Origin of the sequence: Paenibacillus sp. NPDC056579 (genome assembly GCF_042793215.1) — a bacterium.
In the GTDB taxonomy this organism is placed as follows: Bacteria; Bacillota; Bacilli; order Paenibacillales; family NBRC-103111; genus Paenibacillus_S.
The window spans coordinates 1-57,671 of the sequence record NZ_JBHTVD010000016.1; the positions used below are offsets into that span (position 1 = coordinate 1).

Consider the following 57,671-nt stretch of genomic DNA (forward strand, 5'->3'; position numbering starts at 1 on the left):
TATCTATATAACGTATTGCAAAAAATATTATAGCAACTGCAATACTTTGTCTCACAGCATTGAATGTTATTGGAAATATCATAATAAAATAAATGAAAAGTGTTACACCTAAAAATATTTTATCTTTATAGTACCATATCGATAAAAATGAAAATAACATTGTTATGAGAGCAGCTAAAAAAAATACAGCTTGATAATTTCCGAATAACTTATCTGCAATAATATTTAAAATTATATACCCTGGTTCTACTGAGGTATAATTAATGATATCCACGAGTTTGAAGTCAATGACTGAAAGATAATTATACATATCTATATAAGAAAAATAATCTGTACCAACATCATATCGTAATCCTAATACGAATACTGGGATTAAACATGATAAAATAAGCAGTATAGCACCTATAATACTAGATTTAGATTTTTGTGCCCATGAGATCATAATACTTGATGCTAAAAATACAAACATATAAAAAAAAGTAGATTCCAATAACAGTTCCCCTTCTTGATTTATAAATGGTTAGATATTCCTTTTTTTTCAAGTCTATTCCATGACTTAATAGATAAAAAAGAATGACACAATCCCTTGAACATATAAAAGATCTTTCTAATTTTTTTCTCTTCAAAAAACAAAACCCCTAAGAAATCATGTCCTAATCTACTTAGCATTAATACAGTAAAACCTGGAAATCTCATTCCATACCAGAATACCGTTTTCATACCATTTCTTACAATGAAGTACTTTCTCATTTCAGAATGGTGGTTAGGTTTGATCACAACACCAAGTAAAGTTTCTTTTGTCCTATTACCTATCGTATGAATAATAATGCAATCTGGATTAACTAATACTTTATATCCATTTGAAATTGCCCGGAGGCAATATTCAGTATCTACTTGGTCAATAAAGAAGTTATCCACAAACAAACCAATCTCTTTAAACAGCGATACTGGCATCATGCTCCCTGATGAAATAACAAATGAAACATCAACAGGCTCCTTGCTAGCCCCAACGCATTCTATATGTCGATATGTTGTAGACTCTAATTTAGCAAATCGTGCAAATTGATTAGTATTCTTATCATAGTAATTTGGAGCTAGTATCCCAATTTTATAATTTAGATATTTCTCATCACTGAAACATTTCATCATACTTTCTATGTAATTTTGTGGACATTCACTGTCCTGATCAAAAAAAGAAATATAGTCCACACATAATTTTTGAGCAATTTCAATACCTTTGTTTTGTGCAAGGGCTAATCCAACATTTTGGTCAAACTGACAGAATAATAATTTCTGGTGGTTAGCTTTTTTTATTTCATGAATTTCTCTACTTTCTTTTGAACCATTATCAATAATAATTACATATGCTCCCTGACTAAGTAGTTGGTATATTAATTCAACTACCACATTAGTTGGATTATACGTAACTATAACACTCGCACATTGCTTCATATACACTCCAACCTTCAAAATTTATGGTGTACCGAACCGCCTACTCTTTTCCTCTTGAATTCCTAATTCATTACATGTATGGTAGTGAAAATAGACTATACGCGGATACCTGGTATAACATTGTAACGCTGCATGCATTATTCTCAGCAAACAGTTTAGAAAATTACTTGCTAACTTCCCTTTATCAAAGGCTCCAATAATTGACTCCCCTTGATTCACATTCCTTCTTATCAAAAATACTTTTTATGTCAATCAATACTTTTCTATCATTTGCGTAAAGCTCGTCTATAACTTTAAGAGTATATTCTTTTTTAAACACTAGGTGAGAGACAGCAACAACAATTCCATTTGATGATTTTAGTTCATTGAAGTCCACTAACTCTATACCGTACTCTTCTTTAACTTCATCTTTATCCGCAATGGGATCATGAACTACTACATTGATATCGTATTCTTCTAACTCTTTAATAATATCAATAACTTTAGTATTCCTAACATCCCCACAATTCTCTTTAAATGTTATCCCTAAAATTGAAATTTTTGCTCCCTTGACTGGTTGATCTGCTTTAATTAATTGTTTAACAATATTGTTTGCTACATATTTCCCCATATCATCATTGATTTTCCTACCGGAAAGAATTATTTGGGAATGGTATCCTAGCTGTTCTGCTTTATATGTAAAGTAATAAGGATCAACACCAATACAATGCCCCCCTACTAAACCAGGTGTGAATTTCAGAAAATTCCACTTTGTACCCGCTGCTTCTAATACCGCCTTTGTATTAATATCCATTTTATTAAAAACCATTGAAAGCTCATTCATAAACGCAATATTAATATCTCTTTGAGAGTTTTCAATTACTTTAGATGCCTCTGCAACTTTAATCGACTCCGCTTTATGAACGCCTGCCTCGATTATTGAATCATATATCTCAGCTATTATTTCTAAGGTTTCTTCATCTGAACCTGAAACGACTTTTACTATTCTAGTCAATGTATTTACTTTATCACCCGGATTGATACGTTCAGGCGAATATCCAACTTTAAAATCGACTCCAAACTTCAACCCTGATTCTCGTTCTAAAGTGGGCACACATATTTCTTCGGTAGTACCCGGATAAACAGTTGATTCATAAACAACTATTGAGCCTTTTGTAAGATTTCTACCCACTATTTTACTTGCACTGACAACAGGGTTTAAATCTGGTGTTTTATCATGATTAATAGGTGTGGGAACGGCTACAATATGAATATTGCATTCTTTTAGTTTTCCTTCATCGCTTGTAAATAAACATTTTGAGTTCTTCACCGCTTCATTTCCAACTTGATCTGTTATATCTATACCATATAGGTATTTTTCAAGCTTTTTGGTATTTATATCAAAACCTACAACTTTGAACTTTTTTGCAAATTCTATCGCTAACGGCAGACCAACATACCCTAGCCCGATAACACTAAGCTTAATGTCCTCAATTAATACTTTACGACTCAAGCAAATTACCTCCAAAAAAATGTTTTTTTATAAGTACTATTTAAATCTAAATCCCCACTTTTTAAAATAAATTAGCATAGATTGAATGGTAATATATGCAAGTTTCATATTTTTATATGAACCTCTTTCCCAAGCATGAATAACTCGGGCTTCAGGGAAAAATATTGTTTTGGATATTTGATTAACTCGTCGAGTAATGTCCGCATCTTCCAAATACATAAAAAAGTTTTCGTCAAATCCTCGTAACTCAATAAATAATGAGGTGCGAAAGAACATAAAACAACCGGATGCATACTCAAGATTCATTATTTTGTCATAACCAGTATGTTTCATTACATACCAAGCCTGTCTCTTCTTAAATATTTTTGGTGATATTCTTCTTATCAACATATCTATTACTGTCGGGTTATATTTGCACAAATACTGAGTGCTTAAATCAGGATTGACTATAAGTGGAGAAAGCATACCTACTTCCAGATTATTCTCCATATAATCAAACATCTTTTTAATTTGTTCAGCACTCTCGATAACAATATCTGGATTCACCACTAAATGGTATTTAGAATTTAATAAATCTAAAACTTTATTATGCCCGCTACCAAATCCGTTGTTATTGGTCAGTTTGATAATTTTAATGTTTCCTTCAATCTTCTTTACTACTTCTAAAGTATTATCAAGAGAATTATTATCAACTATGTATAATATATAAGTTATCGTTGTTGGAATATTCTCAATAATACTTCTTACGGACTTTTCAATAATTTTTGCATTATTGTATGTTACAATAGCCAAGCTCAAGTCACTTTTAAGCATATAAAGCACCTCATGATTCTACATAAATAGACTCTTTTAAGTTGAACATACAATATGAATTATTGGAGTACATCATTTCAATTGATGTATCATAAGTCAAATTACCAAATACTTTATTAGTTAATACACTATTTCTGGCTAGCAGTTTTATAACTATTGCTAATGCTTTAGATAAATAAATCTTTCTACCTTTTGATTCAGCTATCATTTGAACCATTTCAGAAGTACTTACATAATCAGAATTTTGCGGGAAAAAGATTCCTGCCTCTTGATTATTTACTAAAAGTCTAATAAACTCACTTAAGTTATTAATATATATCATACTTCTTTGGTTGTTTACCTTAGGGAATATTGGAGTAATCAATGCTATTTTCCTAAGTATACTATAATTACCAGGGCATCTATGTCCATACACCATTGGGGGTCTTATTATTGATACTTTAAAATATTTATCTTCCAAATTAATTAATTCGTTTTCAGCTTCCAGCTTGCTGATACCATAAAATGTGTTAGGGTTAGGAATTGTATCTTTTGTAATTAGTACTTTTTCCCCAATTTTTCCCTCCACCCCATATACAGCCATACTACTCATAAATATGAATTGTTTAATGCCTTCATCCTTCGCTTTTTTTGCTATTTCTATTGTTAGATCTCTATTTACTTTGATATATATTTCTTTCATTTCAGGTAATTCTTTTTTGTGTACTAATGCAGCAACGTGACATACTACATCGTACTTTGAGAAATCTTCGTTTTTCCAATCGTCCGTTCTCACATCTATGGTATCAACAATATATTTATCAGTCCATTGACTAAGCCAACGCTGAAGACTCAGTCCCACGTAACTTTTTTTGCCTGTTATTAAAATTCTCATTTAGATAGCTCCAAATCCTGAGACCCTTCTTTTACTCCATCACTTCTTAGGACAGTAAGAATGGTTTTTAATAATACTTTTATGTCAAAAACTAAATTCATTTTTACCACATACTCCCCATCAAGCTTTGCCTTTACCGTTTCAGGTAATTCATCCCGACCATTGATCTGGGCCCATCCTGTAAGTCCAGGATATATATCATTTGCTCCATAGCGGTCTCTCTCAGCTAGCAAATCGTATTGGTTCCAAAGCGCCGGACGAGGACCAATGATACTCATATCACCTTTTAGAATATTAATGATTTGAGGCAACTCGTCTAAACTTGTTTTTCTTAAAAACTTTCCAACCTTAGTTATGTATGCTTCAGGATCTTTTAACAAATGTGTTGGCATTTCTTTAGGGGTATCTGTCCTCATCGTTCTGAACTTTAAGATAAGAAATTCCCTTTTATTTTTACCTATTCGCCTCTGCTTAAATAGAACTGGTCCCTTTGAATCTATTTTTATCAGTACTGCAATCAATACAAAGAGCGGCCAGAAAAAAACTAATGCTAAAAACGATAGGACAACATCAAGTATACGTTTAACTATAGGATACATTCCCCAAAGACCACCCTTTCGTACAAATTCCAATGTAATCTTCATTCCTTCTGAGACTCCTTATAACTCTTCCCCTGACTCAACCCATATTTAGCAGCTATAGCAATAAGCTGGTTGTATTCATCCTCTGTTAGCCTCTTTAAAATGATCTTCTTCGCTTCTTTCTTCTCCTCTACGGATAGCCCATTGCTGCTCATCTTTATAAAGAGCTGAAGCTCTTCGGAACTAAGCTTACTGATCAACATCGTGAGGATTTGAGCTTTTTCTCTCGTTGTGATGGACTGTTCTACTTGCTTGGCTTTCTCTTGGGAAATTTCAGCGCTATACTTCACTTCTTGTGCTGCAGTTGATTCTTGCTTCTCGGTATTCTGAGACGGCTTACTATCTTGTTGTCGCTCATTCTTAGTAGAAGACTCTTTCGAACCGCTAGTCTTCTCAAGCTCAACGAGCCCGCCCCCATGATCTGCTTGGCCAGAGGATGAGGATGAGCTTGAGTTCGAAGTGTTCCTATGATTTTGTTGTTCAGTTGCACTCGTTTGAGCCTTGGTATCGTCTGCAGCAGAGACTTGTTTCTCACTGCTCATTTCAACCACGAGCTCACTATTGCCGATATTCTTCAATACATAACTAATAGCATAATTGGAGACCAAGTAACCGCCGACAACGAGAATGACAACAAGAGAAATAACAATATACAGTACCTTCTTCATTATTATCACCCATCCTGTCCATTGGTCTTGGTAGCCTAAGATACGTTTAAGAATGTAGGGACGATATGCTTCAATTCATCTGTCAGTTTGACCCGGTCTCCGAGAAGCGCCTTCTCCAGCTCTTTAATTTCAAGCTCCAATTGCACTTTGTTAATCGTAACCGGCTTGCCGATAAAGATTCGATCATGCTTGGTCGAGGTTATACCCTCTTCGTCCGTAAGCAGCTCTTCATACAGCTTCTCGCCCGGGCGAATTCCGGTGAACTCGATATGGATATCCTCGTACGGTACAAACCCCGACAAACGGATCAAGTCCTCCGCCAAATGAACGATTCGCACCGGCTCACCCATATCCAGGATGAAGATCTCGCCGCCTTGGGCGAAGGCTCCGGCTTGGATGACCAGTTGAACGGCCTCCGGAATGGTCATAAAATAACGGATCATTTCCTTATCGGTAACCGTGACCGGACCGCCTCTAGCAATCTGTTCCTTGAAGTAGGGAATGACGCTCCCCCGGCTTCCCAGTACGTTACCGAATCGCACGGCTACGAACTTGGTTCGACTTGTTTTATCCAGCGATTGAATGATCATCTCGGCAATCCGTTTGGTCGTCCCCATAATGCTGGTCGGATTGACCGCCTTGTCCGAAGAAATTAAAACGAATCGCTCACAGCTGTAGCAATCCGCCGCTTCAGCCACGTTCTTCGTGCCGAATACATTATTTTTCACTGCTTCCGCAGGATTGCGTTCCATCAGAGGAACGTGCTTATGAGCTGCCGCATGGAACACCACCTCAGGACGGTATTTGGCGAATACTTCGTTAATGCGCTCCCGATCCTGAATGTCGGCAATGATCGTTTCTATATGAAGATCAGGAAAACTCCTTCTCATTTCCATCTCGATCAAGTAAATGCTGTTCTCGCCGTGCCCCAGCAGCACCAGCTGTTTGGGATGGAACGGAGCGATCTGTCTGCAAAGCTCGGAGCCTATAGAGCCGCCGGCACCTGTAACCAGAATCGTTTTGCGCTCCACATAGTTCGCTATTCCTTCCAAATCGACGCAGATCGGATCTCTGCCGAGCAGGTCTTCCACTTCAACATCGCGGATTTCCTTCACGGTCACAGAGCCATCTATTAGAGAATTAATACTGGGAATAATCTTCATCTTAGCCTTGGTTTGCTTGCATAGTTCGATAATGTCCGATGTCCCTCTGCGGTTCAGCGATGGAATGGCAATGATAATCTCGTCAATATCCATTCGTTCCACCACATCAACGATATCGTACCGCGAGCCTACTACAGGGAGATCGAATATATGCTGATTTCTCTTGTTGATATCGTCATCAATGAAAGCGACGGGATACAGTTCCGCATCCGGAGTGCTGATCATTTCTTTGGCAATAAGAACACCGCAATCTCCTGCACCTATAATCAGCGCCTTCTTGTGAAGATTCAACGGCTTGTTCAACCGGTCTCTTACGACGCGCCATGTAAACCGGGATCCGCCGATAAGCAGAAGCATTGTTTCGTAATTGCGGAGCAAAATGGAGTAAGGCACTCTGTGAAACGTCAGAGCATGCACAGCCAAATAGGACAGTACCACCCCGATGGTAACGGCCTTGAATATGGCCACCATCTCACCTACGCTGGCATACTGCCAAACGCGGTTATACAGCTTGAAAAATCCCATAACGAAGATGCAAATTACAGTGGATAAAACAAGGTACAATATCGCTTGACGCATGGAGGTAGGGGGGATCTGCCCGTCAAAACGAATATAATATGAAGTGAAAATACTTACCCAGATGATAAGTACATCAATAAAGATCATAAGCGATATTCGCTTCTCCTGGCCCATGTTCATCCCCCGTTATTGTTTCTCTCTTTATTCCTTGGTGCCGTAATAATAGTAATAGTAAGATTCCGAGCTTTTGCGGTTCATGTTGTTGAGTACTACGCCCAGTATTCTGGCCTTTACATAATCCAGATTCGCTTTGGCTTTCATCGCCATCTCGCGTTTGACCTTGCCGGAGTCGATGACCAGGATGACGCCATCGCACTTCGAGGCCACGATCTGTGCATCCGTAACAGCCAACGCCGGTGGAGTATCGATCAGAATAATATCGAATTGGTCCTTCAAATCCTCCAGCAAAGCGCCCATTCTCCTGGAAGCCAGCATTTCGGAAGGATTCGGCGGAATAGGACCGGAGGTAATGATGGACAAATTCGGGACCTTCGTCTCCCTGATGACTTCAGCCAGCATCCCTCTGTTGGAAAGAGCATTGGTCAGCCCGAAACGGTTCGTCAAGTTGAATGTGTGGTGCATCGTTGGTTTACGCAGATCGGCATCAATAAGAACGACGCTCTTATCCGATTGAGCATAGGCGACAGCCAAATTCGTAATGGTCGTCGATTTCCCTTCTCCAGGACCTGCCGATGTAACCATAATCGTACGGATTTCTTCATCGATCGCAGAAAACTGGATATTCGTTCTGAGCGAGCGATACGCTTCAGAAATCGGAGACTTAGGATTGTCGTGCGTTATGATTGGCCGACTATTGGTTGACGGTAACACGGGTCGTCTCACCTGCCTGTCGTTGCTGGGATGTTGAAGATTTATGATTGATCATATCCTCGGCCTCGATACGTGCGATCATCGCGAGTGTCGGCAGCTCCAGGAATTGCTTGACGTCCTCTTCCGACTTGATAGAGTCATCGAGATATTCCATCAAGAAGGACAAGCCTACCGATACCATCAAGGAAACGACGAAGGCAATCGCTATGTTAAGCTTTGGATTCGGCTTCACCGGGACCGGTGTAGCGTCCGCTTGCGCTTCATTCAGAAGCGATACGTTATCCACTTTCATAATGGACGGAATTTCCCGTTGAAACACTTTCGATACGGCGTTAACAATATTGGCCGCTTTGTCGTAAGAGCCGTCTTGCACTACAACGGTCATGACCTGCGTATTGTTGACCGAGCTTACTTTGATTTTCTTGATCAGCTCTTCCGACGATAGGTTGAACTCGGGGTATTCCTTGACTACTTTGTCCATAATACGCGGAGTCTTGATAACCTCTTTGTACGTATCGATCAAACGGATGTTCAAGTTGATGGAGTTAATATCCACCTGCTCCAAGCCAGGGCGCTCATTTGACTTGTTAACGATAAGCTTGGTTGACGCTTCATACACAGGCTTAATAAAAAAGTAACTGGCTACACCAGTTGCTATCGTACAGACTAACACTATTGCAATGATTATCCAGATCCTCTTCTTGATGATCTTAATATAATCTTTCAGATCCAGCTCCATTATTGACCTCCATTCGTCACAAAACAGCGAGCATCAACAAATCTCTTGTTGAATCGGCATTTTTTGCACTAACGCGAAAAAAGAAACTGTAAACCTCCCCGCAAACAAGAGGAGGTTTACAATATGTTCAATGCTTACTTATTCAACAGACGATAGATGACTACTGCCGCTTGTGCACGAGTAGAGTCGGCATTCGGATTGAATTTGTTGCCTTCTTCACCCACGATAATGCCTTGTCCTACAGAGAGGGCTACACCTGCTTTGAGCGAATCGTGAATCGATTTCGCATCTTCGAAGTTTTTCAACAAGCTGTCTGCATCCGCAGATGCTTTCACACCGTTCACGGATTGCAGCGCTCTTGCTGCGATAGTCGCCATTTCCGCACGCGTGATTTTGCCGTTCGGATCGAACTTGCCTGCTTCGCGACCGTTAACCAGACCGCTCTTCACGGCAGCTGCTACATACGGCTTGAACCAGTCATTATCGCTTACGTCATTGAAGTTTTCCGTAGCGGAAGCATCTTCAAGTCCGAACGTTTTGACGATCATTTTGGCAAATTCCGCACGAGTTACGGTTCCATTAGGAACGAACTCTTTATCTCCACGGCCTTCCAAAATGCCTTTGGCTGCCGCTACTTCGATTTGACGGCCTGCCCAAGATTTAACGGATGCCGTATCGCTGAACACTACGTTATTCTCTACTACGGTATACATCGAGAAGGAATTTCTCTTAGCAAGAACCTGCTTGTCCTTCGCGTTGTATTTGCCGCCGAAGAATTCCAGTTTGCCGTCTACGATCTTAGCCAATACGAGCTTCTCCGCATCGAACTTGGAAGGATCGTTAACCCCCAAGCGCAGCTCCACCGGATTGGTGAAGTTCGTTACCTTCGCGCCGTTGGATGTAAATTCAAATTCGTATACGCCGGATGCAACCGGAAGCTGAGTCACGCTCGTTGCTGCAGTCGCATCTTGCTTGGTAATAGACAAGGACGTATCTGCACCGAAGGTTCTAGGATCAACTGCAATAGCAACCCCAGACAAGGCTACCGCCACTTTATCGATACCGTTGTCTTTAGCGGCGTTTAGCAGCTCTTTAGACAATGGAACTTCAAGCGATTTGGCCGTTACTGCGCCAAAGTTCAACGTCAGCTCCACTTTTGGTGCTGTTGCCGCAGGGTCCAGCTCCTTCAAAGCGTCGATCAACTTTTTGCTCTCTGCAGCAATATCTTTAATTTGTTGAACCAGCTTGGCTGTGTCGAGCTTCACCGTACCTTTATCACCGTTTACAGTAACAAAGGATGCAGCGTCGATGTTCGTAATTTTGGCAATAGCTTCAGCCACTGCCGCTTGAGCTTTCTCCAATAGCTGTTGTTTCTGCTCGGCGGTTGCATTTTGCAGCTGCTTCTTCAAATCGTTGATAACCGATTGCGCTTCGGAAACAGTCTGTCCTGTAGTTCCAGGATTCGTTACAACAGCACCGCCGCCGCCTCCACCACCGCCTCCATTGCTTCTGCGAGTGAAGCTCATGGATACGTCTTCTTTTACCAACACTTTACCGTCCAGATTAGTTCCTGGAGCAACCAGCTTACCTTCGATTGTCGTGCTCACGGTTCCGGTGCCATTGAAGTACAATACAATGCTTCCAGCTTCCTTTTGCACCGAAATACTGGAGTTGGAAGAAGTCCAGTTAATAGAAGCGCCTGGCAATGCTTTGCCCAGAACGGTGAATTGATATTTCTGATACTGCGAGTTCGTAGTATAGTCATTGGTTCTTGCAAACGTCTCGTTAGCATCTGCACGCATCAGTGCAAGAGCGATATACTCAGATGCTTCACGGGACGGATCCGCTGCAGCGATCGTTTTATGAGCTACAGCCGAAACGGCTTCCGATGTAATTTCCAGGTTTTTAAATACGACGCTGAAGTCGAGGCCCTTATTGTCCAGTACTTTTTGAGCCGCATCTTTAATGACTTGTTTGATAGCATCCTTATTCGTCGAAAGAACTACCAAGTCCTCACTAGCAAGTCTGTCCTTCAAAGCCGCTTCGGCAGCGACTGCAAAATCTACGGCATCCTGAACTTCCAAAGTTACTTTGGCTCCGCTCAGCTTCGCCAACTGATCAATTACCGGCTTCAAATCTTTTTGTACAAGCAGATCGCTCAATTTGCTTCCGCTTTTAATTTCTTCCGCATTAAAGAACAAGCCCAATGTGGTGAACAGCTTCAAAATATTTTCATCCGTCAGCTGGTCATAATCCTCGGAACCGTCAATTTTCTTATCCAAAATAGCCGTAATTTCGCTTACGAGAGCAACATCCGTCAATCCATACAGGGCGCTGCGGGCATTACTCACGGCGTCCTTTTCATACTGGGACCACAAATTGCTGGAAACCTGATTCAACTCTTTAATAATCGTATCTGTACCAGGAGCTGCCGCTGCTTGAGCGATGCCAGCTTGAATGCCTAATTTCTCGAATAGTCCTTTCGTGCTGACAGGAAGTCCCGCCAATGTGCTGAACACCATACTTGCCGCGACTGTAGATACAGCCAGCTTCTTCTTCATTGCCATCATTAATTCACCTCAGAGTCATAGTAAGTTAGTGCGATTATAGGTCTTTATACCCAAATTGTCCTTAATAGCAAAAAATAAACAGAATCGTTAGACCTGTTTATATTGAGAACTTCACACACATATAGAAAAATAATCCAGTACATAGTACCATGGTCTTATCTACGGTGTCAATACATTTATGTCATATGCATACCACAGCCGAAGGACTACCAAAACCTCCACCAAGCCCGCTTCCGCCAGTTCGGCTGAGGAACGGAAATGTCCTCATTGGCAATGAGCCTGGCTGCATTAGCTTGGTAATACCTAACCTGTTGATCCCCCAAAGTATTCCCAATAAAAGCATAAGCTTGCCGCAGCCCGAAAGCGCGATGGCTCATATTATGAGCGTCGGAAGATACGAAATGTACCAGATGCTGCTTGCACATGTCCAAAGACAGCTTTTGGATCGATTTGCCGAATAAGCCGTTCAGCGAATGGGTCGTCACTTGAGACAAGGCGCCTTGCTGAATAATCCGTTGCAGCTTCATCGGATCCTGCGCGATTTCCATATTTCTTTCAGGATGAGCAATGACAGGGACTAGTCCCATCACACGCAGCTCATGGAATAGCTCGTCCGTCTGCTTGGGGATTTCCCGTGACGGAAATTCAATCAATATATAGCGCGAAGAGTGGAGCGTTCTCGCCACTTGCTGATGAAGATCTTCCGGCAGATCGCTGTACAAGCGAATCTCCTGACCCGGCAGGATCGTCAGCGGAATGTTCTGCTGCTCCAATACCCGGTTCACTTCTCGAACGGACCGCTCAACTTTTTCCATAGGATTGTCATACTTGCCGTTCGCGTGATGCGGGGTAGCAATGAGTGTGTGTATCCCCTCCTCAACAGCAGCCTGCGCCATGAGAACCGTTTCCTCCATATCCTCCGCCCCGTCATCAACCCCCGGAAGAATGTGCGAGTGAATATCAATCATATGTATCTCAGATTCCTTCCATCTCTTGTTAAGCCTGGTCATGCTGTAAGTAAGAACGAGTAAGAAAATGGATCGTTTTCAAGTGTTGGTGTTATGTAGTGCATTGGCTGCAATGCGTTAGAGCGAGAAAACACCAGGCTGCTAATGTCCTATTTTCTTGTCACCACTATACATATCGGAAACCAGTACGATTAAGTTAATATGAATTTCATCAAAAAATCTTTATAATTGCTTCATTTTGTCCATTTTTGTTAAGATTTTCGGAAAATCGTGTCGAATCGTGAAAAAAAGACCGGCTTCGGCCTGCAGCCTATGGCGCACAGACGTATCACCCGTCTTTTCCGGTTTTACTTACAAACGTACTCTTATCATATCCTTACGCCGGTAAATGCTGAACATTATGCCGACGGCTGCGAGCTCCGCAAGCAAATGGCTGCCGCCGTAGCTTACGAACGGGGTCGTTATCCCTCCTAATATCGGCAGGATACCTACCGACATGCCCAGACTCCATATAAACTGAAACGCGAACATTCCCGCCAGACCGCTTATGAGCATTTTGCCGTAACGGTCTCTTACTTCGAGCCCCATTTGAATGAGCTGAACTACAAATAAAACGAAACAAGTTGCGATGACAGCGCCGGCGATCCATCCTAAGCTATAGATCAAATAGGTAAAAATCGTATCCGTATGAATTTCCGGAAGCCGTGCGTTCACGGACGCCCAGCCATGCCCCCACCACCCGGCGGAACGAACCGCTTGGTCGATTTGCACATACATATAGCCCGCCCCGAGCGGATCTTCATATCGCTGGAAGAACGCAGCAAGCCGCATTTGACCATAGCGGGAGCTGAACATCATCAGCGCGGCAGGCAGCAACAGCACCAGCGGCTGCAGCAGCACCGCTTTCCAGCTTTTCCGTGCCGAGTACAACAGCAGAAGGTAGGCAGCCATATACAAGAGCATTGCAGAGATAGAAGGAGCCATACCGTACAGTAACACAGGCACCACGACAAAGAAGCCTGTCTGCACCAAGCCCGATCGGCGGCTGGAATCCATACCGTGAAGAATGCCCGCCGCCGAGATGATGAATAGAAACGGGCTGACGTTCATCCAATCTATAGTAACGGCACCGAAAGACAGATAGCTTTTCATTCCGTTGACTTGACGGCCGAACAAAAGCACACCTGCGGATACAGCTACCGTTCCCCAATAGAGCAGCCATGAGGAGTGCAGCAATTTGCGGTAATCGAAAATAATTAGTGCACCCATAACCATAAGACTGGCTGCTGTAAACACGGCTTTATGAAGCAACCAATCATTCTGCGCAAGCCTATGCTGCGGCATCGCCGCATAGCTCAGTTCGACGGCATACATAGCTACCAGCGATATGACCAGCAGGACTGCTACCCAGGCGACAAGCCCCCATGGAATACGCGGCTTGTGAACCCGGTTCAAACCTGAACCTACGGCATCGGCATCGCCCATCTGCTCCACAGCCCAGCGTGCGGCTGCATCCTCGTCCCAGCCCTCCTCCCGCTTCATATCCAGCAGCTCGTCGAGATGGCTCTCCATCTCCTGCTTGATCTCCTTATGAAGTTCCCTTGCCTTCACCCTCGAGCATACGTGAGCCAAGTAATCGTCGATTAACGGATGCCTGTCCTTCATGTCAAGCTTGTCCCTCCCCCAGCACGCGGTCCACCGCGTTTCGAAATAACCGCCATTCCTGCAGCTTGTCCTGCAGATGCTTTTTGCCGCTGTCCGTAAGCCGGTAATATTTGCGCTTCCGTCCTTCCGCCTCGCGCCAATACGCCTCGACCCACTGCTCCGCTTCCATTCCGTGCAGGATCGGGTACAGCGTCCCTTCCTTAAGTGAAAAGGTCCCGTCAGAGCATCTCTCCAGCTCCTTAATCAGCTCGTAGCCGTATTGATCGCGCTTCTCCAGCAAAGTAAGAATCATTGTGCCCGTGCTTCCCTTCAACAGCTCTTTGTTGACACTCACCGCAGTATCACCTCCTGATTTCCTAATGAAGTTTGATTGGATCTATTACCTATTAAATCTATGCATCGTATATCTATGTATATACTAGCACAATGCTTTCTCTTTTGTAAATCTCTTGCAAAACAAAACATCCATACAAATAAATGCTCAGCAATCTTCTACAGAAGAGTGTTTCAATACCAGAACAATAATGAAGATATCGGCATGGGAAAGACTGCAAAGTGAATGAGAAAAACGTCTATCGACGTCCTTTCACAGAGGAGCGACCGCGTTAAGAGGTTGTTTTTATCGCCAAATAGAATTTTTACATCCGATGACCTCGGAATCATATAAATTCTATTGTGGTAAAGAAAAGCAAGCCCTAACACGCTCCGATTTCCTCCTGTTCCAGCAGCGAACCGCTCAAATCACGGACAAAGCTGTATGCCGCTTTACAGAAAAAATTCGTTCATGTCATAGGCTTGCTCCATTGCAGGTCAACAATCCCCGTCTTATTCGAAACCGATCACTCCAGCGCTATAGAGGAAAATGAGCACAACGAGCACCGGGGCGATATACCGCATAACAAACATCCAGATCCGGAACCAGAACGAGCTAAGTCCCGCTTCTTCACCGGCCTTTTTCCATACATATCCCACAAACAAGGTGACAATGAGACCGCACATCGGAAGTAAAATATTCGAGCAGACGAAGTCTACAAAATCCAGCAGCGGCTTACCCGCAATCGTATAGCCGCCCAATATGCCGCCTACCGACAAAGCGGACGGAATCCCTATAAGGCAGCAAGCCGTAGTGGTAAATATCGTTGCCTTTTTCCGGGTCCATTTCCATGTATCCATAACAAAAGCTACCGGTACTTCCAAGAGCGATACCGCGGAGGTTAACGCCGCAATGGCCAACAAAATAAAGAACAGTCCGCCGAAAAAGCTTCCGAGCGGCATCGCGGAAAACGCAGCCGGCAGCGCCATGAACACAAGCCCCGGTCCTTGTCCAGGCTCGATGCCGAAAGCAAACGAGGTCGGGAATACGATAAGCCCCGCGATCAGAGCGTAGATCAAGTCGCCTCCGCCTACCGCTAGGGATGCCGCGCCAAGCGATTGCTGCCGTTCAACATAACGTCCGTACGTAACCATCGTTCCCATCCCGAGGGATAGCGAGAAGAAAGCATGACCCAAAGCGACAAGGACCGACTCCGTCGACAGCTTCGAGAAATCCGGTCTCAGAAAGAAATCGACACCGGCCATCGCTCCCGGCAGCGTCAAAGCCCGTACCATAAGGATGACAAGCAATGCGAGAAGTCCTGGAATCAAAATTTTGTTAAATTTCTCGATTCCTCCGGATATTCCTTTGGCTACTACCCAGCCTGTCAAGAACATGACGACGATTTGCCAAACTACGGGGAGGTTGCTCGCTGCAAATGAATTGAAGTGCTCCGTAAAATCGGAGCTCTCATACAATACGTTGGAAAACGAGATGACCGCATAATGAATTGTCCATCCGGCAATTACCGAATAAAAGGACAAGATCAAAAACGGGACCACAATGGAGATGAACCCCAGCACGCCCCAGGTTTTCGAGTTGGACAACCGGAAGAAGGAGGATGCCGGATTGCCTCTTCCCCCGCGGCCGATGGACAGCTCGGCCAACAATACGGGAAGGCCGACGATCAATAAGCAAACGATGAACAGCATGAAAAACGCCGCACCGCCGTATTTTCCGGTAATATAAGGAAATTTCCACATATTCCCCAAACCAACAGCACTGCCTATGGCAGTCAAAATAAAACCTGTGGAGCTGAACCGTTCCGCTTTGGAGTGACCTTTGCCGGAGTTGTCTCCTGATGTATGATTCTGCATGGCTATCTCCTTACACCGTCCTAACCTATGGTCAATAAATTCCTGCTGTATCGTATAACATTTGGCTAAGAATGTCCATGTCGAATTTTGTAAACACGGCCAATATCACGCAGCTCTGGCGCCTCATGAGAGGCATTCGCTTTATTTTTTGACAATACAGACAGAATCATTCCAATGATGAAGGCGGCTTTTTCCACAAGGACTTCGGACTTCCTCCATATGGAAAAGAAAAATCGTATATCGCCGCGCCGTAGGCGAGCCATGTTGATTCACAGTTTGCTGCACGAAAAAAAGCAGCTGATCCAAGGAATCCCCTAGTTCAGCTGCTTTGTTCGTTATTTCACCAATTGGCCCCGCGTGACGCCGAGCTGGTTGGTCGCTTTCAGTGTCTTCCATACTTGCGTACCGCTGATTCGCCCTTGCAGAGCGCGCTGGTACAAATCGATAACCTCCAGCACCTTGTCCGGGGTTTCTTCCAAAAATTCGACGCGGAACGTCGATACTCCCAGCTCTAGGAAGTTGCTCACATATTCCGCACCGGATTGCTCAATGGCATTATATACCGTATTGCGGCAGCCTTCGTCGACCCTCACCGGATGGGACATGCCGACACGATCTTGAAGCGACACCCGATGATCCTCGCAAGGGCGGCCGCAGTTCGTGTAGTCCGTGCCTTCGCTCATGAAGGTGCAGTAGACGCAGTGCTCCGTATGGAACATCGGCAAGTGCTGATGGATGACAACCTCCAGCTTGGACGTATCGGCTACTTGAAGAAGGTCGACCATCTGCTGGATGTTCAGATCGTACGATGGCGTTACCCGGCTCAAGCCCGCATCGAGGAACAACGCCGCCGTTTTGTGGTTGGCGATGTTCAGCGAGAAATCGCCGATCAGCTCGGGATGGCGCTCGTCAGGGTTCTCCATGCGCTGCTTCATATAATAGTAAACCGCGCCGGTGTTGCGTACGAGAACCGCATCCGGCTGCAGGTTCGTGATGTTCTTGAAATAGCCGGTTTCCCCCGGCATATGAATTCTCGGCGTGGCAAGCGCAATCCGCTTGCCTGCTGCATGCGCAGCTTCCACGGCCGCGGGGAACTGCTTGATGAACTCGAAGTCGGCATAGACCATGTCGACGCCGGTCTTCAACGCCGCAAGCACCTGATCCAGGTTGCGGCACAACGCTGTCAGGCGCGGAGCCTGCGCCGGCTCGCTCTTGGCGGGAGCGTCGTCCAGCACGGCGACGCTGCGCTTGATGTACTGGCGCGGGCGCTGCCGGGCCGCCTCAAGCAGCTCTACCGCGCGGCGGCGCATGCTGTTCAGCTCGCGCATCGGCACGATAAGCGGGCCGTCGAGCTGCACATCGAGCTCCCCGAGCTCGAAGGTCGTGCCGCCGAGACGGCCGAGCTGCTCCTCGAACAGCGCCCGGTCCATCGGGCGCTTCTCCGCCTGGACGAGCGGCAGCTCGGTCTCGACCGACACGGTGTGCCCCGTCAGCTCGTCGGTCCAGCGGCTGCGCAGAGGCTCGCCGAGCTTGCCCGTCACCTGGATCGACACCGGGAAGGTGCGATACGGTTTGTCCGTTTCGAACGATTGGCGCAGCCGCTTGTCGAGATGCGGATCGTTCGTTTTCCATATCCGGTCGCCTACACGGACCCGGTTCAGGTTTACGTCGTTGCGCCCCGGCACGATCTCGATCAGCCCGCCCGGCGCTTCGCCTTCGAGCTTCACGCCTTTGCGGCGGATGTCATAGACGCGGCCGCCCTCTTCCTTCTTCGTCGGATCTCCCGCATCGAAGCAAATACCGTCGCCGCGCTTCAGCGGCGCTTCCAGCTCGCACACGACGCCGTCTCGCAGCACCTGCTTCACCCGGCCGAGATACACGCCGCGGCTCTTAGGATACGTTCCTTCCACGAGCTGCTTGTTGTTCGTTCCTTTCAGGAAGCCGTACGTGAAGCCGCGCGAGAAGCTTTGCTCCAGCTCCCGCAGCTCTTCCTTCGTCGGCTTCGCGTTGCCGTCTTCGAAATAGCGGTCGATCGCACGGCGATATTTGCTCACTACGTTCGCTACATATTCCGGGCTTTTTAGGCGTCCTTCGATTTTGAACGAGGTGACGCCCGCTTCGATCAGCTCCGGCACGAGCTCCAGCGCCGCCAAATCTTTGGGTGACAGCAAATAAGCGATGTCGCCCATCGGTTTTTGCACGCCGTCGACCATCAGATCGTACGGCAATCGACAGGCTTGCGCGCATTCGCCGCGGTTGGCCGAGCGCCCTCCCCACATTTCCGAGGTCAGACACTGCCCGGAATAGGAGACGCACAAAGCCCCGTGTACGAACACTTCCATTGGAAGCTTCGCTTGGTCGCCGATCTGTTTGATTTGCTTCAGATTGTTTTCCCGTCCCAGCACAACCCGCTCCATATCGAACGGCTTCGTAAATTCGACCGCTTCAGGCGAAGTGATCGTCATTTGCGTAGACCCGTGGATCGGGAAATCCGGGGAAATATCGCGAATCATTTTTACAAGACCGAGATCCTGTACAATAACCGCATCGACTCCGGCGTCGACACAAGCCTCGATCAGCTTTCTCGCCTCGTCCAGCTCGTCCTCAAACACCAGGATGTTAAAGGTCAAAAACCCTTTGACTCCATACAAATGAAGAAAGGACATAATATCCGGCAGCTCTTCCGTGTGGAAATTGTTCGCCCTTGCCCGGGCATTGAACTTCTCCACTCCGAAAAAGACGGCATCCGCGCCATTGGCTACGGCCGCACGCAGACAATCCCAATCGCCCGCGGGCGCCAGCAGCTCGATATCCGATTTTTTCAATTTCATATATAAATTCCTCCGAATGCTATCGAATGCTATTTCCTTTTGGCTAACTTCTTAAACTATAAACTGCAATGCTTCAACTATATAGTGTACCAGAAAAGGGGGGCCAAAAGCCAACAACCTAGCATTTGGCAGCAGCAAATAGATTCGGAGGAAGACTGGAAGACTTCATGCTATGAAATCTTGGACCGTTTTTGTCATACTCGCAAAAGAAATGACGGAGAATCTAAGCTAAACAAAAGAAGGAGCCAGCCGGCGAGATCCGTACGGCTACGCGCTCCACCAGCGTTTCGATTTCAGGAAAATGTACCAAATAACCGGGATAACCAAAACCAATACCGCCTCGGCGACCCAAATGCTGACAGCTTTGGCCTGATACATCGCTGGAAGGAAGTTGATCGCAGCATGCAGCACGATTGCATACAGCAGGAAAACCGGCTTGCGCGACCGAATGGAATGAAGCACAACCAAGGATAAAGCAATTTGCAGCAGAAGCGCCACCCCACGCTCCCACATCACGAGCGCAATCATATAAGACGGAGTACCCGTCAGCTGTGACTTCAGCTGGGCTATCGCCTCGGGCGGAGCTTGCCCTGCAAGCATCGGCTCCAACGTTCCGTTATTGAGCATAATGGCAAATACAAGCGATTGAATAGCGACAACGGCGCCAAGGACAACCGTCTCGATCCCTCCATGTCCTATACCGTAGGCGATGCCGTCCTTTCGCTGATCCGCCCTCCTAAGGAAGACCCGGAAGCCGATGTACCGTCCCAACTCCTCAAATACACCCGCCGCAAGCGACCCGTACACGGCGAACATCCACGGATTGCTCAGCCATTGTGCCGTCTGCGGATTCAACTGCAGCATATACACATGGAGCAGCTTCTCCAAAACTAAAGCAAAGACGACGAAAATCACCATGCCGACCATTAGTGGCTTCCATTGAAATGCCTCTCTTTTATGAAAATAGATACATACTGCGATCGGGAGACACACTGCAAAAACGATTTGCAAAACCATTCCGGCCATGGAGATGGTACTGACCATAATGTTTCTTCACGCTCCTATGAAAAATTGCCGACCTTCGTATTCCTGAAGTCTGATTTAAACGCTTAGAATACTGAACGCAAAATAGTATAAGCCCGGGGAACGGAGGCTGGCACAAACTATCTGCAGCAAGTCTCTATTGAAATAAAAGCCAACCCGCAAGCATGACCCCCGTACCGACGACGGCGATCAGCCCTTCAACGAGAAGGATAGACCGCTTCATAAGCCACAGCGCGGACAAATTAAGCAGACTGTGCACAGGAATGAGCACCGCGGCTAACCAAGGCTCTGCCGCAATCAGCAGCGTGGCCCCAATGTGAAACAAACTGGCGAACAGGCGTTCCATCACTCCCCATATCGGATGGAGGTGTGCCGTCCCTTGTGCCGCGAGCATCGCTTGTGCTTGCTTCGCCTTGTCGTCCGTTCTCCCCAGCAGGGAGAGCGTAGCCAGCCCGGCGATGATCGTATAGATCACCTCGATAGCCGCCCAGCCTTGCCCAATAGACAGCGCCTCAGATAAGGTTGCTGCGGTTAGCCCTAACAGGATCAGGCGGACACTCTCCTCCAGCACTCCAGATGAGCTTACATTGATAGTTTGGGCGGCAGATTGCGGAAGCTTCATGACGAGTGCGGCTATCGGTCCGCGAAGCAACAAGGCAGCAAACCAGCCCGCTGCCCCCAGGCCAAAGGCCTTCCAGTCGATGGCGTGCCCGCCGGCAAACATAAAAGCGATAGCCAGCGCTGCAGGAACCATAATATATAATGGAAGCGTTGCAAAAAAGCGGCTCCGGATCTTCCGGACTTCCTCCTCTTGAAATAACGGACCGGCAGAAGCGTTCATCGCAGCAGCACCTCTTGTCATTATTATCATTATCAATAATGATAATATAGTAATCCTGCCGGAATGTCAATCGGTCTCTGCGTTTGCGATGCGCCCGGTCGCCGCCGAACAGCCGACAAAAGTTAACAAAGCCCGCCATCCTATGCTATAATTGCAAGGTAGTCCAACCAAGAATAATTGAGGGATTGTATTGAAGGTCACTAAAGCAAGAATTGCAGGAATCGCAATCGGCGTCCTGCTACTGCTTGCCGTATGGTTGGCCGTCTCCGACAAACCGCTGTCCGTCGGCATGCTGTATGTGTCGAATGGCGACAGCTATGATACGGCGGCATACGGCCAGCTTCGACAGTCATTAGTAGCTAATTTGCAGTTGGAACGGCAAGGCATAGAGAACCTGTCTCTTCGGCAATTGAAACGATATGCCTCCGTTTATTTGGATCCCTCCCTACATGGAGCTTTGACGGATAAGCAGCGCGAGCTGCTGCAAAGCTATGTGTCCCAGGGAGGTCATTTGTTCCTTGACAATTCTATGGCCGCGGATTTCCCGTTGGCCTTTATCGGCGCGAAGCAATTGGTCGATCTTACGCCGCCCCAAGCCTTGGCTGCAAGTACTGCCAAAGGGAAGGCTCCAGCCGTCGAATCGTTCGTCTACCCTGACGTCGAGCTGAATTTGCAGGCGATGCAGCAGCTGTTCCGCCAATTCACGGACAACTATTTGAATCACGACGGCTTGTCCGATCTGCAGCAGTTTTCGTGGGGCAAAGGGATGATTCCATCTACGGCCGAGCCGATGGTTATGCTGCGCGACACGGCTCTGTACGCCTTGAACCGGTATGGGGAGGGTACTGTCTTTTTCAGCGGCGCCTTGCTTCCAAACCGTTTCTACATTACCGGCTATGACATGAGCAGCGGTATGGACGCGAGCCTTGGCTTCGCCAAGCTGGCGGAAGAGACGAACCGGGCTAAGAAGCCGACTCCGGGCGCGCTGTACTTCGACCGCGGACAGCTCCCGCTCGAGCCTTACTTTCACTTCACCTTCTCGGCGGGCAGCGCGCTGTTCCGCAGCGAGTATGCCGCCTTCGTCTCCAAGGAGACGCTCGGGTACAGCGTGAAAAAAGTGCTCGGGCCCTACGGACGGCCCGCCATGTCGCACCAGAATCACTTTGAAGCGATTGAGGCGATCCGCGACGGCGAAGGCATTCAATGGGCCGAGCTGTTGAAGCAGTACAATCAGGTCCCGTCGTTTACGCTCGTCCGTTCCTCCTTCCATTGGGGGCGCTGGCAGGAAACCGTCGCGGTTCACTTGAATACGGGAACCAATGAAAAGCCTGCTTTCGTCGGGGAGACGCCGAATTCGTTCTACTCGAGCGGAACGCGCGTCATGGCTGACGGCAAGCCGGTGCAGCTCGCCCTGTATCCGGATTACCGCTCGCTCGGCGATCCGATCCAAAAGCCGTACCGAGCCTATCCGGCTATTGCGGACTTGAACGGCGACGGCAAGCCCGATCTGATCGCAGGCTCGGCCGACGGCACGATCGCCGCTTACCTGGGCCTCGGGCCGCAGGCGGATGCTTATGCCGGGCAATCGCTGCCCGGCGGCGTCCCCGCGCCCGCTGCCTTCGGCAAGCGCGAGCCGCTGCGGCTGACGAACGGGCAGCCGCTCCACACCGATGCATACGCCAGCGTCGCCGCGTATGATCTCAACGCCGACGGCCGGCCGGACCTGATCCTCGGCCTGGCCGACGGCACGCTGGCCGCCGCTTATGGCGCAGCCGGCGGCGCCTTCACGGCCCCCGCCCCGCTCACCGCGGGCGGGAAGCCCATCCGAGCCGAGGCGCCTGTGGCCCCGGCTCTGGGCGACGTCACCGCCGACGGCGTGCCCGACCTGGTGGTCGGGGATGCGGGTGGCGGTGTGACGCTGTACCGCGGCCATCGCGAAGCAGGCCGCGGGGACGGCTCGGGCTCCGGCACGGCCGGGGAGCCCGTTGCCTTCGAGCCGGGCAGCTTGCTGTTCAAGCTGCCTGCGCCTTTCGCCGCGCCGTCGATCCGCGACGTGAACGGGGACGGCCGACCGGACCTCGTGGTCGGCAATGTCGAGGGCGACCTGCGCGTATACTTGCAGCAGGCCGACGGCACGTGGAAGCCTTCCGGGGTGCTGGAAGGCGCCACGACGAACCAGCTCGGGAACAAAGCCCTCGTGGGAGGGCATAACTCCGTACCGTTATGGTACGACTTGAACCAGGACGGCAAAGACGACCTCATCGTAGGCCAGCTAGAATTCGGCATCCCGACGACCGTCGACGATCCGAAATTCCCTTACGCCGAACAGCTGAAGGCGTTTATCGAATATAACAAAGAGCATCATCTGGAGCTATTTCCGCATATATTCGTGCATAACTTCACGAGCGACGAGCAGGAGAAGGAAGAGATTGCGCTGCAGCGCAAATCGTTCGATACGCTGGGCATTCCATGGAATATGCCGGGGACGAACCAGCATACGTGGCGCATTAACAATCCCGACCGTACGCAAACGCTCAACAATGAACGCGACGCGGGCATTTGGTACAACTTCGGCTTCCGGCCGTCGAACATACCGAATGAGCCGCGTCTGGGCGTCCAATACAATTGGGGGCTGCCGTTCCTGATGACTAACAACGGCTCAGACGAGCCCTCCAACCCGCCGATGCTGCTTGGCACGCCGGCGCCGGTGCTCCGGATCGGAGCGAACTCGACGGAGGATTTGTTCCAGTCGTATATCGATCAGGACATGCCTATCAACTACTTCGAGCATATCGAGTATCATTTCCCGACCCGTGTTGGGGAACTCCTCGAGTTTGTGAAATATTTGGACCAGATACGAAACGAATACGGTTATAACTTCATGACGGAGCCTCAAATGGCCCGTTCCGTATTGAACACGCTGACGACCCGTGTAGACGTGTACCGTCCATGGATCGATACCGTCTTTGATCATTTGAAGCAGCTAGCCGGCATCCATACGGCCCCAACCATCCGCATCCGTCCTGTTACAGACGGAGTGCCGGTGCAAGCAGCCGAATATAAGGGGACTATTGGTGTAGTCGTCGAACGCGGCCAAGCTTATGCCGACCGCCCGGTTTCGACCGATTCCGACGTGTCGGACCTGCGTAATGGCAAGCTGTATCTAGGGGTGCCGGATCGGACCAAGGTGCAATTCGGCGGTGATTTGAACCGCTCGGACATCCATTTGCTCCGATCCAACGGACCTTACAAGCTTGACAAGCAGAAGGGACAATGGTCGCTCGAGCTGAAAGCGAGCGGTATGCAGCAAATCCAGCTCTGGAGTCCGAAGCCGCTCACCATTGAAGGCGATCAGCTTCAGGTCGTCAAGGACGAAGCCGCCAACACGTATACGGTGACTCATTTCGGCGCTTGGGCGGCGATCACGGTGCGTTACTGACGTACGAGAACCAGGACTGCAGCTTTTCTTTACACAGGATCTATGTTCTATGTTAATACGAAAAGATTCCCGCAGAGCCTTGTTACCCTACGCCCTGCGGGAATCTGTCGCGTTTGCATGAGTTGCTTTTACAACTCTGCTCGTCATATTTACATTTTAAAGGAGGAACACCCCATGCAAGACCTGCTTCAGCAACTGGAAGAGCATATTCGTAACCGTTACGAAATCGAATCCGATGATGACGATTTTACGGTTGACGTTCACTTATTCGACTACGGCTATATCGATTCGATCGGCGCTACGGCCCTGATTGCCCACATCGAGAAAACCTACGGCATCCAGGTGACGAATCAGGATCTGATGCTTTATTCCATGAACACGGTGAGAGAAATCGCCGAATTCATTCAAACAAAGACTGCGAGGTAATCAAATGATGGAATGCGTCGTATCCCTGGAGGGACTGGCCTCCAGCCAGCACGGACAACTGAAATACGCCGCCGCCTTTATCGACGAGCATATCCGGGATATCCGGCTGGACAACGATCATATTTACATTACGCATGAATCTCCCAAAGGAAATGACGTCGTCGAGGCGCACGTCCGCCGCTTGATCGACCGTTTCTCCCAAGGCGATTTCGGCTTCAAAGAGAACATTTTGTTCGAGCACAAGGTCGATACCCCTTACGAGGGCGATATTATTGCCGAGCTGGTGGAACGCAAAATCATTAAAGTGCTCGAGCCGGGCTTGTTTATTTTCCGCGAGCCGTTTTCCAGCTTGATGCGCTTTCTTGACTACTCCTTCGTTACCAAAGTAGCCAACCGGTTTGCAGGGGTGAAGGAAGAGTCGTATCCGGCGGTCATTCATTGCGATACGTTGAACAAGACGAATCATTTTACTTCGTTCCCTGAGCATATTCACTTCCTGACCCATTTGCGCGAGGATCTCGACATTATCGAGACGTTCTCCCAATCGATCCGTGATGCGGGAGGCTGGAAAGAGGATAGTCCTCTGGACTTGAATGCCGCTATGCCGAAGCCGAAGTTCACAATGAACCCTTCGACCTGCTACCACTGCTATGAGGGATTGCAGAATGAAACGCTGGAAGGCGACGGACTCATCGTCACGGCCATTTCCAAATGCCACCGGTTCGAATCCCGCAACCATAGCGATTTCGGCCGTCTGCTTGACTTCAGTATGCGCGAGATTATTTTCGTCGGCAAACCGGAATTCGTGAAGGAGCACCGCCTGCAATCCATTGAATATTTGAAGGAGCTTGCGGTGGAATGGAACGTGGACAGCATGCTCGAAATCGCCAACGATCCGTTCTTCACGAACGATTTCCAAACGAAAGCATCGTTCCAGCGTAACCAAGAAATGAAGTACGAGCTTCGCCTGTCGATTCCACATGTTAAGAAGTCGATTGCCTGCAGCTCCGTCAACTTCCACAGCAATACGTTCGGTACGGCCTTTAACATTAAGATGGGCAAACGCAACGCGGTGACCGGCTGTGTCGGCTTCGGCATCGAGCGCTGGGCTTTTGCTTTCCTCGCTCAATACGGTCTGGAAGAAGCGAATTGGCCTGCCGCATTCCGTGAGCAATATCACGCCTGGCAGCAAAAGTCGCTGTAAAGGGCAACCTAAAGCAACTCGGCTGCGCTGTCCTTTCCGGGACGGCCGCCGTGTTTTTTACTACTATTATTCAGATTCCGAGCGATTACATCGGATGTTCATCAACTAAAAAAAGATGTGGGTTCTCTTATGAAACTAGCCGCTTTTTTGCGCAAAAACAGCTTTTTGCTGCTCCTCGTCGCTTTGTTTGTCTTATCGGACTTCCTTATCAGCATGTGGGATCCGATGGTCACGTCGCGACGATTTTATAAGAACGATTTTACCAAGACGCTCTTTCACCATAACGGACTGGATCACGGACCGGTGTTCTTCGGCAACTCCGCCGTGACAGGCGCCTATATCGAGAACGAGTCGAAGTCAGGCTTAATTGAGCTCGGTCTTTCTTATGGCAAGCCTTCCGACCTGAAGGCGATGCTCGAACAGAAGCTGTTCCATGTAGAGGACGAGCTGGTGATCGGTATCGACGTGCATACGATGATCGATAGTCTGGATACCGACCCGACCTACCAATGGTTCAAGCCATGGTATCAGCCCTACGTGTACACGTATCGCGATTATTTCCGCGATTCCGGCCAGGAGCTGGCCTGCGCGCTCTATCAAGGGCTGTTGAAGCAGGATGCTTCTCAACTAAAAGGCTGCGCCGCCTACCCGGAGACATTGAAGCTTAGCGAGACGAATCCTTTGGCTTACCAGCCCCGCTGGATCGACAAGGAGCTGTATTTTGGACAAAAGTCGGATGACGAGCTCAAGAAAAAGTGGGTCGAGTACGATCAGCGATTCGGCTGGATGTCACAGGCTGATTTCAAGGACAATGTTCAAGCTATGGACTGGATTCTCTCCTATGCCAAGGAGCATCAGCTGAAGCTGCGCGTCATCTGGATGCCGTGGAACAAAGCCTATGAGCTCCCCCGCTACATGCCGGCGCTGAAAGAAGACGTGAACCGCAAGCTAGCCGCGTATAACGTGCCCGTGCTTGATGTCATGCAGACGTATGACCGCAAATATTTTCACGATTTGGTTCATTTGAGCCGCCAGGAAGGCGCTCCGGTATTTACGAAGGAGGTTGACGCATGGCTCCTTTCACTCGCAAAATCGTCGAAGTAATCCTTTATACGGCCATGCTCATCATGGTCCTGATTTACTTTACCGGTAAAGGGCTGTTCATTTACGAAGGGTTCTAAGACTTGGGCTTTCCTTATGAATAGCTCGAAGGAGTAATTACACCTATGTTTTTTATGAATATGAACGCCATAATTGCTATGATCGGCATGATCATCGTTCTGGCGTTAACCCGTTGGTGGCCGCATAACAAGCGGTACTTGCTGCTGGCCTTCAACCTGTGCTTCCTGCTCTTGTTCAGCAAGAAGCTGTTTCTCTTCTACCTTATTTATACGGCAGCCAACTACTTGTGCTTCCTATGGCTCTGCTATACGAGCAAATGGCGCAAGGGCGGCTTCATCCTGCTTATAGCGCTGAACATAGCCGCTGTATCGGGCATTAGGTTGCTCGGAATGGATTCCCCGGACCACCTGCTGTTCGACGCCGTTATCACCCTTACGCTTATTTACAACGTGTTGAAAGTGATCGACTCCCACTACTTCGCTTATTTCTTCGGGAAGGATGCCCGCGCCTCCGCGGTCGATTACGCCAACTATATTTTATTCGTTCCGACCTTTACTTCCGGTCCGATCTTGAAATTCCGCGACTTTATGGCCGACGCCAAAAAGCCTTATCAGGTCAATTCCTCTCAAGTGGAGGACGGCGTCAAACGGATCATTCTCGGGCTATTTAAAAAGCTGGTCGTCGTCACCTGGATGACGGATGTGTTTCAGCATGTCCAGCAGCAGGAGCTGTATACGCACCAATCGATCTTTTTGATGGTCTGGTTTTATATTATGCTTTACTTTGATTTCTCCGGTTACTCGGACATCGCTATCGGGTTCGGCCGTTTGATGGGCTATAACATCCCTGAAAACTTCAAGAAGCCTTTCACTTCTCCGACCTTGACGCAGTTTTGGCGCAACTGGCATGCTACGCTCGGCGATTGGTTCCGCGATCATATTTTCATGTTTTTCTCGCGAAAGGCCCCCTCCAAATGGACGGCTGCCGGCTTATCGATCTTGATTATGGTGCTGATCGGCCTATGGCACGGCTTTGGCTGGATATATTTTTTCTACGGCCTCTATCACGGTGTGGTCATCGCTATCGAGTCACTGCTGGGCAAATCGACCGTTAACAAGAAGAAAGTATCCAAGTCGTATTACTGGGCCCGCTGCGCGCTGACACAGCTTATCGTGACCGTTTCTGTCGTTGTCTATAGCGGCAGCACGGAAACGGTGTCCAAAATATACCGCGGCTTGTTCCATTGGCCGTTTTGAGGCTATAACTGAAAAAGAGTCATTCGTCCCTAAAAATATGGAACGAAGACTCTTTTTATTTTCTAATAGAGGGCCAGGTAACATTTTCCCGTATCCGCTTTGGAATATAAATACGCCTCCGTACCAACGACTTCAATGCGTTCCAAAGCATTCATGTCAAAAGTACTGCGTTTTCCTTCGTCCCCTTTAGTTGCTTTCAACGCCTGGATTAACTGAGGAATCATCTTGTGATCGCTTGAGATGAAAGTAACAGGAATGTCTTTATTATCGAACCAGATTCTCAAGCCGATTCCTCCTTCTCTACAAGAACGGGAGTACTCTCTGCATTGCTTGACGGCACTAAAGCGTTAAACAAGAAATCCATGTTGTTGTCGTTGTTGGGAGATTGCATGACGTTGCAATGAATTTGATTATTGCTGTTAGCCGAAATAAACAGATCGCCGATATGCTGGTACACTTGGTTTTCATCTTTTTTGTGAATATGTACGTTGCCTGATTTCATATCGATATTTAGCGAAATTTGATTAGACAACTCGACCAAGCATGTGGACTTTTTAAAGTGATTAGGGAAACGAAGCCAATGGCCGGAAACCGTTTCAACGATTTGAGTATCTTTCCTGTACATATTTGATCCGTCCTCTCTTCAAAAAGTAATGACATCCCGCGATCGACTGACACCGCCGCAGCTCGGCTTAAATTATGCACCTCCATTCTTCCAGGGATACAACACCCTTACCATTGTAAAGGATAAGATATGCAAAGAAATGGGAACATTGTCGAGACAGTCTGTCGAAGTTTATTTTTTTGATATGTAGACACATTTGCTCTGTGACGTTAAGTTGCACTAGGAGCTTCAGCCAAACAATGCTATAATGATTACGTAACGTACACGCGTACATTTTTTCGGAGGTGTCATATGAAATTAGGAGTATTCACAGTATTATTCGGACAAAAACCTTTCGAAGAAGCTTTGGACTACATTGCATCCAAAGGATTGGAAGCAGTTGAGCTCGGCACCGGCGGCTATCCGGGTAATGCACACTGTAACCCTGACGTGCTTCTTGCCGACGACGCGAAGCTGAAAGAGTTCAAGAAGGCTGTGGAGTCCCGGGGACTGATCATCAGCGCATTGAGCTGTCATGCGAACCCGCTGCATCCGCAAAAGGCGATTTCCCAAGAACATCAAGAATTAATTCAAAAGACGATACAGCTGGCCGAAAAGCTCGAGGTTCCCGTTGTGAACACGTTCTCCGGCTGCCCGGGCGATCACGAGGATGCCAAATATCCAAACTGGCCGGTAGCTCCGTGGCCTCCGGATTATCAAGAAATTCTTGATTGGCAGTGGTCCAACAAAGTCATTCCTTACTGGACGGAAGTCGGCAAGTTCGCATCGGACCGCAATGTCAAAATCGGACTCGAGCTGCACGGAGGATTTTCCGTACATACTCCTGCTACATTGCTGCGTCTACGTGAAGCGGCTGGCGAAGCTATCGGCGCCAATCTAGATCCGAGCCATATGTGGTGGCAAGGTATCGATCCGGTCCAAGCGGTGCAAATTCTTGGCCGTGCGGGCGCGATTCATCACTTCCATGCCAAAGATACAACGATCGATCCGATCAATGTCAATAAACACGGTTTGACCGATATGCAATCATACTCGCTGATGCTTGACCGCGCTTGGCAGTTCCGTACCGTTGGCTTTGGCCACGATTTGAAAACTTGGGCGGATATCATTAGCGCCTTACGTCTGGTTGGCTATGATTATGTAGTCAGCATCGAGCATGAGGATGGACTGATGTCCGTTGAGGAAGGATTTACCAAAGCGGTGCAAAACCTGCAGCAAGTGCTGATTAAAGAACCATTGGGAGAAATGTGGTGGGTATAACCTCCGCATAAACGACGAAAAGCCCTGACCGTCATGGTCAAGGGCTTCTTTTCACTTGCATGTTCTCTCGTTACATCCGTCCGTTGTATTACAATTTATCCATCCAGTTAAGTACCATTACGGCATCCAAAACTAAAAAGATGATCAAAGCGACTGTACTGAAACCGATGGCAAACACATTTTTCTTAGGAGCACCCAGCAACCGTACAATACCGATCAGAATGATGATCGTAAACAAAATGACAAACGGGTCAAAGCCGGTAAATTTGCTCGCTTGCGCCGCCCCTTCCGCCAAAAACATCGAGAGACCTCCTTCAGTATACAAAAATGCTTATTTTCTATCATATCTTGACTCGTCATGAAGTGCAAGCCATAGATGGGAAGTGTAACAAGTTTGTCAACTTTTGCTGTTTCCTCTATCTTGCATTCTTCATTATCAAGTTATGTACCTTGGAATTGGTTCGGTTGAAGCGTATTCCCCAACTCGCCATGTAACTATAAATTGTCCATTTCTTCAAAAATTTATAACTGACAGCAGAGCGCCATTCAACGATATTCTTACATGGAATGCCTAAAAATAAGCATGACTCCCTCAACTCAAGAGCCATGCTTACTTGCGTGCTGCGGATTCCATGGTGACATCATGCTTTTCTCGCCTAACAGTAAACGGAACAGAGCATCGAGAGCTCCGACTGTAGCCGAGATGCTCTGCCGGGGCAAAGACGGTTACACAGCAGCATCTTCCATCTGCTTCAATCTTTGCTCATAATCTTCGGATCTTGCCTTATCCCGCTCCAGGATCGGTTTCAGGTAGCGGCCCGTGTAAGAGCCTTCCACTTTAATCACATCCTCCGGCGTTCCCGTAGCTACGATCGTACCGCCTTTGTTACCGCCTTCCGGACCTAGATCTATCATATAGTCAGCCGTTTTGATTACGTCTAGGTTATGCTCAATAACAAGCACGGTTTCCCCGCTGTCAACCAGTCTGTGCAGTACCTTCAGCAATCGGTCAATATCATGGATATGAAGGCCCGTTGTCGGCTCATCCAATATATAAATCGTCTTGCCGGTGCTGCGGCGGTACAGCTCCGCTGCGAGCTTCACACGCTGTGCTTCGCCGCCGGACAGCGTAGTGGCAGGCTGCCCAAGGTTCATATAGCCCAAGCCGACATCTAGCAGCGTTTGCAGCTTGCGGTGAATGCGCGGAATGTTTTTGAAAAACTCGCAAGCATCCTCTATCGTCATATCCAATACTTCGGAAATGTTCTTGCCTTTGTACTGGACCTCCAGTGTTTCCCGGTTATACCGTTTGCCTTTGCAAACCTCACACGGCACATACACGTCCGGCAGGAAGTGCATCTCAATTTTGATGATGCCGTCGCCGCGGCAAGCCTCACAGCGCCCGCCTTTGACGTTAAAGCTGAACCGGCCTTTCTTGTAGCCGCGAACCTTGGCTTCGTTCGTCGCTGAATACACATCGCGGATGTCATCGAAAACACCAGTGTACGTAGCAGGATTCGAACGAGGCGTACGGCCGATAGGCGACTGGTCGATGTCGATGACTTTGTCGACATGCTCCAAGCCTACGAACTCCCGATACTCGCCTGGACGTACCTTCGCGCCGTTCAGCTCTTTAGCCAATGTTTTATACAAGAGCTCATTGATAAGCGTACTTTTACCCGAACCGGAAACTCCCGTTACGCAAGTAAACACGCCCAGAGGAAACTTGACGCTTACATTGCGCAGGTTGTTCTCCTTCGCCCCTTTGATTTCAAGCCATTTGCCGTTAGGCTTGCGGCGCGCAGCGCTGATCGGAATAAATTTCTTCCCGCTCAAGTATTGCCCCGTCAAGGAGTGAGGGTCTTCCATGATTTCCTTCGGCGTCCCCTGAGACACGACGTGACCGCCATGAATGCCTGCGCCCGGCCCGATATCGATAATGTAATCAGCGGCCAGCATCGTATCCTCATCGTGCTCTACGACGATCAGCGTATTGCCGAGATCCCGCATATGCTCCAGCGTTTGGATCAACCGGTCGTTATCCCGCTGATGCAGTCCGATGCTCGGCTCGTCCAGTATATATAAGACGCCCATAAGGCTGGATCCGATTTGCGTAGCGAGACGAATCCGTTGAGCCTCGCCGCCGGATAACGTTCCTGCCGCCCGGTGCATCGTCAAGTAATCCAATCCGACATTAACGAGAAATCCTAGCCGCGATTTGATTTCCTTCAGAATAAGGTGAGCGATCTGCGTATCCCGGTCGTTCAGCGTTAACGCTTCAAACCATTCCTGGGATTCACCGATGGACAGTGAGGTTACATGAGCGATATTTTTCCCGTTGATGGTGACCGCCAAAGTCTCGGGCTTTAACCGATGTCCTTTACATTTGCTGCACGGCTTGGAGCTCATGTACGTTTCGATATGCTCGCGGATTCCATCGGAGAAAGTATCGCGATAGCGCCGCTCCAGGTTGGTGATGATGCCCTCGAACGCCACCATCGCTTCCTTCTTGTGTCCCATATCATTCTCGTAGCGGAAACGCACCTTCTCCCCGCCGGTCCCGTTCAGCAGCTTCTTCATCTGATCTGAAGTCAGCTCCGATACCGGCACGTTCTGCGGAATGCCATAGTGCTCACACACTGCAGCCAGAAATTGCGGATAATAGTTCGACGTACTGCCTGCCCATGCTTCAAAAGCGCCCTCTTCAATGGACAGCTTCGGATCGGGAACAAGCAAGTCGGGGTCGACGATCATCTTGCTTCCCAGACCGTCACATTCCGGACAGGCTCCGAACGGGCTGTTGAAGGAGAACATTCTCGGCGCCAATTCTTCAATGCTAAAGCCGCACTCCGGACAAGCCAGATTCTGGCTGAACAGCAGCTCCTCCTGCTCCAGCACATCTACGATAATGCGGCCGTTGGCCAGCTTTAGCGCCGTTTCCAACGAATCGGCAAGACGGGACTGCACGTCGCTCTTGACCACAATCCTATCTACTACGACTTCGATATTATGCTTTTTGTTTTTATCCAGCTCGATCGTATCGGATAAGTCCATTACTTCTCCGTTCACGCGTACGCGGACGAAGCCCTGCTTCTGAATATCGGCAAGCAGCTTGGAATGCTCGCCTTTGCGGCCCGATACGATAGGAGCCAATATTTGCAGACGGGTTCTCTCCGGATATTCCATGATCCGGTCGACCATCTGCTCTACCGTTTGGGACGTAATCTCGATTTTGTGATCGGGACAATGAGGACGGCCGATCCTTGCGAACAACAGACGCAAATAATCGTATATTTCCGTAACGGTCCCTACGGTCGAACGCGGGTTGCGGCTCGTTGTCTTCTGGTCGATCGATATGGCAGGAGACAGACCGTCTATCGAATCGACATCCGGCTTGTCCATCTGTCCAAGAAACTGGCGCGCGTATGCGGATAACGATTCGACGTACCTCCGCTGCCCTTCGGCGTATATCGTATCGAACGCCAATGATGATTTACCCGAGCCGCTAAGCCCGGTAAGCACGACGAAGCGGTCGCGTGGGATCGTCACGTCGATATTTTTCAAATTGTGGGCTCTTGCGCCTTTAATTACGATGTTATCTCTAGCCACTTTCGTGCCACCATCCTTCTTAATAGAGGCCTGTTTGGAAGAACATCCAGCCTGAATCAGTAGCCGTCCCTCCAAACCCTCTTTGCTCACGGACCCGACGGTATATAAGCAGCGTCTGTGTCTCGATGAATTCCGCCGTTCCCAATACCTATTAACCAAATTCTATTTATTTCATCAGTATAACCATTATAGCGCTGGTTCAAAAAGCCATGTTATCGGAGGCCGGCAACCTGTTACAGCTCCGCTTTTAGCTCCATCACCGCATCGCGAAGCTCGGCCGCCCGCTCAAACTGCAAGTTTTTGGCGGCTTCCTTCATTTCCTGCTCCAGTCGCTCGATTAACGACATCCGATCCTTCTTGGACATCTTCGCCTGCTTCACGTCGGACAAATAATCGGCCTTCGACTCGGCCACCTTGACCGCCTCGATCACATCGCGGATTTTCTTCTGGATTGTCTGAGGCGTAATCCCGTGCCTCTCGTTGTAGGCGATCTGAATTTCCCGGCGGCGGCTCGTCTCGCGGATCGCTTTGTCCATAGAGTCCGTTATTTTGTCGCCGTACATAATAACCCGCCCGTTGGCGTTCCTCGCGGCCCGGCCGATCGTCTGAATAAGCGACCGCTCGGCGCGAAGAAACCCTTCTTTATCGGCATCGAGAATCGCCACCAGCGACACTTCCGGCAAGTCGAGGCCTTCCCTCAGCAGGTTGATGCCGACCAGGACGTGGAACACGCCGAGCCTAAGCTCGCGTAATATTTGCATCCGCTCGAGCGTCTTGATGTCCGAGTGGAGATAACGTACCTTGATGCCGATTTCTTTGAAATAATCGGTCAAATCCTCGGCCATCTTCTTGGTCAATGTAGTAACCAACACCCGTTCGTCCTTGCGGATTCGGTCCTGAATCTCCCCGAGCAGATCGTCGATTTGCCCCTTCGTCGGCCGCACTTCGATCTCCGGATCGATCAGGCCGGTCGGCCGGATAATTTGCTCGACCATCTCCGGACAATGCTCCAGCTCGTAAGGTCCCGGCGTCGCCGAGATGAACAAGGCTTGCGTCACCTTGCGCTCGAATTCCTCGAACCGCAGCGGACGGTTATCCATCGCAGACGGCAGACGGAAGCCATGCTCAACGAGTACTTCCTTGCGCGCCCTGTCGCCGTTATACATCCCGCGGATCTGCGGCAGCGTCACGTGCGACTCATCCACTACAATCAGCATGTCGTCCGGGAAATAATCGAACAGCGTGTAAGGCGTCGCGCCCCGTTCGCGGAAGGTGAGCGGTCCTGAATAGTTCTCGATGCCCGAACAGAAGCCCATCTCCTGCATCATCTCGATATCGTAGCGAGTACGCTGCTCCAGCCGCTGAGCCTCCAGCAGCTTGCCTTTGCCTCGCAGCTCCTCCAGCCGTTCCTCCAGTTCCTTCTCGATATCCACGAGAGCGCGCTTCATCGTATCCTCGTGGGTAACGAAGTGAGACGCCGGGAAAATCGCAATATGATCGCGTTCCCCAAGAATCTCTCCCGTCAGCACGTCGATCTCCGTAATCCGTTCGATTTCATCGCCGAACAGCTCTACCCGCACCGCATGCTCGCTGTGAGATGCCGGGAATATCTCCACAACATCGCCGCGAACCCGGAACGTTCCGCGGACGAAGTTCATATCGTTGCGCTGGTATTGGATATCGATCAGCCTGTGCAATATTTCGTTGCGTGAACGCTCCATGCCAACGCGCAAAGACATGACCAGATTGCGGTACTCCATAGGAGAACCCAAGCCGTATATGCAAGACACGCTCGCGACAATGATGACGTCCCGGCGCTCGAACAGCGCACTGGTCGCAGAGTGACGGAGCTTGTCGATTTCATCGTTAATGCTGGAGTCTTTTTCAATGAAGGTATCTGAGGAAGGAATGTAAGCCTCTGGCTGGTAATAGTCGTAGTAGCTGACGAAATACTCGACGGCGTTGTTGGGGAAAAACTCCTTCAGCTCGCTGCATAATTGCGCGGCCAAAGTCTTGTTGTGTGCTATTAACAGCGTCGGCCGATTCAGCTGAGCTATGACTTGAGCCGCAGTAAACGTCTTCCCTGTCCCCGTCGCCCCGAGCAGCGTCTGATGCTTCTTCCCTTCGCGGATACCGGCCACCAGCTTCTCTATAGCCTTTGGCTGGTCCCCTTGCGGAGAAAATTCGGACACCAATTCAAATCGTTTGTCACTCATGACCACTTCGTTCATTTTCATCACCCGTCCATTGAAAAAGATCATTATCTATAAACTTTTGTATCCGTGTTTCCGATAAATACTATGCGTCATACGACGCAAGTTGACTCCGTTCGACTTTTTCCACTATAGGAATGTTTGTTCCCATACATTATACCTTTTTTCAGCTTTTGTTGCAAACGTATAAGTTTCCTTTTATTGTATTTCAGCATCGGCCGAAAGAACGGGACTACACTTGAAAAACACATTATATCTATTCGAACTAGGGGTGGTACAAAGGTGGATTTAACAACGATTATAGGTCTCGTAGTAGGCTTGGGCGCCTTGATTGGCGGCTATCTTTGGGATGGTGGGCATCTCTCCGCTTTGATTGTTCCGAGTGCGATGCTGATCATATTCGGGGGTACGGCGGGGGCCATTCTCATCAGCTTCCCGATGAATAGACTGAAGGAGCTTGGCAAAGCGCTCAAGATGGCGTTCACCGAAACGAAGCGCGATCCGGGAGTCATTATTGATGAGCTTGTCGACATGGCCTCGGTTGCCAGAAGAGAAGGAGTGCTGGCTCTGGAGCAGCGCGCGCAGGAGCACCCGAACAGCTTTTTGCGCGACGGACTGATGATGGTCGTAGACGGAACCGACCCGGAGCTGACCCGTCAAATTCTCGAGCTGGAGATGGATGCGCTGGAGCATCATCATGAGGGCTGGGCCAAAATATTCGAAGCTGCAGGCGGCTTTGCGCCTTCTATGGGGATCATCGGTACGGTTATGGGTCTGATTCACGTTCTGGGTAATCTTTCGGATCCGGGAACGCTAGGGCCGGCTATTGCGGTTGCCTTCACGGCGACGCTGTACGGGGTTTCCTCGGCGAACGTCTTATACCTGCCTATCGCACAAAAAATTAAAATTCGCAGCAAGGAGCAAATCTCCGAGATGGAACTGATGCTCGAAGGGATTTTGGCTCTGCAAGCGGGCGAAAATCCACAGCTGATCAAAAAGAAATTGAACTCCTTCCTGCACCAGGACCATAAGAAAGCGGAAGGCGAAGGTGATACCGGTGGCGAGGAAAAATAAAAAACATGCGGAACATGAGAACCATGAACGCTGGCTGATCACCTATGCCGACTTGATTACGCTGCTGCTTATTTTCTTCGTTATCATGTATGCCATGAGCAAGATCGACAATGAGAAATACCAGGTTCTTGCCTCCGCACTGAGCTTCGAGTTTAAGAAGGCCGAATCCGTGCTGCCGCAAGGCGAAGGCGTCCTCGGCCGTGTCAGCACCGCCAAGGCGCAGGACGGAGAGAAGACGCAGAACGACGACAAGGAAAAGAAAGAACGCGAGGAACGGGAATATCGCGAAAAGCAGCTGGAGGACCTGCTTGAGAAAATTCAGCAGTATATCCAGCAGCAAAACCTGCAGGCCCAAGTATTCGCCGCCGATACGCCACGAGGGATAGCGGTAACGCTCAACGACTTGTTCTTGTTCGATCTTGGCAAAGCGGAGCTGAAGAAGGACGCGTACCCGATTCTGAATCAGCTGGCCAGCTTGTTCCCTACGCTGGATGCGACGATCAGCATCGAAGGACATACGGATAATCTTCCGCTGGCCACGGGCTCCCTGTATAAAGACAATTGGGGACTGTCCAATGAACGATCGCTTTCCGTTCTGCGCTACTTTGTCTATAATAACGGGCTGGATCCTAAAAAGTTCATCTCCACAGGCTATGCGGACACCCGTCCGGTGGCGGAGAACAACAGTGTAGAAAACCGCTCAAAAAACCGCCGCGTCGAAATCGTCGTGCTGCGTGAAAAGAACTAATAGTCTTATACCAATGAGAAAAAGCTGTCGGAACCCGTATCGAACGGTTTCGGCAGCTTCTTTATTCGGGCGTCATCAGCGCTCCAATATCGTATTACATCGACTTGCTCCCGGGCTTTCTGCTAAGCAAGCCCACCAAGTTTTTCTTCATATACGAGATAATATGTGTTTGCTTCTCTTCCGCGTAGTACATCGCATGCTGATCCGGCGCCAGCAAGATGCCGAGCTGATGATGCTCGCCGGAGAACATGGCCCGCTTCAGAAACTTGCTCTCGCCCTGCAAATTCAGCACTTCTAGCTTGCAAAAGGCGGAATTGACCTGCATCGCCTGATGCAGCTCTTCCTTTGTACGCACCGCGATCCCGTTCACCTTGTGGATGATCTCGCCCGCCTCGATTTCCATCTCTTCGGCCGGGCTGCCCGGCAATACGGCTAGCACCATAAGCCCGCGCTGGTCATGAACAAATACCGGAGTGCGCCTGGATTCATCCCAGCGGCTGTAGAACAGAAGGCCTTCATGCAGCAGAATAGTGAGAAGTGCCGACAACAGCGTCATAACCGGCCACTGATGCGCCATCACGGCAAGCAGCAGAACGACGACCGAATACAGCATCAATTGCCTTGCCGTCATGCGAACCTTGTCCCTCGGAAGGCGGGACATCGTCATTTCGGCGAAACCGATCATGACCGGGAAACCGACGATCGTCCAGCCGCCGCCCCACAGATCGCCGCCGAGAAGCGGCGTCCACGGGAGGGAGACATCGCTGCCTCCTTGAAGCGGTACCAGCAGGAACAGCGCAACCGGCCAGAAGCCCTGCAAATGGTAGCCTCCGACGATTTTCCCCCGCTTGCTTTCGTAAAACATCGGCGTCCCGGTCCTTGTCCCCTGTACTCGGACAAATAAGGCTTCGACTAGGTGAAGCACAGCGACAAGAGCAAGCATCGCCGGCATATGTATTCCCAATAGCGGCTTCACGAACCATGCAGGCAGCACCCCCGGCAAACCCGGGATGGACCCAATAAGTACTTGCAGGATGCCTATCGCCCCGACGGCATAGGCCCAACACATGAAACGAACGCGGAAGAAAATGAACAACAGCGATGCGATCCACAACAGGAGAACGGCTTGCGGCTGAATCGTCGCTCCTACGACAGCCATCAGTACCGAAGCGATCAAGCCTCCGATCCATCCCCACAGCAGGCTTCGCCACGTCTCCGCTACAAGCGAATGGAGCTTCGTATGGAACAACTTGCGTTCAAATAAGATTTGCCGCCGATATTGAAGTACGATAAATAAAATCCCTACATAATAAAACGGATGAGTAAGTAACTGCAGCAGGGCATATAGCCCTTGCTGTGCAATTTCCATGAACACGGCCATTGGGCTGCTCCTTCGCAAATGAGGGTGGAAATAAAAAAAGATTCAGAAAGGGGGCGCGAGGCCAACCTTTCTAAATCTTTCGACATCTATAGCTTCTTTTCCTTCCGCTTCCCGATTTTTCCATCGGCGTCGGAACTTACTTAATAACCGATTGAAGATGCTGAACCGCTGCTTTCAGCTGTTGATCGTTCTTAGGATCGCGGATGGCCTCCACAATCGCTTTCTCCAAACGGTTCGCCGTATCCGTATCGACTTCTCCGGTTGTTGGGATGTTCTGCTGCTTCTGGAACGTCTTAACCGCTGCCGCCGTCTTCTCGCTGAAATACCCGTCCATACGGTCGGGATTCAAGCCTAGGCCGCTCAGCATGATTTGCAGATTTTTCACATCGTCGCCCGTCGTATCCGGCTTCAGCGTCGCTTTCTTCGTCAATGGAGCCACCTTGAAGAAAGCAGGCTGGTCGATGGCTATATCAGGAGCGATGCCTTGTTTATGAATCCAAGTACCGTTTGGCGTCAGCCATTTGTATACGGTCATTTTGATATTGCTGCCATCGCCCATTTCCTTCTCAAACGGCACCTGTACAGTACCCTTACCAAAGGTCGTTTCGCCAACCAGCTTACTGCCTACGGAATCGTGCAAGGCTCCCGCCAATATTTCCGAGGCGCTGGCGCTGCCTTTGTTGATCAGCACGGTAACCGGATAATTTTTGCCGCTGCCTTGGGAAGGCGTATCCTCCTGCTTGCCTTGGCGGTCTTCGATCTTGACGATCGGCTTGCCCTTCGGCACGAAAGGCTCGACAATCTCGACCACAGCCTGCAGCAGGCCCCCTGGGTCATTGCGCACGTCGATGATGAGACCTTTCATGCCTTTCGATTCCAGCGTCGAAAGCTCATCCTTGAACCGTTTGGCCGTATTCGTGGAAAACTGGCGAATCTCGATTTTGCCGATGTTGCCCTGCAGCATTTCGGCATATACCGTTTCCACATCGATGTCGTCGCGGACAACAATCATCGTAATCGGCTCCGTCGTGCCCGAACGCAAAATTTCAAGCTTCGCCTGGGTCCCTTTCGGACCGCGGATTTTCATAATCGCCTGATTCAAGGTCAGCCCGTCCAGCTTTTCGCCGTTAACCGATACGATAACGTCTTTGGCGTGGAGTCCCGCCTTTTCAGCCGGCGAGCCTTTGATCGGCGCTACGATCGTTACTTTGCCGTCATCGGACGATACCTCCGCCCCGATACCCTGGAACGACGAAGTAATGCTCTCGTCGAACTGCTTCGCTTCGTTCTGGTCCATATAGACGGTGAACGGATCGTCGAGCGTCGCCAGCATGCCGTTAATAGCTCCGTTGACGACCTTTTCATGATCGACCTCGGATAAAAACTTGTTCTGAATCAGCTGGTACGTCGTCGAAATTTTGTTCAAATCCTTGGCGGTCAGACCGGAATTGCCGGTTGCTCCCCCGTCCTTGCCTACAGCCGTCAACATCGACGGATTCACAATCGTAAGCGTCATAATGCTGCTGGCGAACATAGCCAGCAAAATAAATGCCAAAACCGTGCGTCCCTTAAATTGCATCGTCTTCTTTTACACCGCCTTTGCTACGCCTGAATGAACTCGTCTTTATCTGAGGTGAGCCAAAAAGTCCCGCTAGCAGCGGGCCATCTTAGTACTCGTCACTGTAGTATATGACAAGCTATTTGAAATTATTAACAGCGGTTTACTTCAAATATGGCTTCGGATCCACCGGATCCTCGTTGATACGTACTTCAAAGTGCAGATGATTGCCGGTAGACTCGCCGGTAGAGCCGACTTCGGCAACCTTTTGGCCGCGCTTCACGTGGTCCCCTTTCTCCACTACCGTGCCTCCGTTGCGAATATGCCCGTACAAGGTCCAATATCCGTTCCCATGGTCGATGATGACGGTATTGCCGTACCCGCTCCACCAGGAAGCAACGATGACCTCCCCTTCCTCTGCGGCTAGGATGCTCGTACCGTTCGGGGACGCAAGATCGATGCCCTTATGCAGCTTCTTCTTGCCCGTGAACGGGTCGGACCGGTAGCCGAAGTCGGACGACATCGGCGAGACTTTGGCGAGAGGATAGCCGAATCGGCCACCGGAAAAAGCAGGCGTCTGTGCCGCCGGGGCTCCTCCGCCGCTGCTACCGCTTCCGCCGCCGTTAGCCTTCGCTTTGGCTGCAGCCGCTGCAGCAGCCGCAGCGGCTTCGGCCGCCGCCGCTTTCCGCTTATCCGCCGCCAGTGCGGATGATTTGCGCGCGTACGCGAGGAGCTGCTGCTCCTGGTCTTCGCTAATGTCCTCAAGATCTTTTTCCTTCTTGTCCAAGCTTGCGATCTTGACTTCCTTTTCCTTCTCTTTAGCCAAAAGCTCCGCCTTCATGGCAGCTCGCTGGGCATAGAGATCGCTTACCTGCTTCAGCTCCTGCTCGATTTGCTTCTGCTTGGCCTCTTTGGCCTCCTGATCACGGCGGTTGGCCTCCAGTATTTCCTTATCCTGAGCTACAATCGCTTTGAGCGCATTCATCCGGTCCAGAAAGTCGCCGAAGCTGGTAGAGCTTAGCAGAACATCCGCATAAGAGACTGCGCCGTTCATATACATCAGACGAAGCCTTGACTTGACGAGCACATCGCGAGCCTCGATCTGCGCTTTGACTTCGTCCAGCTGCTTCGCATTATCGTTCAATTGATCCTTCGTTGTGGATATGGTGTTGTCCAATTCATTCATTTTGAGATTCTCGGCCTCAATCTGCTTGACTAAGGCTTTGACCTCGGCCTCGGTCTGCTGCTTTTCCTGAGTGACCTGCTTCATCTCGTTTTGCGTCTCGTTGGCTTTTTGCTGCGCTGCAGACTGCTGCTTTTTCAATTGATCCAGCTGCTGCTGAATTTTTTGCGATTCGGATAAAGCGTAGCTTTGCTGCGGCAAGAGCATCGTACCCGCCACACCCGCCGTTACGACCAGTGACAGAAGAGATTTCTTCAACTTTCGTTTCCTCCCCAACCAGACTCGAACTTGATTCCGGGCCCGACAGCCCTCGCATTTCCTTCCACCTACACGCGCAAAAATTTGCGAACCGACAGCGTACTGCCGAAAATGCCTATCATGATGCCGATGCCAAGCAGCAAGCCGGCCAATACATAACAAACCTGGTCGAACGGTAACAGCTTGATCATCAACATACTTAAGTCGAGCTGCGTCACGTTCATGAGCTCCCAATAGCCATACAGCAAAATACCGGTAGGAACGATGGAGCCGACGATCCCGAGGATCGCCCCTTCGATAAAAAACGGCCAGCGGATAAACGAATTCGTCGCTCCGACGAGCTTCATTATGGCGATTTCCCGGCGGCGGGAGAGAATCGTCAGTTTGATCGTGTTGGCAATAAGGAACATCGCCGTTAACGCAAGCCCCGCAACCAGAATAAGACCGATATATCGCACGACCTGTGTCGCCTTGAACATGGTCTCAACCGTACCTTGACCGTAATTGACACGGTAAATAGGCTTGGCCTGCTTGCCGTTGTTCAGCTCGTTGATTTTTTGCGCTGCGATTCCTACTTCCCTCGGCTCCTTCACCTCAACCGTGAAAGAATCGTTCAGAGGGTTGTTTTCGCCGTCAAAGCCCTCCAGCAGTCCTTTGCCGTTTTCCCCGAGCCTGTCCCGCAAAATCACGATGCCTTCTTCTTTGGAAACGAAGGTTACCTTAGAAACCTGCTCGATAGCGGCGATCTCATTTTGCAGAGGCCCTATCTGCTCCTTCGGGATGTTCACATCCAAATACACTTTGATTTCAACCTGCTGCTCGATCTGCTGCGCAAGGAAATTTACATTCAGCGTCAACAGCAGAAAAATACCGAGAATAAACAACGAGATGGCAATCGAGCTCACCGAAGCGAACGACATCCAGCCATTACGGATCACATTTTTGCCGCCTTCCCTGACGTGGCGGAAGCCTGTGTTAATCCTCATAGCCGTATTCACCCCTTGCTTCGTCGCGAACAATTTGCCCTTGTTCTATAGCGAGCACCCGTTTGCGCATCGTATTGACGATTTCTTTGTTGTGTGTTGCCATGATGATCGTGGTGCCGCGGAAGTTGATTTCCTCCATCAGTTTCATAATGTCCCAGGACGTCTCGGGATCGAGATTTCCTGTAGGCTCATCGGCTATGATCACGGCCGGATTGTTTACGATAGCGCGCGCGATCGCCACCCTCTGCTGCTCACCGCCGGACAATTGAGTCGGTAAAGAACCGATCTTCTCTTTCAAATGAACAAGCTCCAAAACCTCTTGTACTCGCTTGCGTATCAATTTCTTCGGAGCCTCGATAGCTTCCATGGCAAAAGCGACATTTTCATACACGGTCAGCTTCGGCAAAAGTCGAAAATCCTGGAAAATTACGCCGATATTCCGCCGCACGTAGGGAATCTTGCGCTGCTTCAGCTTCTCTAGGTTAAATCCGTTAACAAAAATACTCCCTTTGGTCGGGCGCTCTTCTCTATAGATCAGCTTCATAAATGTCGATTTTCCTGCCCCCGACGGGCCGACGACATAAAGAAACTCATTGCGGTCCACCTTGACATTAATGCCTTTCAAGGCCGGACTTCCGTCGGGATATGTCTTCCATACGTCATGCATCTCTATCACGGTATCACATCCTGGATTTTTCGCTAGCTTATATCCTTTCGACATAAACAGGTAAAATCCTTTACTTGCAAAAGATTTTCAACACTTTTTCACATTTTCAAAAGCGTTTTTTGTTGAAAACACGAAATTTCCCGCAGTCAAGTTACGGCAGCTTCAGCATATACATCAAGAGTACGAGCATAGCCTGTCAGATGAAATGAACGGGTGAAAAAGGAGACGAAACCCATGAAGCTTCCGTCATACCCCGCCCTCCGGTTGCTGCTGCTGGCGCTGTTAGGTCTGGGGGCAGCTTGCGCTTCCCTGGCTTGGTACGGTATGCAGGACACCTTGCCGGGCGGACTGACAGTGGATAATTGGCAGCCGGGGCGCATACCGATAGCCGAATTCGAGCGGCAATTAGAGGATAAAAGAGAGCAGCTGTTGCAGCATACGGTCCGATTGATCAGCAAACAGGCCGACGTCCCTCTCCAGCCGGCAGACTGGACATTGGAGCAGATGGGGCTGCAGCTGTCGCTGCTAGACATCACCAACCGGCTGCAGCCTTTGCAGACCGGCTCCTTGTTTCAACGCGCCGCCTACCGCTGGAGCATCAGGAACGAGTCGTGGAACCTCCCGGTCTCTTTCGACGCCGCCGTCTTGCATGAGTCGCTAAAGCGGGGCTTCACCGCTCTGTATGAAGCTCAGCCCAAAGACGCGCAGCGTGTCATCGGGCCGAACGACACGATCAGCTACATTCCCGAATCTTCCGTGATGCGGATTAACGAGCCTGAGCTCATCAAGCAGTTGGAGAAGACGCTTCCTTCCATGGGGGCGTTAGGGTGGTCCGTAAAAGCCGAGTCGAAACGACTCGCCGAGGGAACGGCAGATAAGTCGAAGGAAGTTCCGGAGGCGGCATCCCGGCAAGCCAAGGAAACGCTGGGGACGGTTGCGTCGACGACAGGCCGAGCTCCTTTTCTGATCACACTAGCTTTTACCAAACAGGAGCCGAAAGTGTCGGTTAGCATGCTCCAATCGCAAGGAATCGACCGTAAAATTAGCGAATTCTCGACAAAGTACCCGCTGCTGAACGGAGAAGGGCGGATTCACAACATCGTATCGACGGCTTCGTCGATTCAGGATGTGTTGCTGAAGCCGGGAGACGTGTTCGACTATGCGCCTTACATTGCGGAGACGGAGTCCCGTTTCGGGTTCAAGGAAGCGCCGGTCATTCTGAACGGTAAGCTGGTTCCAGGTATTGGCGGGGGCATATGCCAAGTGTCCTCCACGCTGTACAACGCGGTTCTGCGCGCAGGGCTTGAGATTGTGGAACGGCGCAACCATTCGCTGCCCGTCAGCTATGTGCCTCTCGGTCAGGATGCGACCTTTGCGAGCGGTCATATCAATTTCAAGTTCCGCAACAATACGCCATCCTACTTGCTCATTCGTACATATGCCGACGACCGGCAAGTTACAATCAAGCTGTTCGGACGAACCTCTCCTGACATCAGCTATGCTGTGGAATCAAAGACACTCCAGACACTGGAGCCTCCAGTGAAATATGTACTGAATCCTACGCTCCCTACAGGCAAGCAGCAAAAAATCAGTACCGGCAAGCCCGGCTATGTAGTGGAAACGTACCGCATCAAGCTGCAAAACGGAGTGGAAGTCGGCAGAGAGCGCGTGTCGAAGGATACGTATGCTGCCCAGCCGACGGTCATCGCGACGAACCAGGGAAGCAAGGTGGAGCCGAATCAGCGGCAGCCTGAGGCACCATTAATCGAGGATGGAGTCAAGGGGCCAACGTTCAGGTAAGGAAGCCAATGCTCTCGTGTAAAACAGCGTGTCCACACGGTTCGAACAAGCACAAGGACTTCCTAAATGGGCTGACGTGCCGTTGGTTTCCTGACGATTCAAAAAGTCGGACTGTTCTTCTAGCGGCAATCCTATCTTATGAGCTACAAAAAACCGTCCTCGACGAAGCGGACTTCGCGGGGACGGTTTGTTTATTGAACCAGATTCCAATTAATGGCTTTTCTTATAAAATTCTTCGAACCACGCGTTCGTCTGTTCGAATACCGCTTGTGCACGAGCGATAGCGGCGCTAACCTGCTTGCTGGCCGTTCCCCCGTACACGTTCCGGGCGTTGACAACCTGCTCCGGCTGCAGCACATTGTAAATGTCCTGTTCGAACAATGGGGAGAACTGGTGGAACTCGTCCAATGTCAGGTCCAACAAAAACTTATCGTTCTGAATGCAGTACAATACCGTTTTGCCGATAACTTCATGCGCTTGGCGGAAAGGCAGCCCTTTGTTAACCAAATAGTCTGCAATATCCGTCGCATTGGAGAAGTCCTGATTCACGGCTTGACGCATCCGGTCCTTGTTCACCTTCATCGTGCCTACCATCGGCGCATACAGCTGAAGCGCACCTTGAAGTGTGCGAACCGTGTCGAACATGCCTTCCTTGTCTTCCTGCATGTCCTTGTTGTAAGCAAGCGGCAGCGATTTCAGCACAGTCAGAAGGCCGAACAGATTACCGTAGACGCGGCCGGTTTTACCGCGAACGAGCTCCGGCACGTCCGGATTTTTCTTCTGCGGCATAATGCTGCTGCCCGTACAGAACGCATCGTCCAGCTCGATGAATCGGAATTCGGTGCTCGACCACAAGATGAACTCTTCACTCAAACGCGACAAGTGCATCATAATCATTGAAGCGTTGGACAAAAATTCAATGATAAAATCGCGGTCACTTACGGCATCGAGTGAGTTCTCGTAGACTCCGTCGAACCCGAGCTGCTGCGCTACGAAGTGGCGGTCGATCGGGAACGTCGTCCCGGCCAAAGCGCCCGCTCCCAGCGGAAGCACGTTGATCCGCTTGTAGCTGTCCTGCAAGCGCTCGATGTCGCGCTGGAACATGGATACGTACGCCATCAGATGATGGGCGAACAGGATCGGCTGCGCACGCTGCAAGTGCGTGTAGCCCGGCACGATCGTGTCGAGGTTGTTCTTCGCCTGCTCTATCAGCGCTTCCTGCAGCTTGTTCAGCAGGCCTACGAACTCGACTACACGCTTACGCAAGTACAAGTGCATATCCGTCGCCACTTGGTCATTGCGGCTCCGTCCGGTATGCAGCTTGCCGCCGACCGGTCCTACTTCATCGATCAACGCCTTTTCGATGTTCATATGGATGTCTTCGTCGCTGACGGAAAACTCCATTTCGCCGCGGCGGATGATGCCTTGCACCTTCAGCAAGCCGTCCTTGATCTTCTCCACGTCTTCCTGCGGCAAAATCCCGCATTTGCCCAGCATGGTCACGTGAGCCAGACTGCCTTGGATATCCTCCTCGGCCAGCTCTTTATCGAACAGGATGGAAGCTGTATATTCCTCCACCAGTTGATCCGTTTTTTTCGTAAATCGTCCACCCCAAAGCTTTGACAAGGTTGGTTCCCCTTTCTAAGAGCTTTCCGAAGGAAAGCTTTCTTCGTAAGCAATAGCTGAGCTTTTCTGTAAGAAAAGCTATCTTCGCAATTATGGCGAGCTTTCCATTAGGAAAGCGTGTCCTGCAAACGTGACGCAAGGCTTCCCGACGGATTGTACAGCCTGTACATCCGCCGGGAAGCCCGCCCACCGAAAGCCGCCGGCCGGCGGCATTAACATCTAACTTACTTCGCGTTTTGCTGAACGCCTGAGGATACTTTCAAACGAAGCGCGTTCAGGCGGATAAAGCCGGTAGCGTCGCCTTGATTGTATGCTTGCGTAGGGTCGGCTTCCATTGTCGCGATGTCCGGGTTGTACAAGCTCACCGGACTTTGTACGCCCGCTCCGATCACGTTGCCTTTGTACAGCTTCAAGCGTACGGTACCGGTAACGTTTTTCTGGCTCTCATCCACCAGCGCTTGCAGCGCAAGACGCTCCGGAGCAAACCAGAAACCGTTGTATACGAGCGTCGCATAACGGGAAATCAAGGAATCGCGCAGGTTCATGACTTCGCGGTCCATCGTGAGCGACTCCATTTTGCGGTGTGCCGTGAACAGGATCGTTCCGCCCGGAGTCTCATATACGCCGCGGCTCTTCATTCCTACGAAACGGTTCTCCACCATGTCCACACGGCCTACGCCATGCTTGCCGCCCAGCTCGTTCAAGCGCTCCATGACTTGCAATGGAGTCATTTGGTCGCCGTTCAAGCCGACGCAGTTCCCCTTTTCGAAGTTCAATTCTACATACTCCGCTTGATCCGGAGCATCCTCAGGATCTACGCTCAATACGAACATGTCCTTATTGGACGTTGCGCTTGGATCGAACCATGGATCTTCCAGCATGCCGCTCTCGAAGCTGATGTGCAGCAGGTTGCGGTCCGTCGAGTACGGCTTGGCAGCCGATGCGGTTACCGGAATGCCGTGCTTCTCGGCATAAGCGATCATTTCCGCGCGTCCTGGGAATGTTTCACGGAACGCATCCAAACGCCAAGGAGCGATAACATCAAGCTCAGGCGCCAAAGCAGCTGCTGTCAGCTCGAAACGCACTTGGTCGTTCCCTTTGCCTGTTGCGCCGTGTGCGATAGCCGTTGCGCCTTCTTTGCGGGCGATTTCAACCATACGCTTGGCGATCAGCGGACGCGCAATACTGGTACCGAGCAAATATTGCCCTTCATACAATGCTCCCGCTTGGAACATCGGGAAAATAAAATCTTGGGCGAACTCATCGCGAAGATCATCGATGTAGATTTTGGATGCGCCTGTTGCCAGTGCTTTCGCTTCCAAGCCGTCCAGCTCGTCCTTCTGGCCAATATCGGCGGTAAAGGCGATGATTTCCGCGTCATATGTTTCTTTCAACCATTTCAAAATAATCGATGTATCCAAACCGCCCGAGTAGGCCAGTACGATTTTTTGTTTTGCCATGTTTCCGGTCTCCTTTTTGTCCTTGCACCTTACAAGCAGGCCGGAAAAGCCGATAAACGATGCAGTACTCGCCGTGTTACGGCAATGCCTCCGCGAATCGCCACCGCTCCTCCGGTTCCGCTTCCCATGCAAATGTTATAAGTAAATTACATAATAGCAACCATGATCGCTTTTTGCGCGTGCAGACGGTTTTCCGCCTGGTCGAAAATAATCGAATGCTCTCCGTCGATCACGCCTTCGCTTACTTCTTCACCGCGGTGAGCCGGCAAACAGTGCATGAACAAATAATCTTTGTTCGCATACTTCATCAGCTCTTCGTTCACCTGAAAGTTTTTAAACGCGATTTCGCGTTCTTTTTGCTCCGCCTCAAAGCCCATGCTCGCCCACACATCCGTGTACACGACATCGGCTCCAGATACGGCTTCCTTCGGATCGTTGCCGACATACAGCTTCGCGCCGCTTTGGTTAGCCACTTCGCGAGTCGATTCGACAATCCCTTTGTCCGGCTCGTAGCCTTCCGGCGATGCGGAGGCAAAGTCGACTCCGAGCTTCGCGGCCATCATCATCAAGGAGTGAAGCATGTTGTTGCCGTCGCCGACGTAAGCCACCTTCAAGCCGCGCAAACGTCCTTTATGCTCCAGGATCGTCTGAAAATCGGCCAGCGCCTGACAAGGATGCGTGCGATCCGTCAAGCCGTTGATAACCGGAATCGTCGCTCCTCTTGCCAAATCGATCACCTTGCGGTGCTCATAGGTACGGATCATAATGCCATCCAAATAGCGGGACATGACTTGCGCCGTATCCCAAATCGTTTCTCCGCGTCCGATCTGCAGGTCGTTTTTGCTCAAGAATAGCGCTTGACCGCCCAATTGATACATCCCTACCTCGAAGGATACGCGCGTACGGGTCGACGATTTTTCGAAAATCATCCCGAGCGTCTTACCCTTCAAAGGCTGGTACACTTCTCCTGCTTTCTGCTTTCTCTTCAGCTCAATTGCCAGGTCAATCAAATATTGAAGCTCTTCCGCTGTGTAATCGGCAACGGCCAGGAAGTCCCGTCCTCTCAAGTCGATAGCCACAGGCTGTTCGGTTCCTGCCAATAGACTCGCCCCTTTCAAAATAAATGGATTCCATTCCATGATTCCAATGTTAGCGACAAAAAAGCTATATTATACAGCGGCAGCCGCTTTCTTGCTTAGTACAGCGCAGACCACTTCAAGGCCGCGGTCGAGATCTTCCTTGGAAATGAGCAGGCTAGGCGCGAGGCGGATCACGTTCGGACCTGCCGTTACAACCAGCACCGCTTGCTCTTGAATCGTCGTGACCAGATCGGATACCGGCTGATTGCACTCGATGCCGATCAGCATGCCCAAGCCGCGCACTTCGTTCACCAGCGGATTACCCGCAAGCTTCTCGGACAGCGTCTTGACGATATAATCGCCAAGCTCAGCCGCGCGCTCCGGCAGCTTCTCCGCCAGCATCGTCTCCATCGTGGCAATACCCGCCGCCGTCGACAAGTAGTTCCCGCCGAACGTGGAGCCGTGGCTGCCCGCCGAGAATGCTTGGCGAAGCTTTTCTTTACCGACCATAGCGCCGATCGGGATTCCGCTTCCCAATCCTTTCGCCAAGGTGAAAATGTCCGGTTCAATGCCGTAATGCTCGTAGGCGAACATTTTACCGGTCCGTCCGATGCCCGTTTGAATCTCGTCGACGATCAGCAGCAGGCCGTGCTTCTCGCACAGTTCCGCCACTTTGCTGACAAAAGCCGGCTCGGCGCGGTTCACGCCGCCTTCGCCTTGCAGCATTTCGAGCATGATCGCGCATGTTTTCGGACCGATCGCTTGCTCCAACGCTTCCGCGTCATTGTAAGGCGCGTACACGAACCCTTGAGGCAAAGGCAGGAAGCCTTCTTTTACCTTATCCTGTCCGGTAGCCGTCAGCGTAGCCAGCGTCCGTCCGTGGAAAGACTGATGGAATGTAATGATCTCGTACTGATCCGGCTTGCCGAGAATCTTCTGGAAGTACCGGCGCGCCAGCTTGATGGCCGCTTCGTTCGCTTCCGCTCCGCTGTTGGAGAAAAACACGGCATCGCCGCAGCTGTTATCGGTCAGCAGCTTGGCGAGCTTTTCCTGGTTCGGGATATGAAACAGGTTGCTGGTGTGCCACAACGTGTCCACCTGCTCCTTCAGGCGCTCCGTTACCTGCTTGGGGGCATGCCCCAGGTTCGTTACGGCAAGGCCGCACATCAGGTCCAAGTATTCTTTGCCGTTCTCGTCCCACAGTCGGCTGCCTTCCCCCTTCACAAATGCCAGCGGGTACCGCCCATAGTTCGGAAACAACGAATTAGCTCCTTCTCCCATGCTTAATCACTCCTTTTATCTTGTTTTCATGCAGGAATGGCATCGTTTAAGCCGCACTTACTGCTAAGACTCAAACCCGCTCATCCCTTAAACAGCCATCTATTTTACAATTCGCGTACCGATGGCAGCGCCTTTGATCACTTTGCTCAATACCTCAGGCTCCGCCCCGTTTACGATAATAACCTCGCGCACTTTCCCCTGAATGCACTGCACCGCAGCACGAACCTTCGGAATCATCCCGCCGTAAATTTCGCCGCTGGCAATCATCTCGTCGATCTGCTTCACGGTGACGGATGGAAGCACCTGCTTCTCCCGGTTCATAATGCCCGGCACATCCGTTACAACAATCATCCGCTCCACGCCCAAATGCGACGCAACCGCACCTGCTGCCGTATCCGCATTGATGTTGTATCGCTGACCTCCGTCTTCGCCCAAGCCGACAGGCGCAATAACCGGCATGTAGCCCATCTTCACGATGCCCTGGATCAGCTCCGCGTTCACCTTGGTCACGTCGCCGACAAGGCCGACTTCGTGAGCGTTAGCCACCGGCTCCGCTTGAATAAGGTGACCGTCGACACCGGACAGCCCGATGGCCCGTGCACCGGACAGCTGAATTTTGCGGACGATCTCTTTGTTGATTTGACCGGCCAGCACCATCTCTACGACATCCAGCACCGCTTCGTTCGTTTTGCGCAGCCCGTTGACGAATTCCGTTTCGATGCCGAGCTTCTCGAGCGTGGACGAAATCGCCGGACCGCCGCCGTGGACGATAACCGGAATGATCGCTTCATCCTGCAGCAGCTTCATATCCTTGAAAAAAGAATCCGGCAGAGCCGCAAGCGTACTGCCGCCGCATTTCATAACAAAACACATTGCACTCATGTTCCGTTCCCCTTACGTTTTATTCGTTCACGCACTCCCGCGCCTCCCGCGGGGGAGGTACGGGACTGCCGTTTAATTCTCCCATTTACGTCCGGTATGCCGCGTTGATACGTACATAATCGTAAGTCAAGTCGCAGCCCCAAGCGGTTGCCGTTTCGCTGCCCATGTTCAGATTGACATGGATTTGCACGAGTTCGCCCTTCAAATATTCGGCTGCAGGCTCTTCGTCGAACTTCACCGGTCGAGATTGCTCCAGAACGGAGATATCGCCCAAGCGGATATCGACGGTTTCCGTATTGACCTTCTGGCCCGAGCGGCCCACAGCGGCAATGATCCGGCCCCAGTTGGCGTCAGCACCGTAGCAAGCCGACTTCACGAGGCTCGAGCCGACGACCGTCTTCGCGATCGCACGTGCCGCTTCCTGTGTCTCGGCGCCGGAGACGTTCACCTCGATCAGCTTCGTCGCGCCTTCGCCGTCACGGGCAATCGCTTTGGCCAAGTACTCGCCGACGAAGCGGAAGCCCGCCTCGAACGCCGCCCAATCCGGATGGTCCGGCGTCAGGCTGTCGTTGCCGGCGAGACCGCTCGCCATAACGACGACCATGTCGTTCGTGCTCGTATCGCCGTCCACCGTAATCATGTTGAACGTGGAATCGGTCACGCCGTTCAACAGGTTTTGCAGCTGGGCGCTCTCAATGTTCGCGTCCGTCGTCATGAAACCGAGCATCGTGGCCATGTTCGGATGAATCATGCCCGAGCCTTTGGCTGCGCCGGCGATATGTACCGTTTGGCCGCCGACTGTCAGCTTGACGCAGGTCATCTTCTGCACGAGGTCCGTCGTCAAGATGGCCTGGCAGAAGTCCTCGCCGCCGTCCGCCTTCACTTGCGCCGGCAGGCTCTCGATGCCGCCCAGCACCTTCGGCATCGGCAGCAGCTCGCCGATCACCCCTGTCGACGTGACGCCGACGTGGTGCTCGGCTACGCCGAACGCTTGCGCCGCCGCAGCACGCATGGCGCGCGCGTCGTCTTCGCCCTGCTGGCCCGTGCAGGCGTTGGCGTTACCGCTGTTGACGAGCATCGCCTGCAGCTTGCCGTCCACCGCGATGCTGTCCTGCGTCACGCGCAGCGGTGCCGCCTGAAACGCGTTGAGCGTATACACGCCCGCCGCCTGAGCCGGAACCTCGCATACGATAACTCCCAAATCGAAGCGGTTCGTTTTCTTAAGTCCGCAGTGCAATCCGCCTGCGCGGAACCCTTTTGGCGTTGTAATCGAGCCTTCCGGCACGACAGTAAATTGATCCTTCACCTTCATCTTCTCCTCGCCCATGGCCTCTTACGGATACACCGGGGTGAACGCCAATCCGGTCGTTTCTTCCCAGCCCATCATCAAATTCAAGTTTTGGATAGCCTGACCGGCTGCCCCTTTTACTACGTTGTCGATAACCGAAATGATCGTCAAACGGCCTGTGCGCTCATCCAGCGAAAAGCCGATATCGCAATAGTTGGAGCCCCATACTTCCTTCGTCGCAGGCCATTTGCCCTTTTGACGAATCCGTACGAAACGGCGGCCTTCGTAATATTGACGGTACATCTCGATCACTTCGTCCTCGGTATGCTTCCCATTCAGCTTAACATACATCGTGGACAAAATCCCGCGCGTCATCGGAACCAAATGCGTCGTGAACGAAACTACGACTTCTTCGCCCGCTACACGGCTAAGCACCTGTTCAATCTCCGGCGTATGCTGATGTTTATTCACTTTATAAGCAAGAAAATTTTCATTAATTTCGGAATAATGATGAGTCAAACTCAAGCCTCGGCCCGCTCCGGACACACCGGTTTTCGCATCGATAATGATCGAGCCCAAGTCGGCCCAGCCTTTTGCTACCAATGGTACCAGACCTAACAAGGTGGCTGTAGGAAAGCAGCCCGGATTCGAAATAAACTCCGCTTGACGCACTTCGTCGTCGAACACCTCGGTTAAACCATATACCGCTTTTGCAACATAAGCAGGATCGGCCGGTTTATGTTTGTACCATTTCTCGTACACTTCACCGGATTTCAACCGGAAATCGCCGGAAATATCAACTACCTTCAGTCCTGCGTCAATAAGCTTCGGTGCCAGCTCTGCCGCTACTCCGTGCGGAGTGGCCAGGAAGACGACATCCGCTTTTTGCTTCATCTGCTCGACATCAATGCCGTCCAGGGTTCCTACCATAATTTCATTCAAATGCGGGTATCCATCCGCAATCGGCGTTCCTGCGCTGGACGAGGAAATAACCGATGTAATCTCGACATGCGGATGCGCCAGCAAGAGCCTGATCAGCTCCACGCCGCCGTACCCGGTCGCTCCGATAATGGCCGCTCTTAATTTCGTAGACATATCCGTTCCCTCCACATAAAAACTATGTATTATTATACAATTCAAAGTATAATAATTCAATCAGTTTTTTCCTGAATTTTATTGCCGGGATGCGACTTCCGCCAAGCCACCAAGCGCCATTTCGCGATATGAGAACACTCCGAAAAATATGCATTTACCGGTGCATAAATCCCGCCACAGCGCTCGCCGATCCATTCCCCATGATCCATCCTCATCGAACAGAGGAGAAAGCTTGTCGCAACACGTATGAATAAATGGTACAAAATACCGCTTGGTATTTCAATCGCCAATTTAGGTCATTCCGTGAATTTTAAACCCCTCTCCCAAAACTTCATTCGTATCGCTTATGATAACAAACGCACCCGGATCGATGAATTTGACCAGCTCCTTCAACCGGCTCACCTCCGTCTGCCCTACGACGACCATCAGCACGGTTCGTTCCTCTCCGGTATAGCCCCCGGTCGCTTTCAACTGCGTCAGCCCTCGATCCAGCTCATGCAAAATGGCGCCGCGGATTTCCTCCGTCTTACACGATATGATGAACGCGACTTTCGAATAGCTCAGCCCGAGCTGGACGACATTGATCGTTTTGCTCGTCACAAACAGCCCGATCAGCGCATACATCGCCTTTTCGGGAGAAAGCACAATGCCCGCCGTCAAGATTACCATCCCGTCCAGCGCCGCCACAGCCAAGCCCAGGCTTAAGCCCGTAAGCCGATGAATCATTTGGGCGGCCAAGTCCAGCCCACCGGTAGAGCCCCGTCCTCTGAATACGAGCCCGAGCCCCATACCGATCAATATGCCGCCGTAAATACTGGCCAGCAGCAAATTATCCGTTAACGGGGGGAGCCCCCTCGTAATATAAATCAACAGAGGCAGGAGAACCGATCCGACGGCTGTTTTGAGCCCGAACTGCTTGCCCAGCACCCACGTTCCAATAAGGAACAGCGGGATGTTCAGCGCCCACTGCGTAAACGCCGGCTCGATCCCGAATACCTGATCGACGATAATGCTGATCCCGGATACGCCTCCGGAAGCGACCTGATTCGGGCTCAAAATCATATTGAAGCTGATCGCGATCAGCAAGGAGCCCAACAACAAGAGCACGTATTCCATGACGCGATGGGTGGGCCCGAGCTCTCGGATTGCCGGATTGCGCGTTCTTCTCTTCCTGCTGCGCATAGGCTTCCTCCTTTCATCTGTGTAAGTCAGGCTTGCTGCTTGCTAGAGACAAGCGGCTGCCATGGTATGGGCATAAACAAAAAAAATCCTGCACACGAACCCCAATCCACCCAAAACATGTAAGACGAAAGCGGCTAGGAACCGCCATTCTCCAACGTTTGTGAATGACTTGGCATTTATGTGTAGGATTTGCTTGATTTCAATTAATTATAAAAACCGGCCGCGGGGTCGGATTACTCCGCTGCGCTCGGCTTAATTTGCTGTCGCAAGTAAGCATCGATAAACATATCCAGATCGCCGTCCATTACAGCCCCCACATTGCCTGTTTCGGCAGATGTACGGTGGTCCTTCACCATACTGTACGGGTGGAATACGTAGGAGCGAATCTGACTTCCCCAGGCAATATCGGACACTTCACCGCGGATTTCGGCCAGCTGCTTCATCTGCTCCTCGATTTTCTTCTCATACAGCTTGGAGCGGAGCATCTTCATGGCGCGCTCGCGGTTTTTGATCTGCGACCGCTCGGTTTGGCAGCTTACAACTACGCCTGTAGGAAGGTGCGTGATCCGCACCGCCGAATCCGTCGTATTGATGTGCTGTCCGCCAGCGCCACTGGAACGGTACGTGTCTACCTTCAGGTCCTCCGTGCGGATTTCCACTTCCACATCGTCGTCAATCTCCGGCATAACGTCACACGATACGAATGACGTATGGCGGCGGCCCGAGGCATCGAACGGCGATATTCGGACGAGACGATGGACGCCTTTCTCCGCCTTCAAATAACCATAAGCGTTGTAGCCCTTGATCAGCAGCGTAACGCTCTTGACGCCCGCTTCGTCGCCAGGCAGGTAGTCGAGCACCTCGACCTTGAAGTCCCGCTTCTCCGCCCAGCGCCGGTACATCCGCAGCAGCATCTCCGCCCAATCCTGGGACTCCGTTCCGCCGGCGCCCGGATGCAGCTCCAGAATCGCATTCAGCTTGTCATAAGGCTGGCTCAGCAGCAGCTGCAGCTCGAATGCCTCCAGCTTGGCGACCAAGGCGGAAATGCCCTGCTCGATCTCAGCTGCCATGCTGTCGTCCTGATCCTCCTGCATGAGCTCGACCATGACTTCCAGGTCCTCGAATTCGGAGGACAAGGCCTGGAACTGGTCGACGCTGCCTTTGACCGCGTTCATCTCGCCGATCACTTTTTGCGCGGCTTCGTTATCGTCCCAAAAATCGGGAGCCGCCATTTTCTCTTCATAATTCCCGATTTGCTCAAGCTTCAGATCTAAGTCAAAGAGACCCCCTAAGCTCAGCTAACCGTTTAGCCGTTTCTCGTAAATCCTGCTTCACTTCTGGATCCAACATATCCGTTCACTCCTCATAGACTTTCCGATATGATCATAAAAAGGAGCCGGATGCATGCTCCGGCTGCCCTTCTTGTTTTGGAGCCTCTTGCTCTTGCTTAAGTTGCCCGCTTCTTAAACCCCGTGACACTGCTTATACTTTTTGCCGCTGCCGCAAGGGCACAAGTCGTTACGGCCTACTCGGTCTTCTTCGTTGTTGACGACCGGCTTCTTCGGAGCCGGCTCGCCGTCCGTGCTCACCGCAACCGGCTCAACGACC

Annotated in this window: 47 protein-coding genes (1 of these 47 running past the window's edge); 9 read left to right on the plus strand and 38 right to left on the minus strand. The window is 50.3% G+C overall.

The features are described 5' to 3' along the window. The 18 genes from ACFQ88_RS35785 to ACFQ88_RS35870 all read right to left on the minus strand — a co-directional run. Positions 1 to 490: EpsG family protein (locus ACFQ88_RS35785; RefSeq protein WP_379462233.1), on the minus strand; the 490-nt coding region annotated here is incomplete at its 3' end. A gap of 20 nt (positions 491 to 510) precedes the next feature. Then, entirely contained in the window at positions 511 to 1,452 is a 942-nt protein-coding gene (locus ACFQ88_RS35790; RefSeq protein WP_379462235.1) for a glycosyltransferase family 2 protein, read from the minus strand. Positions 1,453 to 1,636: 184 nt separating this feature from the next. Next, positions 1,637 to 2,950 carry a nucleotide sugar dehydrogenase gene (locus tag ACFQ88_RS35795; protein ID WP_379462548.1) on the minus strand — a complete coding sequence of 438 codons (1,314 nt, stop codon included), beginning with the start codon at positions 2,948 to 2,950 and terminating at the stop codon, positions 1,637 to 1,639. A gap of 30 nt (positions 2,951 to 2,980) precedes the next feature. Further along, positions 2,981 to 3,757, minus strand: a complete 777-nt coding sequence (locus ACFQ88_RS35800; RefSeq protein WP_379462237.1) for a glycosyltransferase family 2 protein — start codon at positions 3,755 to 3,757, stop codon at positions 2,981 to 2,983. A 10-nt stretch (positions 3,758 to 3,767) separates the two neighbouring features. Continuing rightward, complete coding sequence (locus ACFQ88_RS35805) at positions 3,768 to 4,631, minus strand: NAD-dependent epimerase/dehydratase family protein (protein WP_379462239.1); 864 nt, start codon at positions 4,629 to 4,631, stop codon at positions 3,768 to 3,770. Continuing rightward, positions 4,628 to 5,275 carry a sugar transferase gene (locus tag ACFQ88_RS35810; protein ID WP_379462241.1) on the minus strand — a complete coding sequence of 216 codons (648 nt, stop codon included), beginning with the start codon at positions 5,273 to 5,275 and terminating at the stop codon, positions 4,628 to 4,630. The genes ACFQ88_RS35805 and ACFQ88_RS35810 overlap by 4 nt, the downstream gene beginning before the upstream one ends. Continuing rightward, entirely contained in the window at positions 5,272 to 5,940 is a 669-nt protein-coding gene (locus ACFQ88_RS35815; protein WP_379462243.1) for a hypothetical protein, read from the minus strand. Before ACFQ88_RS35815 ends, ACFQ88_RS35810 begins: the two co-directional genes overlap by 4 nt. A 35-nt stretch (positions 5,941 to 5,975) precedes the next feature. Continuing rightward, positions 5,976 to 7,796 carry a polysaccharide biosynthesis protein gene (locus tag ACFQ88_RS35820; RefSeq protein WP_379462245.1) on the minus strand — a complete coding sequence of 607 codons (1,821 nt, stop codon included), beginning with the start codon at positions 7,794 to 7,796 and terminating at the stop codon, positions 5,976 to 5,978. 27 nt (positions 7,797 to 7,823) lie between these two features. Continuing rightward, the gene (locus ACFQ88_RS35825; RefSeq protein WP_379462247.1) at positions 7,824 to 8,513 is read right to left on the minus strand and encodes a CpsD/CapB family tyrosine-protein kinase; all 690 of its coding nucleotides are present in this window, start codon (positions 8,511 to 8,513) and stop codon (positions 7,824 to 7,826) included. Then, positions 8,494 to 9,252, minus strand: coding sequence for a YveK family protein (locus tag ACFQ88_RS35830; RefSeq protein WP_379462249.1), 759 nt, complete (start codon positions 9,250 to 9,252; stop codon positions 8,494 to 8,496). The genes ACFQ88_RS35825 and ACFQ88_RS35830 overlap by 20 nt, the downstream gene beginning before the upstream one ends. 134 nt (positions 9,253 to 9,386) lie before the next feature. After that, the gene (locus ACFQ88_RS35835) at positions 9,387 to 11,819 is read right to left on the minus strand and encodes an S-layer homology domain-containing protein (protein WP_379462251.1); all 2,433 of its coding nucleotides are present in this window, start codon (positions 11,817 to 11,819) and stop codon (positions 9,387 to 9,389) included. A 209-nt stretch (positions 11,820 to 12,028) separates the two neighbouring features. Next, positions 12,029 to 12,790, minus strand: coding sequence for a tyrosine-protein phosphatase (locus ACFQ88_RS35840; RefSeq protein WP_379462253.1), 762 nt, complete (start codon positions 12,788 to 12,790; stop codon positions 12,029 to 12,031). Positions 12,791 to 13,141: 351 nt separating this feature from the next. Further along, a complete protein-coding gene (locus ACFQ88_RS35845; protein ID WP_379462255.1) occupies positions 13,142 to 14,455 on the minus strand; it encodes an FtsW/RodA/SpoVE family cell cycle protein in 1,314 nt (437 codons plus the stop codon). 1 nt (position 14,456) lies between these two features. Next, entirely contained in the window at positions 14,457 to 14,789 is a 333-nt protein-coding gene (locus tag ACFQ88_RS35850; protein ID WP_379462257.1) for a PadR family transcriptional regulator, read from the minus strand. A gap of 491 nt (positions 14,790 to 15,280) precedes the next feature. Next, positions 15,281 to 16,645: a sodium-dependent transporter gene (locus ACFQ88_RS35855; protein WP_379462259.1), complete on the minus strand. Its 1,365-nt coding sequence runs from the start codon at positions 16,643 to 16,645 to the stop codon at positions 15,281 to 15,283. 335 nt (positions 16,646 to 16,980) lie between these two features. Beyond that, complete coding sequence (locus tag ACFQ88_RS35860) at positions 16,981 to 19,476, minus strand: U32 family peptidase (protein ID WP_379462261.1); 2,496 nt, start codon at positions 19,474 to 19,476, stop codon at positions 16,981 to 16,983. A gap of 267 nt (positions 19,477 to 19,743) precedes the next feature. Continuing rightward, positions 19,744 to 20,520 (minus strand): YhfC family intramembrane metalloprotease, encoded by a 777-nt coding sequence (locus ACFQ88_RS35865; RefSeq protein WP_379462263.1) that lies wholly within the window; start codon positions 20,518 to 20,520, stop codon positions 19,744 to 19,746. A 136-nt stretch (positions 20,521 to 20,656) separates the two neighbouring features. Continuing rightward, positions 20,657 to 21,361 (minus strand): hypothetical protein, encoded by a 705-nt coding sequence (locus tag ACFQ88_RS35870; protein WP_379462265.1) that lies wholly within the window; start codon positions 21,359 to 21,361, stop codon positions 20,657 to 20,659. 190 nt (positions 21,362 to 21,551) lie between these two features. On the opposite strand from ACFQ88_RS35870, the gene ACFQ88_RS35875 reads away from it, so the two are divergent. The 5 genes from ACFQ88_RS35875 to ACFQ88_RS35895 all read left to right on the plus strand — a co-directional run bounded on the left by ACFQ88_RS35875 (position 21,552) and on the right by ACFQ88_RS35895 (position 28,808). Next, complete coding sequence (locus ACFQ88_RS35875; protein ID WP_379462267.1) at positions 21,552 to 24,800, plus strand: FG-GAP repeat domain-containing protein; 3,249 nt, start codon at positions 21,552 to 21,554, stop codon at positions 24,798 to 24,800. A gap of 174 nt (positions 24,801 to 24,974) precedes the next feature. After that, positions 24,975 to 25,226 carry an acyl carrier protein gene (locus ACFQ88_RS35880; protein ID WP_239630431.1) on the plus strand — a complete coding sequence of 84 codons (252 nt, stop codon included), beginning with the start codon at positions 24,975 to 24,977 and terminating at the stop codon, positions 25,224 to 25,226. 7 nt (positions 25,227 to 25,233) lie between these two features. Further along, complete coding sequence (locus tag ACFQ88_RS35885; RefSeq protein WP_345774083.1) at positions 25,234 to 26,430, plus strand: class-II aminoacyl-tRNA synthetase family protein; 1,197 nt, start codon at positions 25,234 to 25,236, stop codon at positions 26,428 to 26,430. Positions 26,431 to 26,559: 129 nt separating this feature from the next. Next, positions 26,560 to 27,534 carry an SGNH/GDSL hydrolase family protein gene (locus ACFQ88_RS35890; protein WP_379462269.1) on the plus strand — a complete coding sequence of 325 codons (975 nt, stop codon included), beginning with the start codon at positions 26,560 to 26,562 and terminating at the stop codon, positions 27,532 to 27,534. A gap of 122 nt (positions 27,535 to 27,656) precedes the next feature. After that, positions 27,657 to 28,808 (plus strand): MBOAT family O-acyltransferase, encoded by a 1,152-nt coding sequence (locus ACFQ88_RS35895; RefSeq protein WP_379462271.1) that lies wholly within the window; start codon positions 27,657 to 27,659, stop codon positions 28,806 to 28,808. 62 nt (positions 28,809 to 28,870) lie between these two features. On the opposite strand, the gene ACFQ88_RS35900 is transcribed toward ACFQ88_RS35895, so the two are convergent. Together ACFQ88_RS35900 and ACFQ88_RS35905 are read right to left on the minus strand one after the other, a co-directional pair. Next, positions 28,871 to 29,092 (minus strand): hypothetical protein, encoded by a 222-nt coding sequence (locus ACFQ88_RS35900; RefSeq protein WP_239630435.1) that lies wholly within the window; start codon positions 29,090 to 29,092, stop codon positions 28,871 to 28,873. Continuing rightward, the gene (locus ACFQ88_RS35905; RefSeq protein WP_239630436.1) at positions 29,089 to 29,433 is read right to left on the minus strand and encodes a hypothetical protein; all 345 of its coding nucleotides are present in this window, start codon (positions 29,431 to 29,433) and stop codon (positions 29,089 to 29,091) included. The genes ACFQ88_RS35900 and ACFQ88_RS35905 overlap by 4 nt, the downstream gene beginning before the upstream one ends. Positions 29,434 to 29,724: 291 nt before the next feature. On the opposite strand from ACFQ88_RS35905, the gene ACFQ88_RS35910 reads away from it, so the two are divergent. Beyond that, positions 29,725 to 30,693 carry a sugar phosphate isomerase/epimerase family protein gene (locus ACFQ88_RS35910; RefSeq protein WP_239630437.1) on the plus strand — a complete coding sequence of 323 codons (969 nt, stop codon included), beginning with the start codon at positions 29,725 to 29,727 and terminating at the stop codon, positions 30,691 to 30,693. Between the two features lie 88 nt (positions 30,694 to 30,781). On the opposite strand, the gene ACFQ88_RS35915 is transcribed toward ACFQ88_RS35910, so the two are convergent. The 3 genes from ACFQ88_RS35915 to uvrB all read right to left on the minus strand — a co-directional run bounded on the left by ACFQ88_RS35915 (position 30,782) and on the right by uvrB (position 36,533). Then, on the minus strand, positions 30,782 to 30,994 hold the full coding sequence (locus tag ACFQ88_RS35915) for a hypothetical protein (protein WP_239630438.1): 213 nt from the start codon (positions 30,992 to 30,994) through the stop codon (positions 30,782 to 30,784). A gap of 425 nt (positions 30,995 to 31,419) precedes the next feature. Further along, positions 31,420 to 34,302: an excinuclease ABC subunit UvrA gene (gene uvrA, locus ACFQ88_RS35920; protein WP_379462275.1), complete on the minus strand. Its 2,883-nt coding sequence runs from the start codon at positions 34,300 to 34,302 to the stop codon at positions 31,420 to 31,422. A 233-nt stretch (positions 34,303 to 34,535) separates the two neighbouring features. After that, positions 34,536 to 36,533, minus strand: a complete 1,998-nt coding sequence (gene uvrB / locus ACFQ88_RS35925; RefSeq protein ID WP_379462277.1) for an excinuclease ABC subunit UvrB — start codon at positions 36,531 to 36,533, stop codon at positions 34,536 to 34,538. A 264-nt stretch (positions 36,534 to 36,797) separates the two neighbouring features. Here uvrB and ACFQ88_RS35930 point away from each other — a divergent pair, with 264 nt between their 5' ends. Together ACFQ88_RS35930 and ACFQ88_RS35935 are read left to right on the plus strand one after the other, a co-directional pair. Continuing rightward, a complete protein-coding gene (locus ACFQ88_RS35930) occupies positions 36,798 to 37,589 on the plus strand; it encodes a flagellar motor protein (RefSeq protein ID WP_379462279.1) in 792 nt (263 codons plus the stop codon). After that, positions 37,573 to 38,337 carry a flagellar motor protein MotB gene (locus ACFQ88_RS35935; protein WP_379462332.1) on the plus strand — a complete coding sequence of 255 codons (765 nt, stop codon included), beginning with the start codon at positions 37,573 to 37,575 and terminating at the stop codon, positions 38,335 to 38,337. The genes ACFQ88_RS35930 and ACFQ88_RS35935 overlap by 17 nt, the downstream gene beginning before the upstream one ends. A gap of 94 nt (positions 38,338 to 38,431) precedes the next feature. On the opposite strand, the gene ACFQ88_RS35940 is transcribed toward ACFQ88_RS35935, so the two are convergent. From ACFQ88_RS35940 to ftsE, 5 genes are all read right to left on the minus strand, one after another. Beyond that, positions 38,432 to 39,718, minus strand: a complete 1,287-nt coding sequence (locus tag ACFQ88_RS35940) for a PDZ domain-containing protein (RefSeq protein WP_379462334.1) — start codon at positions 39,716 to 39,718, stop codon at positions 38,432 to 38,434. Between the two features lie 136 nt (positions 39,719 to 39,854). Continuing rightward, the gene (locus ACFQ88_RS35945; RefSeq protein ID WP_239630444.1) at positions 39,855 to 41,297 is read right to left on the minus strand and encodes a S41 family peptidase; all 1,443 of its coding nucleotides are present in this window, start codon (positions 41,295 to 41,297) and stop codon (positions 39,855 to 39,857) included. A 142-nt stretch (positions 41,298 to 41,439) separates the two neighbouring features. Further along, complete coding sequence (locus tag ACFQ88_RS35950) at positions 41,440 to 42,717, minus strand: murein hydrolase activator EnvC family protein (RefSeq protein ID WP_239630445.1); 1,278 nt, start codon at positions 42,715 to 42,717, stop codon at positions 41,440 to 41,442. A 68-nt stretch (positions 42,718 to 42,785) separates the two neighbouring features. Beyond that, entirely contained in the window at positions 42,786 to 43,703 is a 918-nt protein-coding gene (gene ftsX / locus ACFQ88_RS35955) for a permease-like cell division protein FtsX (protein WP_239630446.1), read from the minus strand. Continuing rightward, the gene (gene ftsE, locus ACFQ88_RS35960; protein WP_239630447.1) at positions 43,693 to 44,379 is read right to left on the minus strand and encodes a cell division ATP-binding protein FtsE; all 687 of its coding nucleotides are present in this window, start codon (positions 44,377 to 44,379) and stop codon (positions 43,693 to 43,695) included. The genes ftsX and ftsE overlap by 11 nt, the downstream gene beginning before the upstream one ends. Positions 44,380 to 44,604: 225 nt before the next feature. Here ftsE and ACFQ88_RS35965 point away from each other — a divergent pair, with 225 nt between their 5' ends. Next, positions 44,605 to 46,170, plus strand: a complete 1,566-nt coding sequence (locus ACFQ88_RS35965; protein WP_379462338.1) for a VanW family protein — start codon at positions 44,605 to 44,607, stop codon at positions 46,168 to 46,170. A gap of 210 nt (positions 46,171 to 46,380) precedes the next feature. Here the strand turns inward: ACFQ88_RS35965 and argH are convergent, their stop codons facing one another. The 10 genes from argH to secA all read right to left on the minus strand — a co-directional run. Continuing rightward, positions 46,381 to 47,796 carry an argininosuccinate lyase gene (gene argH, locus ACFQ88_RS35970; RefSeq protein WP_239630449.1) on the minus strand — a complete coding sequence of 472 codons (1,416 nt, stop codon included), beginning with the start codon at positions 47,794 to 47,796 and terminating at the stop codon, positions 46,381 to 46,383. Between the two features lie 224 nt (positions 47,797 to 48,020). Then, positions 48,021 to 49,256, minus strand: a complete 1,236-nt coding sequence (locus tag ACFQ88_RS35975; protein WP_239630450.1) for an argininosuccinate synthase — start codon at positions 49,254 to 49,256, stop codon at positions 48,021 to 48,023. Between the two features lie 146 nt (positions 49,257 to 49,402). Then, positions 49,403 to 50,356, minus strand: coding sequence for an ornithine carbamoyltransferase (gene argF, locus ACFQ88_RS35980; protein WP_239630451.1), 954 nt, complete (start codon positions 50,354 to 50,356; stop codon positions 49,403 to 49,405). A 69-nt stretch (positions 50,357 to 50,425) separates the two neighbouring features. Further along, positions 50,426 to 51,616, minus strand: coding sequence for an acetylornithine transaminase (locus tag ACFQ88_RS35985; RefSeq protein ID WP_239630452.1), 1,191 nt, complete (start codon positions 51,614 to 51,616; stop codon positions 50,426 to 50,428). 99 nt (positions 51,617 to 51,715) lie between these two features. Beyond that, positions 51,716 to 52,498, minus strand: coding sequence for an acetylglutamate kinase (argB, locus tag ACFQ88_RS35990; RefSeq protein ID WP_239630453.1), 783 nt, complete (start codon positions 52,496 to 52,498; stop codon positions 51,716 to 51,718). 85 nt (positions 52,499 to 52,583) lie between these two features. Further along, positions 52,584 to 53,810: a bifunctional glutamate N-acetyltransferase/amino-acid acetyltransferase ArgJ gene (gene argJ, locus ACFQ88_RS35995; RefSeq protein ID WP_379462550.1), complete on the minus strand. Its 1,227-nt coding sequence runs from the start codon at positions 53,808 to 53,810 to the stop codon at positions 52,584 to 52,586. A 21-nt stretch (positions 53,811 to 53,831) separates the two neighbouring features. Beyond that, entirely contained in the window at positions 53,832 to 54,881 is a 1,050-nt protein-coding gene (gene argC, locus ACFQ88_RS36000; RefSeq protein WP_239630454.1) for an N-acetyl-gamma-glutamyl-phosphate reductase, read from the minus strand. 291 nt (positions 54,882 to 55,172) lie between these two features. Further along, on the minus strand, positions 55,173 to 56,063 hold the full coding sequence (locus ACFQ88_RS36005; RefSeq protein ID WP_379462342.1) for a YitT family protein: 891 nt from the start codon (positions 56,061 to 56,063) through the stop codon (positions 55,173 to 55,175). 233 nt (positions 56,064 to 56,296) lie between these two features. Further along, positions 56,297 to 57,413, minus strand: a protein-coding gene (gene prfB, locus ACFQ88_RS36010) for a peptide chain release factor 2 (RefSeq protein WP_239630456.1) whose coding sequence is annotated in 2 segments (ribosomal slippage) — positions 56,297 to 57,340 and positions 57,342 to 57,413 — 1,116 coding nt in all. Because the reading frame shifts where the segments join, the coding sequence is not laid out codon by codon here. A 113-nt stretch (positions 57,414 to 57,526) separates the two neighbouring features. Further along, positions 57,527 to 57,671, minus strand: partial view of a preprotein translocase subunit SecA gene (gene secA, locus ACFQ88_RS36015; RefSeq protein WP_379462345.1) — the end only. 2,366 nt of this gene lie beyond the right edge of the window; the window shows 145 of its 2,511 coding nt (coding positions 2,367-2,511); its start codon lies off the right edge, out of view; it ends in the stop codon at positions 57,527 to 57,529.

Bases quoted from the DNA above. Each gene is read 5' to 3' on its own strand.
- ACFQ88_RS35790 (WP_379462235.1), bottom strand. From the start codon at position 1,452: ATGAAGCAATGTGCGAGTGTTATAGTTACGTATAATCCAACTAATGTG.
- ACFQ88_RS35800 (WP_379462237.1), bottom strand. From the start codon at position 3,757: ATGCTTAAAAGTGACTTGAGCTTGGCTATTGTAACATACAATAATGCA.
- ACFQ88_RS35805 (WP_379462239.1), bottom strand. From the start codon at position 4,631: ATGAGAATTTTAATAACAGGCAAAAAAAGTTACGTGGGACTGAGTCTT.
- ACFQ88_RS35810 (WP_379462241.1), bottom strand. From the start codon at position 5,275: ATGAAGATTACATTGGAATTTGTACGAAAGGGTGGTCTTTGGGGAATG.
- ACFQ88_RS35815 (WP_379462243.1), bottom strand. From the start codon at position 5,940: ATGAAGAAGGTACTGTATATTGTTATTTCTCTTGTTGTCATTCTCGTT.
- ACFQ88_RS35820 (WP_379462245.1), bottom strand. From the start codon at position 7,796: ATGGGCCAGGAGAAGCGAATATCGCTTATGATCTTTATTGATGTACTT.
- ACFQ88_RS35830 (WP_379462249.1), bottom strand. From the start codon at position 9,252: ATGGAGCTGGATCTGAAAGATTATATTAAGATCATCAAGAAGAGGATC.
- ACFQ88_RS35835 (WP_379462251.1), bottom strand. From the start codon at position 11,819: ATGGCAATGAAGAAGAAGCTGGCTGTATCTACAGTCGCGGCAAGTATG.
- ACFQ88_RS35840 (WP_379462253.1), bottom strand. From the start codon at position 12,790: ATGATTGATATTCACTCGCACATTCTTCCGGGGGTTGATGACGGGGCG.
- ACFQ88_RS35845 (WP_379462255.1), bottom strand. From the start codon at position 14,455: ATGAAGGACAGGCATCCGTTAATCGACGATTACTTGGCTCACGTATGC.
- ACFQ88_RS35855 (WP_379462259.1), bottom strand. From the start codon at position 16,645: ATGCAGAATCATACATCAGGAGACAACTCCGGCAAAGGTCACTCCAAA.
- ACFQ88_RS35860 (WP_379462261.1), bottom strand. From the start codon at position 19,476: ATGAAATTGAAAAAATCGGATATCGAGCTGCTGGCGCCCGCGGGCGAT.
- ACFQ88_RS35865 (WP_379462263.1), bottom strand. From the start codon at position 20,520: ATGGTCAGTACCATCTCCATGGCCGGAATGGTTTTGCAAATCGTTTTT.
- ACFQ88_RS35870 (WP_379462265.1), bottom strand. From the start codon at position 21,361: ATGAACGCTTCTGCCGGTCCGTTATTTCAAGAGGAGGAAGTCCGGAAG.
- ACFQ88_RS35880 (WP_239630431.1), top strand. From the start codon at position 24,975: ATGCAAGACCTGCTTCAGCAACTGGAAGAGCATATTCGTAACCGTTAC.
- ACFQ88_RS35885 (WP_345774083.1), top strand. From the start codon at position 25,234: ATGGAATGCGTCGTATCCCTGGAGGGACTGGCCTCCAGCCAGCACGGA.
- ACFQ88_RS35890 (WP_379462269.1), top strand. From the start codon at position 26,560: ATGAAACTAGCCGCTTTTTTGCGCAAAAACAGCTTTTTGCTGCTCCTC.
- ACFQ88_RS35895 (WP_379462271.1), top strand. From the start codon at position 27,657: ATGTTTTTTATGAATATGAACGCCATAATTGCTATGATCGGCATGATC.
- ACFQ88_RS35905 (WP_239630436.1), bottom strand. From the start codon at position 29,433: ATGTACAGGAAAGATACTCAAATCGTTGAAACGGTTTCCGGCCATTGG.
- ACFQ88_RS35910 (WP_239630437.1), top strand. From the start codon at position 29,725: ATGAAATTAGGAGTATTCACAGTATTATTCGGACAAAAACCTTTCGAA.
- ACFQ88_RS35915 (WP_239630438.1), bottom strand. From the start codon at position 30,994: ATGTTTTTGGCGGAAGGGGCGGCGCAAGCGAGCAAATTTACCGGCTTT.
- uvrB (WP_379462277.1), bottom strand. From the start codon at position 36,533: ATGAACGAAGTGGTCATGAGTGACAAACGATTTGAATTGGTGTCCGAA.
- ACFQ88_RS35940 (WP_379462334.1), bottom strand. From the start codon at position 39,718: ATGGCCGTGTTCATGGAAATTGCACAGCAAGGGCTATATGCCCTGCTG.
- ACFQ88_RS35945 (WP_239630444.1), bottom strand. From the start codon at position 41,297: ATGCAATTTAAGGGACGCACGGTTTTGGCATTTATTTTGCTGGCTATG.
- ftsX (WP_239630446.1), bottom strand. From the start codon at position 43,703: ATGAGGATTAACACAGGCTTCCGCCACGTCAGGGAAGGCGGCAAAAAT.
- ACFQ88_RS35965 (WP_379462338.1), top strand. From the start codon at position 44,605: ATGAAGCTTCCGTCATACCCCGCCCTCCGGTTGCTGCTGCTGGCGCTG.
- ACFQ88_RS35975 (WP_239630450.1), bottom strand. From the start codon at position 49,256: ATGGCAAAACAAAAAATCGTACTGGCCTACTCGGGCGGTTTGGATACA.
- ACFQ88_RS35985 (WP_239630452.1), bottom strand. From the start codon at position 51,616: ATGGGAGAAGGAGCTAATTCGTTGTTTCCGAACTATGGGCGGTACCCG.
- argB (WP_239630453.1), bottom strand. From the start codon at position 52,498: ATGAGTGCAATGTGTTTTGTTATGAAATGCGGCGGCAGTACGCTTGCG.
- argJ (WP_379462550.1), bottom strand. From the start codon at position 53,810: ATGAAGGTGAAGGATCAATTTACTGTCGTGCCGGAAGGCTCGATTACA.
- argC (WP_239630454.1), bottom strand. From the start codon at position 54,881: ATGTCTACGAAATTAAGAGCGGCCATTATCGGAGCGACCGGGTACGGC.
- ACFQ88_RS36005 (WP_379462342.1), bottom strand. From the start codon at position 56,063: ATGCGCAGCAGGAAGAGAAGAACGCGCAATCCGGCAATCCGAGAGCTC.